The sequence below is a fragment of the Lactobacillus gallinarum DSM 10532 = JCM 2011 genome (assembly GCF_001434975.1).
Classification (GTDB): Bacteria; Bacillota; Bacilli; order Lactobacillales; family Lactobacillaceae; genus Lactobacillus; species Lactobacillus gallinarum.
In genome coordinates this window covers 85,679-138,116 of record NZ_AZEL01000050.1, presented here as the reverse complement: position 1 = coordinate 138,116, position 52,438 = coordinate 85,679, and the positions used below count along the sequence as shown (strand labels likewise).

The following is a 52,438-nucleotide window of genomic DNA, read 5'->3' as shown; positions in this document are numbered from 1 at the left end:
TCAAGCCTCTATTAATCCTGTATTTTAAACTGTCTAATTTTTAGGTCTCAGTTCAAACTCTTTATTTTGTATTCTTTTTATTTTTTAATTGGTCAGGCTTCTCGTCGCCCAAATGCCAAACTTCAACTGTAGGATCAGTTTTGCTTTTTTGATTAATGATTTTCTGGATAACATGCATTAATGGATGATACTTTTCACCCAACAAGCCGATTGATTCCACAAAATATTCAAGTGCAACCAACAATCCCAGAATTAATAACCATGTTCCCCAAGCCGGAGAAAGCAAGAATAATAATGAGATGAAAGAAAAGACCAAAGACAATGCATAGATCGTTAAAACCGTTTGTCTATGAGTTAATCCCATTCTCATCAATTGGTGGTGCAAGTGGTGTTTATCCGCCTCTGAGATAGGTTTTTTATTTAATTTTCTCCGAATCATAGCATAGACCGTATCGGTGATTGGCACACCTAAAATTATGATAGGTACTAATAAAGAAATAAAAGTTACATTCTTTAAACCTTTCAGTGAAAGAACCGCAATCATAAATCCAATATATAATGCACCTGTATCTCCTAAAAAGATCTTAGCTGGATGGAAATTATATGGTAAAAAACCTAATAAACATGCGGCTAACATAAAACAAGCTATAGGCACATATAGCTGATGCGTGTGTAAAAAGAAATATCCTACGATTCCCATGGTCGTTAGAGAAATCATTGATACCCCATCTGCTAGCCCATCTAGTCCATCAATCAAATTGACTGCATTAGTTAAAGCTAATATCCAAAAAATGGTAATTGGAAAACTCCACCATCCAATATTAACTTCGTGCGTGACAAAAGGAATTTTTAAGACATTCATTCGAATACCTGCCAAGAAATAAATGATCAATGAGGCAATAAAAATGCCGAACATTTTTTGTCTAGGCTTTAATTCAAGAATATCATCTATCAATCCCGTCAACACAATTACACTTGAAGCTAATAAAATCGAAAAGATTTCATGGGTAGGAAATTGCTCTCGTAACAGTACAAATGCACCGATATTAAAAGTAACGAAAATTCCTAATCCCCCGATAGTAGGCATTGGCTTCTTATTAACCCTACGTGCATTAGGATTATCAACAGCTCCCAATACGAAAGCCAAACGCCGAATAAACGGCGTAATAGCCGCCGAGATAATTACCAATAAAAATAATTCAACAATGATTTTAAACATATTTGGCTACTTTCCTTATTTACTCGTTCTAATTATACAAGTAGAGTCGGTTTTGCACAAATAACAAAAAAGGTTTGAAACTTTTAATTTCAAACCTTTTTAAATTTATTTAGCGATCGCTACAACTCGTTTTTCACGGATAACAGTAATTTTAATATTACCAGGATAATCAAGTTCTTTTTCAACCTGATTACGAATATCCCGTGCCAAAATAACTGTACGATCATCTGAAATTTCATCAGGTTCTACCATCACGCGAACCTCACGTCCCGCTTGAATGGCATAAGCCTGCTTGACACCTTGATAGCTCTTAGCTATCTTTTCTAATTCGGTCAAACGTCTGATGTAATTTTCTAGACTCTCACTTCTTGCACCTGGTCGAGCTGAAGAAATCGTATCTGCTGCAACTACAAGTTCAGCAATAAACGATAACTTAGGCACATCACCATGGTGTGCAGCAATCGCGTTAACTACAACATCGGATTCATGATATTTACGGGTCAACTCTACACCAATTTCTACGTGTGAACCTTCAATATCATGATCGATGGCTTTACCAATATCGTGTAATAATCCCGCGCGAACTGCTAATTTTTCATCTAGACCTAATTCGGCAGCCATAGTACCAGCTAATTTACCAACTTCAATTGAGTGTGACAAGACATTTTGCCCATATGAAGTACGATACTTGAGTCGTCCAAGCGTCTTAACGAGTTCTGGATTCATACGGTGAATTCCAAGTTCCATTAAGGCACTTTCACCAGCTTCATAAATATCGTCATTAACTTCTTTACGAGCTTTATCAACCATTTCCTCAATTCTAGCTGGATGAATTCTCCCATCCTTAATCAAACGTTCCATTGCTCTCTTCGCAATTTCACGTCTAATTGGATCGAAGCCACTCAAAGTTACAACCTTTGGTGTATCATCAATAATTAAATCAATACCAGTTAAAGCTTCAAATGAACGAATATTGCGACCTTCACGTCCAATAATACGTCCCTTCATCTCTTCATTTGGTAGATCAACAACAGACACGGTAGTTTCTGCTACAGTATCTGCTGCACTACTCTGAATTGCATCAACTATAATTTGGTTAGCATAATGATCAGCTTTCGCTTTAACTTCTTCATTACTATTTCTAATCAATTCGGCACGTTCTTTAACAAGCTCATCAGATAATTTATTAAGCACAATCTTTTTTGCTTCTTCTTTATCCAACTTAGCTACGTCATAAAGCTTTTGCCGTCTAGCTTCAACTAATTCATCAGCTTCAGTTAATTTTGCCTTTAAGCTAGTATCTTGCTGCTTTAATTGATCTTCCTTTTGAGTGAGTCCAGCTTCTCTTTCATCTAACAAAGAATTTTTGTGATCTAAAGTATCTTCACGTTGCTTTAAACGATTTTCTTGACGAGCTAAATCATCCTTTTTTAAATTTAACTTGTCTTCAGTCTTTTGCTTATAATCACGAATTTGTTCTTGAGCTTCAAGAATTTTTTCTTTCTTAGTATTTTCAGCACTTTGCTTAACAGCTTCTGCTGCTTGCTTTTGTGCATTAACCTCTGCTTCTACCGCAGCTACTTGTGCTCGAGCATCGGCTAAAATATGATCAGCATCATTTTGTGCATTCTGAGCTTTTTGTTCCCAAGAATGTTTACGAATAGCATAGCCAATCACTGTACCCACCAAAATTGAAACAATGGCAGTTGCGACGGGAATCATAATAATTGTATTCATGATTACTATCGCCTTTTTTTAGAATTATTCACACCACTTTTATGATAAAGAACCTGTTGGTCCATGTCAATCCACAAGAAAAAACCTTGGAACATAATTCCAAGGTAAAAATCATTTTTATTTATCATCAGTTGTCTTTTTAGCTTCGGCAGACTTCTCTGCTTGAGCCTCTTCACGCTTTTCCTTTATTTTTTCAGGATCTTCACGATCAGCTACTGACTTCTCATCAATACCATATGCCTGACGAACTTGTTGTTGAATATCTTGATAAATATCTGGATGATCTTCAAGATATTTCTTAGCATTTTCTCGTCCTTGGCCGATACGATCGCTCTTATATGAATACCATGATCCAGCCTTATCAATGATATCCTTGTCGGCAGCCATATCAAGTAATTCTCCACTTTGAGAAATACCTTTACCATACATGATATCTACTTCTGCTACCTTAAATGGTGGGGCAACCTTGTTCTTTACAACTTTAATCTTGACGCGGTTACCAATTACATCACCAGATTGCTTAATCTGTTCTGCTCTTCTTACTTCAAGTCGAATAGTTGAATAAAACTTAAGGGCACGACCACCAGGTGTAGTTTCAGGGTTACCAAACATAACCCCAACTTTTTCACGAATCTGATTAATGAAAATTGCAATAGTCTTAGTCTTGGAAATTGTTCCTGATAACTTACGCAAAGCTTGACTCATTAATCTAGCTTGAAGACCAACATGGGCATCCCCCATTTCGCCTTCAATTTCTGCACGTGGAACTAAAGCAGCAACAGAGTCGACAACCACAATATCAATAGCACCACTAGAAATTAAAGTATCAGCAATTTGTAGTCCTTCTTCACCAGTATTAGGTTGAGACAAAATAAGTGAATCAATGTCTACACCTAAAGCTTCAGCGTATGCTGGATCCATTGCGTTTTCAGCATCAATATATGCGGCTGTACCACCACGTTTTTGCACTTCAGCTACTGCATGAAGAGCAACAGTAGTCTTACCAGATGATTCAGGTCCATATACTTCAATAATACGTCCCCGAGGATAGCCACCAACACCAATAGCAGCATCTAAAGCAAGTGAACCTGTTGGAACTGTTGAAATTTGAGTATCGGCCTTCTCACCCATACGCATAACAGCACCTTTGCCAAAGTTCTTTTCAATTTTCTTGAGCGCTGCATCTAAAGCAGCCTTTTTTTCATCTTTGGGCATGTTTTCCTCCTAAATTTTTGTACTCAGTAATTATACTTTGATCATTATCTACTTTGCAAGCAATATACAAACTAACGTTCAAAGTATTTAGCCTACACTATTAAATACGCAAAAAAAGGTAATTTTTTTTTGAGAAAATAAAAAAAGAAGCAATTTTATGCTTCTTTTAATTTATCTTTAATTTTACATGGATCCTTTGAATACGCCCCATGATTGGTGGAAGTAGTCGTAACCTGAGTAAATAGTAAAGATCAATGCAAGGTAAAGTAAAATTGTACCGATGTACCAGAAGTTACCGATCAATAAGAAGATGATGGATAACATTTGGCAAGTAGTCTTGATCTTACCAGGCATTTTAGCTGCTAAAACTTGTCCCTTGTTTTCAGCTAAAATCAAGCGCAAACCAGTAACTGCTAATTCACGACAAACGATGATTGCAACAACCCAAGCTGGAGCAAGCTTCAATTCAACTAAGAAAATAAATGCAGTCATAGTCAACATCTTGTCTGCCAAAGGATCAGCAAACTTACCAAAGTTGGTAACCATGTTGCGTGAACGAGCAATATGACCATCAAACCAGTCAGTAGCTGAAGCTACGGCAAAAACAATAGCTGCAATTACCCAGCTCCAAACAACAGTTGAACCAGCGGCTTCAGTATGAGCATCCCCACCGAAAATTATAATTAACATAAATACTGGAATCAAAAAGATTCTAAAAACAGTAAGTTTATTAGGTAAATTCATTCTTCTTATTTTCTCCTAAGCTTTAATTACCATTATTTTCATCACCGCTACCACCATTATCATTTCCACCGGCATTGTTATTTTGCGTAGTGGCTGTTGATGATTGAGTAGCTGATGATTGTTGTGTTTGACTACTTTGTCTTGTTTGACTGCTTTGAGCAGCTGATGATTGTTGGTGACTAGTTTGAGTGTTGTGTCTAGTAGTAGAGCTGCTCTGAGTTTGATTTTGAGTAGTAGTATTACTGTTATTAGTATTATTATCGCTAGTCGTTCCATTTTGACTAGTATTGTCATCAGTATGATGAGTAGTAGTCTTCTTAGCCTTTCCAATTAACAAAGTAATTGTTCTGTAGCTATTATTAGGTACGTATGGGACCTTCTTGCCACCGATCTTAATCGAACTACCATTATCATTACCCAAGGTAATTACAACTCGTTCAGCGTTTGAAGGTAAAGTAAGGGTATGCTTTTGCTTAGCAATTAAAGTTCCTTGCCAGCTATTTGCATTGCCATTAATTTGTACTCCCGCAGAAGTATTTTGAGTTGAACCTGCCTTAACAACTAAACGACGATTTCTCTTAAGACCAAGGACACGGTATTCATTGTCATTAATCTTTTTAATCTTAACTGTATTTACAGCAACTGGCTTAGTCTTCTTAGAAGATGACGATGATGTCTTCTGTGATGATACAGTTACGCCGCTGTTATCAGTATCATGATGCTGACCACTTGATGAAATACGTGCATACAATACGTATACAACTAAAATTACGATAATTACACCTAATGTGATTGCGATTCTTGGCAAGTAATTCTTCCACAAATTCTTCTTGTTATTTGTAGTTTCACGAACTTCTTCGCTCTTATTATCAATTGAATTCTCTACATATTCATCAGGATCCGCTTCTGGAACATCCTCATGATAGTCACTGAGTAATTCTTTCCCATCTAATCCAACTACTTGAGCGTATTGTCGAATAAATGCCCTAACATAAAAGTCACCAGGAAGCTTATCAAATTCATCCTTTTCAATTGCTGTTAGATATCTACTTTGAATCTTAGTTGCTTTTTCGATATCTTCAATTGAAAGTCCCTTTGCCTCTCTAGCACTCCTTAATTTCTCTCCGATGTCTGCCATATTAACCTCTTCAAAATTAAATTTAACAAATTGAGTATACCATAAAATTTCGTTTACAACTTCTTAGTTATAAAAGCCAGCCTCCAGTAACATAAATTGTTTGACCAGTAAGGTAACTGCTTCGTTCATTCAGCAACACTTTGATCCAATATGAAATATCTTTTCCATCAGCCCAACGACCAACAGGAATCTCTTCTTGAACTTCCTCAATAGTATCTTCTGAAAAAATACTGTTCATATTAGTCTTTACAGCACCTGGTGCAATTACATTAACCGTCAAATTATTTGATGCTACTTCACGTGCATAAGCCTGCGCAAAACGACTTAACCCACCTTTAGTGGCACTATATACCGATTCCAGAGCACTACCGTAGCCTCCATAAACCGAACCTAAGTAAACGATTCGACTAAAACCTTGTTTCATTAGCTGCGGCTCCAGTAATTTAGTTAATTTAATGGGTACAGTCAGATTGATTTTTATTAATCTTGTAATATTATCAAGATCTTCATCCCCTAGAAAGCCGTAATTAGTGACCCCTTGAGCAAAAACTGCTGCATTAACCGGCAATAAATTTTGGACAAATTCACTTAATTGTGCATCATCAACTTCAAAATCTAACTTAATCGGCATAAAATCCTGGTCAGGATATTTAGTAAACAACTTTTGACCTAATTCTTCAGCAACTTCCTTTTTGGAATTGTAATGCAAATAAAGAGACCAGCCATCTTCAGCCAAATCACGACAAATTGCTTGTCCTATACCACCTGTAGCACCGAATACAATTGCACGCTTCATTTATTGCTCCTCCTTATCAGAGTTTAAATAAGCCGAGCAAATAGTGCTATCTTTCATCAGCTTTTGACAAATTTGATCGAATTCTTCAAAGCCCATCGTCTGCAACTTTAATAAATTAAGTTGTAAATCTTCATGGTCAAGATTTTCTTCAATCATTTCAATTGCAAAATATGAAAGATTATTCATTGTCCGAATAGTACGGGCCAGCCATTCTTTCTTCTGCAAAACAAAATTCTCTTTAATAAAACGATATTGCTCAGAATTAAGATCTATAGGTTGGGTTAAAACGCGTTTAATCTCCTCAATTATTCTTTGATTATCTGCACTAACTCCAAAAATAGTAGCAAAATCGCCTTGTCTAGTATAGTTAACTGAAATTTGCAAAGGATTAGCCAACAGCTTTTCCTTGCGCATTTTCTCAAACCAAGGACTCATCACGCTTAATTTTGATTCTAACATTATTTCTAGCAGAATTTGAGTCAAATCAGAACTAGATAATACTTTCTTAAAGTTTTTAAATCGAATACCCAATCCAAAAGCTTTTGAATTTCCTTTAGCTTGCAAAACTTGATCTGAAAGCTCACCCACTGGTTGAGAAACCGGAGTCGAAACATCTTTACGATCAGCTAGATACTTAGTTTGCAATTTACCTACTTGACGCAAAATGGTTCGAACTTGATTATCCGAAAAATCACCACAAGCAACAAATTGCATTTTAGTAGGCACATAATTTTCAGTATAAACCTTAGTCAAATTTTGCTTGGTTACCTGATTAATCGATTCTTTAGTCCCAACTACTTCGGTCCCTAAATTGGAATTACCAAACATGCTCGTCATAATGGCATTGTTTACTTTCCACATCGGATCATCCTGGTACATTGCCAATTCTTGCTCAATTATAGGAGCCTCTTTGGCAATATTTTGTTTAGTAAAATATGGCTCGCCTACTAATCTAAACAACAGATCAATCATCTTGGGGGTGTGTTCAATCCCGCTGCAATAAAACATAGTTTCATTGAAGGAGGTAAATGCATTAACATCTGCGCCAATTTCCTCAAATTGTGAAGAAATATCTCCATCTTTTTTAGCAAATAATTTATGTTCCAAAAAGTGGGCAGAACCCGCTACTTTTTGGGGATCACTACTGCCGAAATCAATAATAATACCAAAAAAGCGTTGATAAAAATGGGGCTTCAGGATAATCTCGGCTTTAAAACCAGATTTATATTCTCTTTTAATAATTTTTGGTGTAATCATTTTAAAATATAGCTTTCATTAAAGAATAAATTTTGAACAAAACTGACTAATTGATGAGTTGTGACCTTTTTAATAGCAGTCTCTCGATCAAAATCTAAATAGTCTGAAAATAATTCTCCTCGAAAGGCTTGACCCATTTGCCAATTTTGACTGTCTAAACCAATTTTAGTATTTCTATACAAGGCCTTTTGAGCTTTCTTAAAAAGTTCTTCATCTACATTGCCAGCAGCCAAATTCTCTATTTCATTTAATATCACTCGCTTAGCAGATTCTACTTGATCGGGATCCAATCCAGCATTAATTAAAAACAGAGAATTATTAGCAAAACAGCTAGCCTCGACAGCATAAGCTGCACCTAATTCTTCACGAATTTTACTAAACAACTTAGATGATTGGTCTCCTGCTAAATATTGACTTAAAAGTAAGCCTACAATTTGTTCCTGATAATTAATTGTATGATTAATGCCAAAGCCCATTAACAATTGTGCTTGCGCATTGCCTTGTTCATCAACTTTTTCAATTAAGTTTTTGTTAGCAGGAATAGTTAAGCCAGTGGTTTGGAAATTTTTTATAATACCAGCCTGGGTGAAATAAAATTTAGCTAGTTTAGTCATTAACTGGTGGTCACGTCCCATGCCAATTACGGCTACAGGGACATCACGCAGACTCTCAATGTAACGATTTACCTCATCTACAGTAGCATTTTGTATTTCATCAATTGGTCCCATAAAATTCTCAGCATAATCTGGCTGATCCCGGTACCATAATTTAAAGAATTGATCGATGGCATAATTGGCAGGCTGCTCCATTAACTCGCGATAATCATCTTCTAGTTGTCTTTTCGCATAGGCCAACATCTCCGGAGTACAATCTGGCTTAGTAATAATTTCGCTAATAGTTTGAATTATTTCTTGACATACATACTCTGGATCCAGTACTTCAGTTGGTTCAACAAAATTTGCATAATAAGTCAAAATTATTTCTTTACCAAAAAGCTGAGGCATAATATCCAATTGCAAATCATATAAATCGGCCAATCTTCGAGTCTGCTCCGCAATTTGTGGATATAACATACTGGTGTTTGACTGCAAACGTGATAGCAAGCTTGCAAAAGCTAAATTGTGACTTGTCAGCGGTAAACGCAAAAAACAGCCCAACGCGGCTGTTGTAAATTTCTTATTTTTCCTAATTGTAATATTAGTCATTAGCATTATTTCCATTACCTTCATTCTTTACTGGTGGGACTAATACTTGACGTGGCTTTGAACCTTCAGAAGGTCCCACAATTCCTTTAGCTTCCATCTCATCCACGATTCTTGCAGCCCGATTATAACCGATCCTAAAACGTCTCTGCAACATAGATACGCTTGCTGTTTGCTGACGACGAACCAAATCAACGGCTTGATTATAAAATTCATCTTCCGGTTCATCGTTTCCATTATCAGAAGCCGATGAGCTTTCACCCTTTTTAGGAATCATAGTCTCATCATAGTCAACTTTTTGTTGCTTCTTTACCCAATCGATTACACGTTCAACTTCATCACTCGCAATATAAGCACCTTGAATACGTTCAGGTTTTGAAGCACCAATTGGCATATAAAGCATATCACCACGACCTAGAAGTTTTTCAGCTCCTGTTTGGTCCAAAATAGTTCTAGAATCTACACCACTAGATACAGCAAAAGAAATACGAGATGGAACATTGGCTTTAATTAAACCAGTAATAACATCTACACTTGGACGCTGAGTAGCTAAAATCATATGAATTCCGGCAGCTCGAGCCATTTGTCCTAGTCGAACTATTGCTCCTTCAACATCATGGCCACCAACCATCATCAGGTCACTAAGTTCGTCAACCACTACTAAAATATACGGCAATGGCTTCATTGCAGGCTTAGATTTATCCTGATTATTTTCAGCGACTTTTTGATTATATTCGCCCATGTTGCGAACGCCACCTGCCGCAAATAACTTATAGCGGCGTTCCATTTCTTTAACTACTTTGCGCAATGCATTAGAAGCCAATTTAGCATCTGTTACAACCGGAATTAACAAGTGTGGTACTCCGTTATAAACAGAAAGTTCTACCATTTTAGGATCAATTAAAACTAGCTTTACATCTTCTGGTCTGGCTTTCATCAAAATACTTGCCAAAATAGTGTTGATGGCAACAGACTTACCAGAACCAGTAGACCCAGCTATTAATAAGTGTGGCATTTTTGCCAAATTAGCGGAAATAGTACTTCCAGTAACGTCTTTGCCTAATGGCACATTCATTGGATCCTTTTTTGCCTTTGCATCTTGATGTTCCATTACATCTTTAAAAGATACAACTGAAGTTGCCCGATTAGGCACCTCAATACCAATAAAAGGTTTTCCTGGAATTGGAGCTTCAATTCTAATATCCTTGGCTGCAAGTGCCAAAGCCAAATCGTCAGCCAAATTAACAATACGACTAACTTTTACACCGACGGCAGGTTGAACCTCATACCGAGTAATAGTAGGGCCTAAAATGGCCTTTTTAATAATTACCTTTACACCAAAACTCTTAAAAGTAGATTGTAAAACCTGAGTATTTTTCTTAATTAAATCACGGTCTGTACTCTGATCAGTTGATTTAATTGGATCTAATAAACTCAAAGGTGGCTTTTTATATGACTTGTTAACTATAGTATCTGTTTTTAACTCACCATGATCCACATTGGCTAATTCTTGCACCAATTTTTGATCTTCTTGAGCAAAAGAATGCGATTTGGGTAAATCCTTGCTGTCAGGTTCTTCATGCTGTGGTGCAATTTGGATTTGCGGCTCAGGAGCCGGCTCTGGATCTGGTTCGACCGTCACGTCTTCACTTGAAGGTTTAACACTAGTATCTTCCTCATTGTCATCAGAATCAAAATCTGCAACGTCTGGGAAAATATTTTTATTATCGTCATTAGCACGTTTTTGTTTTCTTTTTTCCAATACGTCGCTATATTTGTCCTTCAACTTAACACCAGCGGTTTTATTTTTTTGAATAAATAATTGACTGCTGGATTGAAATTTTTCAATAATCGTCCTGAATTTCACATCAAAGAACATCAAGATCCCAATAGGAATTAGTAAGAACGCAAAAATCTTGATTCCAATTTGTCCTAATAGCGGATAGAAAATCTGATAACCTAGCGAACCAATCAGACCGCCACCGACACTTTCTGTAACAGCGGCACGACCAAATTCTGCAGTCATCGCATGCCAGAATGAATTCAAGAAATTACTATTTACTAATTCATGCTCGTAATACAAGCTACTTTGAATCAATAAAATACCAATTAATGCTAAAGAAAGCCCAATTGTACGTTTAACTGACAAATGAACTGGCTGGTTATAAATCAAATTTACCAGCCCAAAAAGGGCTAATAAACTAGCAGCTAATAGATATGAATCACCAAAAAACAAGCGAATCAAATTAGCAATCTGTTTACCTAAAATACCAAATCTAACAAAGGCAAAAACAGCTAGCAAAATAAATACTAGCCCCAAAATACTCCAATTTAAATTTTGTTTTTTAGTTGTTTTCTTTTTAGAATATGTCTTTTTTGTCTTTCTTTTTTTCCTTTTTACAGGCATGTACTCACCCTAATTAGTGATTAAAAATTGGCTTTAAAGTTCAAGTTAACCGGTTGGTCAAAAGTTACTTGAGTTACTTCATACGTTAAAGTCTCAATATATTCAACCAATGGTCGACTTAAAAGTTGCCAATCTGCGCTACTGATATCAGAACCATCACCATGATAATCTTTTAATTGAACAACCTGATGAATAGTTCCACTTACTCTAAATTCACTTGGTGCAGGAACTACATCATAGAACACAGCTACATCATAATAGCTGCCATTTTCTTCTGAATGCTCATCATCTTGACTTACATCCAATTTTTGAATGCCAGTTCTAACATCGCTCTTTGGTTCTGTATCTTCATCAACTAAATCATAGTGAAATGCTTGTACAGTTACTGGTGTTTGTCTCTCAAAATCCATTATTCTTCACTTCCTAAATTACGTTCATATCTTTCTGGACGATCATAATCATCCTTCAATTTATCATTTTCATAATGGTGTGCAGTTTCCATATTTGGAAATCCTTGTTGACGCAATGCTTCAAGCAAGACCATTGCTACAGAATTCGACAAATTATAGCAACGAATATTATCTGACATTGGAATTCTTAAATTTCTGTCATAATATTCACGCATAAAAGTTTCAGGTAAACCTGTAGTTTCCTTACCAAAAACAAAATAATAATTTTTATTTGGGTCGGTGTAATCTACATCTACATAATTCTTTGATGAAAACTTAGAAATTAAATACATTTCGTCATTAGGCCCTAAAGTCTTTAAAAAAGCATTCAGATCATCATGACGACGTACATCAACTTTGTCCCAATAATCGAGCCCTGCTCGTTTCATTTTTTTATTATCAATTTGAAAACCCAAAGGTTCAATCAAATCTAAAACTGTATTGGTACCTGCACAGGTACGTGCAATATTACCAGTATTAGCTGGCATTAACGGCTCATATAAAACTACGTGATTTGTCATTTCAAAAACTCCTTAAACTAAAAAAGCGCAGCTTTTAAACCACGCTTTAATTTATTTAGCATTATTTGCTTTTGTATCTGCATCTCCCGTGGTCGAAGAAACAGCATCTGTTTCACTAAAAATTTCAGATTCTCTTCGATAATAATTGTACACGCGAGACACGATAATCTTCAAGATTGCATAGATCGGAATACCAAAAATTACACCCCATAGTCCCCAAACGGAACTAGCACCGATTAAAAGTAAAATAGTAGTTACGGGATGCATTTCCATTTTATTCCCCATAACTAAAGGACTTAAAATTCTAGTTTCAATTGCTTGTTCAATTAAAAAGACCACTAAAACCTTAATTAACATTGATCCTGAAGTCATAATTGCAATTACGAATACCGGAATAAGAGCCAATGGTGTCCCAAAATATGGAATCAAATTCATAAAACCGGCTAGGATAGCTAAAGCTAATCCATATGGTAGGCCAATTATTATGTAGCCAATTACAAACATGACGCCTACCCAAAAAGCAACTGTTATTTGACCACGAATATATGAAGCCAATGCATAGTTGATATCATACAACAGCTGACTAAAACTAGGTTGCCAATGCTCCGGTGCAAATTTCGTAATGTAAGGACGCAATTGATGCCCATCTTTGAGCATAAAGAATAAGATAAACGGTGCAGTAAGCAGAGTCATCACAATCATTGTAATGATACTTACCGCAGATGATATATTGCCTAAAGTAGCGTTGATAGTACTTTGCCCTGATTTAAACAAAGTTTTTTGCGTATTGTCTATCATGCCTTGTAAGCTACCTTTTACCTCATGCAAACGAGGATCACGCAAAGCATTCTGTGTTGCATTAACAGCATCGTTCCAAATATGAGGCCAGTTTTTAATCAGCGAATTAATCTGATTCTGGGCAATAGGAACCAGGATATTGATAATCCAGATTAAAGCTATTAAAACAAACAGAAACAAGACAAGAATTGTAGCAACTCTAGGTACTTTAAACTTCTTTTCAAACCAATCTACTACTGGATTCATTACATAATATTGAATAACCGCTAAAAGTAATGGCGGCAAAATCGCACTAAAAAATACCCAAGCAGGATTCAATACAAAAGAAATTTTTTTAAAAATCCAGATAATTAAAAAGAACAATAAGATGTTTAATAAAACAATACTAAACCGATTATCTAAAAACCATTTTTTAAATAAGGTTTCTTTTTTACTTTTTTGTTTATAATCCATCTACCTGTCCTAGTATTTAAATGTGTTCGTAAACAATATCATCATCCACTTTAAAGGTTGGAAGTGGTTGAGCAACATCTGGATCAAAATATACCGCATTTGCTAAAGGTGCTTTAGGAATTGGACGGTTAAAGAATAAAGTAGCGTGACCCAAAGCCTTCATATTACTTTCAACCATTGGACCTACATAATTAGCTACATAAGTTTGACCATCTACAGTAATCGTATCGCCCTTTTTAAAGACAAAGCCATTAACTGGAGTTTCATCACTAAATTTTTGAATAACTGAAACATCTTCTAAGTCTTTGTTGGCACCCTCGCCGAACAAAATTACCATGCCATCTTTATTATCGATAGCTTTTTTACCAATTTTTTTAATAGTTGAAATCCATTTCATAATCTTATATCTCCTTAAAAATAATTTTAGCATAAGAATAGCAGCTTAAAAACTTAAGCTGCCCAAATTATTAGATATTTTTGTGATGATACATCAACCATTTTCTTAGTTCATCTAATAATACTAAAGGAATTGGTAACAAGAATAGGAATAGCCAATCACTAGCAGTCAAGATAGTTGTATTGAGCACCTGCTGAATGCCTGGTGTAATAGTCAAAATAACGAATAGAATGATTTCAAAAATAATGCCGTACCAAATATTTTTATTCTCAAATAATCCCTTTTTAAAAACAGAAACTGTATTAGTTCTACAATTTAATACATTTGCCACCTGAGTGAAGACAATTGCACCTAAAACCATAGTTGTAGCTCGCATATAAATTGAGCCATTAGCAGCCAAAGCTACGTTAGGCCAACCATTTTGATAGTTCACAAAGAAATAGGCAGCTGTAGAAATAATACTTGATAAAAGACCATACCAACAAAAGGCTTTAATAATAACACCCTTGTTCAATAAATGTTCTGATCTTTTACGTGGTGGTTGCTTCATAATATCTGGATCGGCAGCTTCCGCACCTAATCCTAAGGCTGGAAGCATATCGGTACCTAGATCAACCGTTAAAATTTGCATAACTGTCATAGGAAGTGGAATTAATCCAGCCGAGAAAAGAAATAGCACTGACGGAATAGCTTCGGGTACATTAGAAGTCAAAATATATGTTAAGAACTTGCGGATATTGCTATAAACTGCACGTCCTTCTTCAATGGCAGCTACAATCGAAGCGAAGTTATCATCGGTCAAAATCATATTGGCTGCATCTTTAGCCACGTCAGTACCAGTCATTCCCATTGCAATTCCAATATCGGCTTGCTTTAAAGCCGGAGCATCATTAACTCCATCACCGGTGGAAGCTACAACTTCACCGTTAGCCTGACAATTCTTTACAATGCGGTATTTTTGTTCTGGAGCAACTCTGGCAAAGATTACCTCATCTTTTAATGCATGACGCAATTCTTCATCGCTCATTTGATCTAATTCATTACCGGAAATTACACGTGCTTGATCAGAAGTTAAACCAATTTGAACAGCCACTGACTTAGCAGTTAATTTTGAATCCCCAGTTACCATGATTATTCTAATTTTGGCCTGATGACAACGTTTAACTGCATCATAAATTTCTGGACGTGGTGGATCGCTCATTGTTGCTAAACCCACAAAGATTAAATGATTTTCCGCATCCGCAATACTTATTTTATTAATATCGACACCATGATCGATTATTTTATAAGCGAGGGCCATACTGCGCAATCCGCGAGAAGCATAATCAGCGTTTGCCTTTTTAGCGCGAAGACGATCTGCTTCAGTCATCGGACGAATTTTACCATCAACCTGGATTTGATCACATTGCTTAATCGTGTCGCTATAAGAACCTTTAGTGAGACCAATATAATGCGTATCATCCCAACGATGAACAGTTGACATTCTTTTACGATCAGAATCAAATGGCAATTCCCGCAAACGAGGATATTTTACTAAAACTTTTTGTTTATCAAATCCAGCTTTTTCTGCCATCACAATCAAGGAAGCTTCGGTTGGTGTACCTAAAATCTTAGGCTTTCCACCCTTTTTATTAGGTTGAACCGAAGTATCATTATCCAAAGCTGCAATTTGAACTAATTTACGTAAATCAGGATTTTCCTCATACCATAATTGTTTTGTATTTAGCTCAATCTGACCATTATTAACATAGCCATTACCAGTAACGTGATATTCATGAGCTGGTGTCCAAAGGTAGTGAATTGTCATTTGATTCTGCGTCAACGTACCGGTTTTATCTGAGCAAATAACTGTCGTTTCACCTAAAGTTTCAACAGAATTCAATTCTTTCACTAACGCATGCTTTTTAGCCATCCGCTTAACACCTTGAGCTAGACTTAAAGTTACCGTTGGCAATAATCCTTCTGGAATAAAAGCAACAATCATCCCCAAAGCAAAGATAAAAGCCTTAGCTAAAGGATACTTTACGAAGAAGATAGCTGCGATAAAAAATATAAGTCCAATCGTAATAGCAATAATCGAAATTTGCTTAGTCAATCGATTAAGCTCTGCCGTGAGAGGACTGCTTGTCTTCGTTTGTTTTTGCGTCAAGCTTGCAATTCGACCGAATTCTGTATTCATACCCGTCGCAAAAGCAATTGCTCTAGCAGTGCCAGCTCCCACAGTAGTGCCTGAGTAAACCAAATTGCTTTCAGCATAACTACCTTCACCAGGATCATACTTTGTGGTTTTAGACTCTGGAACAGATTCACCATTCAAAGCACTTTGATCTACTTGCATTGAACTGGCGGAAATAATTCTTGCATCGGCTGGGATTGAGTTACCAGCTTGTAAAACAAAAACATCCCCCGGCACTAGCTCTTTACTATTTATTTGCTTTTTCTTGCCATTTCTAATCACTTCTACATAGCTGGGCAACATATTGTTTAAGGCATCCGTTGCCCGCTTGGCGGCTCGCTCCTGCCAAAAACTAAATAAGCCATTGATAATATTAACCAACCAAATGGCAATTCCTAATTCTAACGTTCCGGAAACTATTGCAATTAACCCTGATATCCAAAGCAAAATTGCCATCATACTAGAAAAGTTTTTGAAAAACGTTTTCCATTCTGATTCAGCTGCGGCTTTTTTAATAGTATTAGTACCATATTTTTTAAGTCGTTTAGCGGCTTCCTCATCTGATAATCCAGAAGAAGAAGATTGCAAATTTGTAAAAACTTGTTGAACCTCATTCTGGGCATATAATTTACGGATTTTATTTTCATCCATCCTATACGCACCTTCTCATTTTTACAATTATTATTTTTCCCTTATATTTCCTACTCTAGCACTTTTCACGAGAACAAGTCACAATCTGATTCATTATTTTCCATGCTATACTTATCTCAGTTAATACTTTTTCTAAAAAATCGGAGGCATTATATGAAAGTTTTAATCGGTGGCTATACTAAGAAGACCTCTAAAGGTATTTATGAATTGCCTTTTACTGGTGAAGATAATGGAGCTAAGTTAGGCAAGGCTGAAAATATTATTAGTGTAGGTGGCCCTACTTATTTCCAAAAAGATGGCGATTTAATTTTTACTATTAACAACGCAGGTGACGAAGGTGGTATCAGCGTCTTTAAATTAGGTGAACATGGTTCAAGTGAAGTCGATCGCTATTTAATACCTGGCGCTTCACCAGCATATGTTGGTATTGATCGCGAGCAAAAGCTTATCTATACCGCAAATTACCACACCGCCGTTTTATCTGTATTCCACTACAATAAAAGCGGCAAGTTAGAATTACTCGATCAAGTCACTCACAAGGCCGAAACATTGGGCCCACGTCCAGAACAAGTCGATGGCCCTCACCCACACTTCTTCGATGAAACACCCGCAGGTAATTTAGTTAGCTGCGATTTAGGTAATGACACTGTCGACTTCTACCGGTTAGAAAACGGCAAGTTACATCACCTAGCTCAATATAAAAATGAAGCTGGTTTTGGAACTCGCCACATCGTCTTTTCAAAAGATGGTAACTACTTCTACGTTGTTGGTGAATTATCTAGCAAAATCAACGTAGTTAAATTTAATGAAGACACTTGGGACTTCGAAAATATCGCTACATACAAGACCATTCCAGAAGATTTTACTGAACACAATGGTGCCGCAGCACTTTACATTAGTAAAGATGGTAAATATGTTTATAACTCCAACAGAGGCCACAATTCTATCACCGTCTTTAAGATTAATGATGACCACACCCTAAGCTTAGTTCAGCGCATTTCTACATTTGGTGATTTCCCTCGTGACTTCAACTGGGATGCCGATCAAAAATACGTAGTAGCTGCAAATCAAAATACAGATAACGCTACCTTGTATATCAGAAATGGCGGTAATGGAACTTTAACTCCAATTCAAACAGAAATTCCTGTTCCTGAAGGCACTCGCGTACTTTTCACCAAATAACCCATAATGAAAAATAACCATGACATGCTAGTCATGGCTTTTTCATTTCATAAATTTAAAGTAAAATAGACATAAGCAGAACTGAATTAATAAGAAGGTGACCAAGTGAAACAAAAGATTATTCGTATCATACTATTTATTCTAGGTGGAATTTTAGGATTATTGCTTTTATATAAATTATATTTAAGCTATCTACCAGAATTAAAATTACTAGTTCATTTTGATCACCATAATGAAGAATTGTTAATTAAAATGGTTCGTAGCCACGGGATCGAAGATTTAGCTTTTCTTTTTATTTTAAATGCCATTTGTGTGGCAATTCCCGGCTTATCTAATGGTATCTTCTGTGTTTTGAATGGAATCTTGTATGGTCCAGCATTTGGCTTTATTGTTAACTGGATTAGTGATATTTTAGGACAAATCATCTTGATGCAGTTTTTGCACAAACTATATGACATTAAACATATGTCTAATAGTAAGATCTACAAATTGTTAACTACACAAAAATATCCGATGGTCGCTCTAACTATTGGCTATCTCATCCCATTTATTCCAAGTGCAACCGTTAGCTATGTCAATATTTTGATTAATAAAAATGATTTCAAAAAGCAATTGATTCCGATTGTGATCGGGGTAAGTCCATTTGCTTATCTTTATGCTTATGGTGGCGACTCAATTTTGCATCTTGACACCAGCAGAATTATTAAGGCAGCAGTCATGATTGTGGCCGTTGCCCTAATAGCTGCAGCGATTTTATTTATTATGAAGCGCGTTAAGAAGCATACAAAAAAAGCTTGATAAAAATCAAGCTTTTTTCTTTTTGCATTAAAACTACATCAAGTTAGCTTCTTTTAACAATTCTTCTACCCAAGACTTCTTAATCTTGCGCATCCCTGTCTTAAGAGCTAATTTTTCAGGGAGTGGCATGTCTTGATCAGCCAGCTTCCTCTTGTCTGACATGTAGTACATTGCCCGCAAGAGTTGACGAATATCGTAAATTGAATCAAATACTTCAGGAACACCACGGTCAACATTCAAAAGCGTGTAAACAGCTTCCATAGCCGTTCTGACTGAATATTCAGTAGTAAAGACGGTATCTCTTGTTGGCGACTCCGCAAAGTTGCCAATAAAGGCGATGTTGACAGAACCATCTGGTACAACGGCTGGACGATCACCGCTATGTCTTGGCATGAAGTAACTAGTAATGTATGGCATGTAAACAGGAACAGTATTCATGTTTTCTTCACTAGCTAATTCACTAATTTGACTTTCTGGAACACCTAAGTGATACAAAAGTTCCTCGGCAATTTCCTTACCGCTGCAGTCAACCACTCTCTTCTTAATGTAATTACCTTCAGTGTCTGAATAAAGTGCATAAATCCAAACTACAATTTCATCTGGATTTTGACTCTTGAAGTGTGGTTGACGGTGAATAGTAAAACTAAGCTCCCAGTTAGAATCGACAATCGTGATAATACCACCAGTATTAACTTTGCCATCATAAAGACTACGTTTAGTCAAACGTTCAAAGTATGGAGCTAATTTCTTATTCTTCAAAGTAGTAGTTGCGGAAACAAACCAGCTACGTTCTGGTAAGTTTTCACAGAAGACATCTGGGTGACCAAAGTCTGGATCTTGCTTTGCCAAATTTTCCCATAACTTCCATGAACTACCTTTAGCATGTGTAATTGGAGCTGGGGTATTTTGATCACCGTAAGTTGAACTCTCAGTAATTGAACCATTAGTAATAAATACGATGTCATTTGGAGTCAATGGAACTTCTGTTTCCTTGCCATTTTGAGTCATAATGATCTTCTTAGCAATCTTTTGCTTGCCATCATGATCAACTTCTACATTTTGAACGTGACAATCATATTCAAATTTAACACCATGATCTTTTAAGTATGCCAAGAGTGGTTTTACCATTGATTCATATTGGTTATACTTGTTAAATTTCAAAGCGGTAAAGTCTGGCAAACCATCAATGTGGTGAATAAAGCGCATTGCATAACGGCGCATTTCGGCTACTGAGTGCCATTTTTCGAAAGCAAACATTGTTGACCAGTATGACCAGAAGTTAGTCTTAAAGAAGTCATCGCTAAAGAATTCCTCAATAGTTTCTCCTTCAAGTTTCTTTTCTGGTGTCATGATTAATTTAACAATTTCATTAGTACATTTGCCTAAACCGTATTGACCATCACTTGGAAGACGATCACCACGGTTATAAATCAAACGGCAATTTGAGGAGTTAGGGTCTTCTTTATCAAGCCAATAATACTCATCAAGATAAGAAGCACCTGGAATTTCCAAACTTGGAATTGAGCGATACATATCCCATAAACATTCAAAGTGATTCTCCATTTCACGTCCACCACGGACAACGAAGCCAGCGTTTGGACGTTTAGCACCGTCAAGTGAACCACCAGCTACTGGCAATTCTTCCAAGATATGAATATTCTCACCTTTCATTTGAGCATCACGAATCAAGAAGACAGCTGCAGAAAGGCCAGCTAGACCGCTACCGATAATATAAGCAGACTTATTGTCTACGCCTTCAGGCTTTTTAGGATCTGCAAAAGCTTCATAATTACCATTGGAATAATACATAAAGGTATCCTCTTTTCTGTATAAGTATAGTTTATATTGCACTTATCATTCTAAAGAATGCGCTTTCTTTATGCAAGTATTTTAATAGTTTATCCTAATGATTTTAAAAATTTTTATTAATTAACTAATTTTTGCCATAACTTCGACATGTCTTGTGGATCTTTGATTTCAATTACTCGCTTTTTTTCATTATCAAATGGATCAGGGAAAGCTAAATAAAAACAATTTAATGCTTGCCGAGAAAAATCGTCATCAATGCCATATAAGGGATCACCAAAAAGTGCATGGCCTAAATAAGCCATATGAACCCTTATCTGATGCGTTCTACCTGTTAACAGGCGTAATTCTACTAGACTAGCCCCTTTAACTTGGCTAAGCACACGATAACACGTCTGTGCTTTTTTTCCGCTTGCTACTACGGCTCTTTTTACACCGTCGCCTTCTTTACCGATCGGTTCATCAATTAATCCAGCTAACTCATCTTTCGCAAAATTCCCATGAACAATAGCGTGATACTTTTTAATAAACTGCTCTTTACCAATTTTGCTAAAACGAGCATGCGCAACAGCATTCTTTCCAACTAATACTAAACCAGAAGTATCTCGGTCCAAACGAGTAATCACATGAGGCTTTAAATCCTTTTCATTTTGACTCGAAAAATAGCCCATTAATCTATTTACAATAGCATCGTTATCTTCATATCTAGACGGGATTGATAAAACCCCAGCTGGTTTATTTAGCACAATATAATTTTTAGTCTCTAAAACTGGATCTACCGGATTATTAGATGGCTTCAAAAATTGATTTTTCTTTTCTTCACCACTAACAAAAATAACTTCATCCCCAGTCCGTAAATGAAAACTTAAATATCTTCGCTTATGATTTACCAAAATCATTCCGTGATGATGTCTTGCCTTAATCAAAGCCTGATGCGAGAAACCATTCTTTAACAAAAAAGAGCCCAATTTTTTGGGATCTTTTTCTTGTACAATTAATTTAAATAAACTTGTCATTACCCTCGTTATCCTTAATAAACGCATTTTGTACACGCGCCCAAAAATGGTGATGACCAAACTGATCAAACTGAATTGAGTGCTTAGAAATACGATATTCTATTTTTTTGGCATTTTTAACATCGATTCTTGCCCCATCCACAGTCATTACAAAATGATCAGCGTTAGGCACAATCGTAATCCATTGATCGGGTGCGATTACAATTGGCGCAGATAATGTTCTAAATACACGATTATTGATTGAAGCGATCTCTGTCATTTGCAAAGCTTTTAATCGCGGATGAATTACAGCCCCGCCCAGCGATTTGCTATAAGCGGTTGAGCCCGTTGGCGTAGAAACACATAAACCATCGCCTCTAAAATTTTCAAATATTTCATCATCAATATAAACATCTGCTTCAAGCGTATGTGATATTCTTTTAACCGCTGATTCATTTACAGCCAAATGATAACGAGTATCGCCCGACTCAGTTAACATTTTAATTTCAAGCAAGGGATACTTAGCCGGTTGATCTTTGGTTAATAAAAGCGCATCAACCATTTTATCAATATCATAATTACGCCAATCAGTATAAAAACCTAAGTGTCCTGTGTGCACACCTATAAAACGTACTGAATCAACCTGATTCTCATAACGATGAAAAGCGTTGATTAAAGTACCATCTCCGCCGACTGTAATTACTACATCTGGATATTTAGCGTCAAAAATGACATTCTTCTTTTGCAATAGCTTCTTAAGATAGGCCACTGTCTCTAAAGTCTTATCATAGTTATTATGCGCTATTGTTACTTTCATGACTTTTCCTTGCCTTTATTTTTGGTAAAAATCTTTTGAGCTTCTTGGACCTCATCCTTAATAGAAGACATTTCTTCATCTAGCTTATACGCAGCTTCTGCGGTTGACTTAAGTCGTTTTGAAATATCCTCTGGATAAGCACCTTGGTATTTATAATTTAAAGTATGTTCAACAGTAGCCCAAAAATTCATTGCTAAAGTTCTAATCTGAATTTCCGCAATTAACTTTTTAGGTCCTTCTGGCAAGTAAACTGTATAGTTAATTACCATATGATATGAACGATAGCCTGAAGGTTTAGCATTTTGAATATAATCACGCTCTTCTACTACTTCCATATCATCACGTGAATGAATTAAGTCTACCACCTTATAAATATCGTCCACAAATTGTGTCACAATACGTATACCGGCAATATCTTGCATATCAGTTTCAATGACATCTGGGCTAATTACCCGTCTCGTCATTTTTTCTTTAATAGAATCTACTGTCTTCACCCTACCAATTACAAATTCAATTGGTGAATGTTCTCCCCTAGTTAAAAAGCCTTGTCTAAGGGAACGAAATTTAACCTTTAACTCGCGTACAGCTTCATTATAAGGCCACAAGAAGTTATCCCAATCTACTTCCATGAGAAAACATCCTTTCTTAGTAAACAAACACATTTTACCATGTTAAAGATTATAATCTGAACTGATTTAAATATTTTTTCCTAACTATTATAATGATTTATGGATTCGGAGGTTTTAAACTTATGAGCAAAAATCGAGAAATCGAAGCTAAAACACTTTTACATAAAGAAACTTATCAAAAAATAGTCAGTGATTTTCCTGTAAAAAGTGATTTTGTACAAGAGAATTATTATTTTGATACACCTGATAAATTATTAAAAAAGCACCATATTAGTTTGCGAATCAGAATTTATAGCGATCATGCCGAACAAACAATGAAAGTGCCTGATCCTAATCCAGTTCAAAAAAATTATCATGAAGTTATTGAAATTAACGATAATTTAACTCATGCGCAAGCTAAAGAATTGGTAGCAAAAAAGCACTTTACCTTTCACGGTAATATTGGTCAATACCTCAGTGCACATTTTGCTAAGGAACAAGACGCTCTTTCACTTTTCACCTGGAGCAAAACTAGACGTATCTTAATGAATGGACCACAAGATTGTGAATTAACATTAGATGCAACTTCTTATCCAGATGGCTATGAAGACTTTGAGTTAGAAATCGAGAATGATGATCCAGTTTTAATAACTAATGTCCTAGCTAAGCTGGAAAGCGATTACAATTTTAAGCAGAATTCTAGCAATACTAACCAAAGTAAAATTGCTCGAGCAAGTATTCACAAAAAATAACATATAGAAAATAAGGCATATTTTTTGTCACTTTTTTTGTTTCTTGCTAAAGTATCAATAGTAAATCACCAAAGGGGTCGAGAGTATGTTCGAGATTTTTCTATTCATTAATCCAATAGGAATTTACTGTTATGATACGGAAAAACAAATTCGCAACACCGTTGATGAACTTGGAATTGACGTTTGTTATCACTATATTCCTATTGCTAATGTTTGTTTAATAAATGATGACGCTATTAGGCGTCGTAAGGATGCACAAAAGCTGCCAGACATCAGTACTTTTTCTAAAGCAACTTATGATGCGCTAGAAAATTACCATGCTATTAAACTTAAATATGGTAATAAAAAAGCACGTGAATTTTTATATGAACTGCAAAAGAATTTAAGTCATGATGCTTCAGCTTACAATCCTAAATTGTTAGAAAAAATTGCTACTAAGCTTAACATTAAAGCTAATACAATTAATGCAATCGAGAAAAGCAGTTATGTACGGAGTTCAATCGAGGAAGATCAAAAATTAGCTAATCAATGGAACATTAAAGCTACACCAACAATTGTTTTGTTCAATGAGGATAATGAACAAAACGGTGTACTTCTAGAAGGTCCCGTTGCACATGGGGATTTAGTTAATTTGCTTCTACCTGATTATCAAAATTGCTTTTCAGATTTCATGCAACAACAAAACCACTTACGCCTTATTTAATAGGCGTTTTATTTTTGCAAAAATTTAGTGACAGAATCTACTTCACCAGGATTACGCCAAGTACTAAACACTTCATCTGGCAAACTATCCACAGTTAACCCCTTGCAATAAAGTAACCCGCCTATTTTTAATCCAAGCTTTGTTTTCTGCACTAATTGCCTTCTTAAATATTTTTTTTGATTATTTATATTAATTGGATAGTCTCTTTTTATAGGTTTAAAATGCCAAAACATCTTCATATCTAATTCATCTAAAGCAAAATATTTTACTTGGTAATGAAGATTATTCGTTACCGGTTCCTGTAAAACATTATATTTTAAGCAAAACACATTCTTTTTAGGATTAATCTCCAGATAATAATTTCCCCACAATTTATTCTTTCTAAAAAAGATCGACTGAGTATGTTTTAGTTTCTTCTTTAAATAATGCCTTCGTCCCACAATCCAAATATCGGTTACTCCTATTTCAGAATACAATAAATGTCGATGTCTAAATTCAGTGTCACTTAGCGGTGCACATTGAACTTCAAAGGCTAATTTTTCTGAAGCCAAAACGTCTGCTCTTAACTGACCATCAGCCAACGGTATCTCAACTTGTGCATTGAATCCAGCCGCAGTAAGCGCGGCTTTCAACAGCATCTTAGATTGATGATGCTCCTCTTTTTCTCCCATCGCATTGCTATAACTAGTTAAATGCTTAAAAAAGGCTGCCTTTTGTTCTGAAATAATTAAAATTACTTTTTTATGACAGTGTGGACAACGATAATCATCTATATTTAAATTTTTTTGACCGGTATTAACCATATTCGCTTCACTAACGGCTAATACTATTTTTTTATTCAACATGGCTGCATACATATTTCTTCACCCATGTTTTATTACGCAAAAAAGAGACGTTTTTTTCTAACGTCTCTTTTTCTTTATAAAATCTTAATTATTGCTTTTGAAGAAAGTAATAGCGAATATAATCAAGAGCATCACGGTTCAACAAACATTTTCCAGTTTCCTTTACCGTCTTCATTTCTTCATCATCAATCTTGATTCCGTATTCATTAGCAATAGCCCAAGCATCAGCTGGCTTAAGTTCAGCATAATTTTCATCTAAAAATGCTAACTTCAAGTAGTATTTACCCCGTAAATAATACAAACTTGAAGCCAGATCACTTACTTTCAAACTATCCGCTAATTCAACTAGATTTCCTAACTCATCAAAGCTGTAGGAATGATGATTTTGGAATTTCCAATATTGAGTATTAACTGCGTTCTCCTGATTAGATGATTCAAGCTTTTCTTCTTTTATTGGATCAAGTTCAGTATTTACATCATCTTTCGGATCAAGGTCAAAGAAACTTCTTCTTGAATCGGGCTCTGCCTGTGTTTGATTAGTCTCACTATTCATTGGCTCTATCATTTGACGGAGATTATCAGCATCATCAGGCTTAATCTTGGTAATCATCAAGTCAAGACCGCCATTGTTAGGCATTACCTGAAAAGTTACAGGTACTCCTTGAGTAAAGGTATGATCAGTATCTACCTCTGAAAGAATGGAGTAGAAGAATTGCTGTATTTTTTGTTTATCCCCCAATAAATCTAAAACCTTCAATCCACGATGAGCTAATTCATTTTTATTAATTCTAACTCTTATTGTATTTTCATTGATATGATCTACTTGCACAGGATATCTCCTCCACGAATTATATAACCTATTGTAGCCTATTTTTTATCTAAAATAAAAGTGTTAGCATCATTACTAACACTCTTCTATATTATAAATCTGCAATTTTTTGGGCTTCAGCCAATTCTAATCGACGAACCTTACGTGGTAAGAAACGACGAATTTCGTCTTCATTATATCCTACTTGAAGTCGACGATCATCCATAATAATTGGTCTTCTTAACAAGCTTGGATTCTTTTCTACTAAATCAAGTAACTGATCAATTGATAAATCATCCAAATTTATTTTTAATTGTTGAAAAGCTCTTGAGCGGGTAGAAATGATTTCTTCAGTACCATTTTCAGTCATACGTAGAATTTTTAATATCTCTTTTTTAGTCAAAGGCTCCGAAAAAATGTTTCTTTCCTTAAATGGAATATCATGCTTTTCAAGCCAAGCTCGTGCCTTACGACATGAAGTACAACTAGGCGAAACATATAAATCTACCATAAAAATCACGCTCCTCAGAACAAATATTTGTATACGTTCCTAATCTTACTATTAGTATAACATACTAACTTCTTTTTTGTAAGTACTCATTTTATCTTTTATATTAACTTCTCTTTATATCCTAAAGATAAAACGTGAATTATTTGTGAAGAAATTGTATGTTTTGTTTAAAATATTTAAATATGAAAAAAGAGACCTTTCGGTCTCTTTTCTCAATTCAAAATATGAATTTATTTGTCGATCTTCTTCATTAAGTCATTAACTAACTTTTCATTTTCTTCAGCAGTTTCTGAAACGAAGCATGCCTCGTTAGCCAATTCCTTAAGATCCTTAGTATCAAACTTCTTCATTAAGCTTCTGATACGTAAGATTGAAGTTGCACTCATTGAGTATTCATCAAGTCCCATTGAAAGTAAGATTGGGAACATGGTGTTATCACCGGCAGCTTCACCACACATACCACACCAGATACCATTTTCATGAGCAGAATCAATAGTGTGCTTAATCAAACGAAGTACTGATGGGTTATATGGTTGGTACAAGTATGATAGGTTATCGTTACCACGGTCAGCAGCCATAGTGTATTGGATCAAGTCGTTAGTACCAATTGAGAAGAAGTCAACTTCCTTAGCGAATTGATCTGCTAAAACAGCAGCTGCAGGAACTTCGATCATCATACCAACTTGCAAGTCGTCACCGATCTTAACGCCCTTTTCAACAAGCTTTTGCTTTTCATCATTTAAGATAGCCTTAGCTTGACGAAGTTCAGCCAATGTACCAATCATTGGGAACATAATACCAAGCTTACCGTATGCTGATGCACGAAGCAAAGCTCTTAATTGGGTACGGAAAATCTTTTCGTTCTTAAGTGAAAGACGAATAGCACGTACACCTAAGAATGGGTTCATTTCATCTGGCAAGTCCCAGTAATCTAGGTGCTTGTCACCACCAATATCCATTGTTCTGATGATAACTTGCTTGCCGTTCATGCCTTCGATAACTTTCTTGTAAGCTTCGAATTGATCATCTTCAGTTGGGAAGTTTGATGAATCCATGTACAAGAATTCAGTTCTGTACAAACCAACAGCTTCTGCACCGTTTTCATGTACACCTGGCATATCATTAGGAGTACCGATGTTGGCTGCAATAGTAAATTGCTTACCATCGGCAGTTACTGAAGGTTCATCCTTCAATTTCTTCCATTCAGCCTTTTGCTTTAAGAAAGCTTCACCCTTCTTCTTGTAGTCAGCTACTTGATCATCACTAGGATCAATAATAGCTACACCATCAAGACCATCATCAATTAACATGTCGCCGTTCTTAACGTCCTTAGTAATTGAATCAGTACCAACTACGGCTGGTAATTCAAGTGAACGTGCCATGATTGCTGAGTGAGCAGTACGACCACCAATATCAGTAATAAAGCCCTTAACGTATTTCTTGTTAAGTTGTGCAGTATCACTTGGAGTCAAATCATGAGCAACAACGATTACTTCATGGTCAATTGAAGCTGGGTTTGGTAATTCCTTACCAAGTAAGTGAGCCATAATACGCTTAGAAACATCGCGTACATCGGCAGCACGTTCTTGCATGTAAGGATTATCAGTCATACTTTCAAAAATTTGGATGAACTTTTGTGCAGTTTCATCTAATGCAGCTTCTGCATTGATCTTTGAATCCTTAATTTCATTCTCAATGGCACCAGTAAATTCTGGATCATTCAAAATCATTAAGTGAGCTTCAAAAACTTGAGATTCTTCTTCACCCAAGCTCTTCTTGGCAACATCACGAATCTTTTCAACTTCAGTAGTTGAAGTCTTAATAGCATCCTTGTAACGAGCTACTTCAGCTTCAACATCATCAACTGAAGACTTTGAAAATGAAAGATCAGGCTCCACAAGAAGATATGCTGGAGCAATGGCAATACCATCACTAGCAGCAATTCCTTTTAAAGTCTTGGTCATTATTCAGCTAAACCTTCTTTTTTCATAGTGTCGGCAATTGCGTCCAATGCGTCTTTTTCATCGTCACCTTCAGCAGTGATAGTAACATCAGCATTTTGGCCAACACCAAGTGACATAACACCCATGATTGACTTCAAGTTTACTGACTTGCCGTTGTATTCCAAGTTAACATCTGAACCGAACTTTGAAGCAGCTTGTACTAAAAGAGTAGCTGGACGTGCATGAATACCTGTTTCTGCAATAATATGAAAATCGCGTTTTTCCATTATAAATATCTCCTTTAAATTGAAAAAATTAAACTGGTAATAAATACCCATTCAGGTATTAGATTATCATGTTTTTACAGTTTAGACAACAATAATGTAACAGTTTACATTATTCAATCGTCAGTGTTCGTAGCGGTATATACAATAGCACCGCCTCTTTCAGCTCTGCCGGTAATATATTGTCTTTTGCCATAATTTCTAATAGTTTTCTGTAAATCAAAGGCATCTTCAGGCTCTACCTTATATTCTTTAAGCTCTCCAGACACCAATTGATCTAAAATCTTTTGATAATCCAAAAATATCACCACACTTTTTAAATTTTATAATTTTTTCATTATTTATTCTACTATTTATGGTAATTTTTCAAAAATATTATTATTTTATGTGTTTCTTATATTAAGTAAGAAATGTAGAGCTTAGCACTTGACTACTAAGAGTGCTAATAATATAATTTTGTTACAACTTAAATGAAAGGCGGTCATGCATTTTGCTTTGTCAAAATTGTCATAAACGGCCAGCCTCCATTCACCTCTTTACTAAGGTAAATGGCCAAAGCCGAGAAATTGATTTATGTCAACAATGCTATCAAGAATTAAGAAATCAACAAGGAAATCTAGAAAATATGAATAATAACAATGAATTTTTTGGCGACTTTGATGATTTATTCAACGCTTTAAACGGAAATAACAACAATGCCGCAAATAATATGAACGGAAATAATCCAAGAATGCAAATGGGCGGAGGAAATGGTAACGGCAATCAAGGTGGTAAAAGTCTCCTTGACCAATACGGTACTGATTTAACTGCTCTTGCTAAAAAAGGAAAAATCGATCCAGTTATCGGCCGTGATAAAGAAATCGCTCGTGTAATTGAGATTTTAAATAGAAGAACTAAAAACAACCCTGTTTTAATCGGTGAAGCAGGTGTTGGTAAAACAGCCGTAGTTGAAGGATTAGCACAAGAAATCGTTGATGGTTCTGTCCCAGCTAAATTACAAAATAAAAGAATTATATCATTAAATGTAGTTTCACTTGTTCAAGGTACTGGAATTCGTGGTCAATTTGAACAACGGATGGAGCAATTAATCAAAGAATTACAACAAAGTGATGACATCATTTTATTCATTGATGAAATTCACGAAATTGTTGGTGCAGGTAACGCTGAAGGCGGTATGGATGCTGGTAACATCATCAAACCAGCCTTAGCTCGTGGTGAACTCCAATTAGTTGGTGCTACTACTATCAAGGAATACCGCGACATTGAAAAAGATTCTGCTTTAGCACGTAGATTCCAACCCGTTGAAGTAAAAGAACCTTCTATTGATGAAACTATTAGGATTCTGAAAGGTATTCAACAACGCTACGAAGATTACCACCACGTTCATTATACAGATGATGCAATTGAAGCAGCTGCTAAATTATCAGCTCGTTACATTCAAGACAGATTTTTACCTGACAAAGCCATTGACTTGTTAGATGAAGCTGGTTCAAGAATGAACTTAACTATTCCTTATATTGATAAGGATAAAATGCAAGAAAGAATCAATGCAGCTGAGCAACTAAAAGAAGAAGCCTTAAAGAATGAAGATTACGAAAAGGCAGCCTACTACCGCGACCAAATCGAAAAATACGAAAAAGTTAAAGATCAAAAGGTAGATCCAGACAAGTCTCCAGTTATCACCAACAAGATTATGAATAAGATTGTTGAAGAAAAGACTGGCATCCCTGTCGGCGATATTCAAAAGCAAGAAGAAAATCAATTGCAAAACTTAGCCAGTGACTTAAATGCTCATGTCATTGGTCAAGATAAGGCAGTTGAAAAAGTGGCTCGTGCTATTCGTCGTAACAGAATCGGCTTTAACAAATCAGGTCGTCCAATTGGTTCCTTCTTATTCGTAGGACCTACTGGTGTTGGTAAGACTGAACTTGCTAAACAACTTGCTAAGCAAATGTTTGGTTCAGAAGATGCCATGATTCGTTTCGATATGTCTGAATACATGGAACAATATTCTGTATCTAAGTTGATTGGTTCAGCTCCTGGTTATGTTGGCTACGAAGAAGCTGGTCAATTGACTGAACAAGTTCGTCACAACCCATACAGCTTGATTTTGCTTGACGAAATTGAAAAAGCTCACCCAGACGTTTTGAACCTCTTCTTGCAAATCTTAGATGATGGTCGTTTGACTGATTCACAAGGTAGAACTGTTTCATTCAAAGATACAATCATCATCATGACTTCTAACGCAGGTCAAGGCATCAAGAATGCTAGCGTTGGTTTCGCTGCTGAAAATGAAGACGAAAGTAATGAATCAGCTAGAAACAACATGAGTCAATTCTTCAAGCCTGAATTCCTTAACCGTCTTGATGACGTCATTGAATTCAACGAATTGACTAAACCTGACTTACTTAAGATTGTTGACTTGATGCTTGCTAACACCAACAACATGGTTAAGGATCAAGGTTTGTACATTGATGTTACCGACGCAGCTAAAGATAAATTAGTTGAAGATGGATTCAACCCTGCTTTAGGTGCTCGTCCACTTCGTCGAACAATTCAAGAAGAAATCGAAGATAACGTTGCAGACTTCAAGCTTGATCACACTGATAGCAAGAATCTTAAGGCAGATGTTGTCGATAATAAGATCGTTATTAGCGATGAAAACACAGCTGAGTAATTACGCCAATTAATAATTCAAAAAAGATTCTGTGATTAATAATCAGCAGCATCTTTTTATTTAATTTAATAAAAATAAAAAGATGCTTCTTAATTTGATGTATACTAAATTTAAGTTATAAAAACTAAAAGAAACAGGTGAAATTCATGCATTTAATCGATGTAACTAACAACTATTCTAACTTGGTTCACAGTCAGCTCAATACTACCGATGCTAATTACGTTAAAGTATATTCATTAGGAAATACTTCAGTAATTTATACCGAAAGCAAAAATGCAATCGGCATTGCACTTGAAAACCATGATCGCCGTGTCCGTGAAGATGAAATTGAATTTGTCATCAAACGATTAATCAAAGATTACGATTCTTCATATACTTTAACCGTTGACAAGAGCCGTCACGTCATTGAAATTCACGTCGACAAGTAAATTAAATAAATTTAATCACAAAAATAAGCGTCTAGAGGATTTATTTCCTAGACGCTTATTTTTTATTAAAGCTTTTCCGTTAATTTAACATCCGGATACTTGTCGTGGAAGAATCGTTCTGCAAATTCATTCTCAAACAAGAACAATGGATTGCCATAACGGTCTTTTACTAGAAGATTACGGCTGTTAGACATACGAGGATCAAGTTGCTCTGGATCAATCCAACGCGCAACTCTATGTCCAATACTATTCATCTCAACTTCTGAATTATATTCATTCTTCATTCTGAATTGGAAGACTTCAAATTGCAATTGACCAACCGCACCTAAAATATATTCATCGGTTTGGTAATTACGGTAAAGCTGAATAGCACCTTCTTGAACCAACTGATTCATTCCCTTGTGGAATGACTTTTGCTTCATCACATTCTTAGCAGTTACCCGCATAAACAATTCTGGAGTAAATTCTGGAAGTGGTGGATAAACGATTTTACGTTTACCTGAATAAATACTGTCTCCAATTTGGAAGTTACCAGTATCGTACAAACCAACAATATCTCCAGCTACGGCATCTGAAACTTGCACACGTTCACTAGACATAAATTCAGTTGCATTATTCAAACGGATTGGCTTACCTGTTCTTGCTAAAGTAACATCCAATCCTTTTTTAAATTCACCACTACCAACACGGACAAATGCGATTCGATCACGGTGGTGAGGATTCATGTTAGCCTGAATCTTAAAGACAAAGCCTGAGAATTCCGGATCTTCTGGACTAAGTTCTTCATCCCCATTAACAGTATGACTTTCAGGAGCCGGTGCTAAATCAACGAAACTATTTAAGAATGTTTCTACACCAAAATTGGTTAAAGCTGAACCGAAGAAGACTGGAGTTTGATCACCCAAAGCAATTTTTTCAGGATCAAATTTATTACCAGCTTCTTTAACCAATTCAATTTCATCAAGAGTATCTTGGAATTGAGGATCTTGACTCAATGGTTCGCTATCAGGCAAAGTACCATCTTCATTCAATGGTAAGAAACGGTCTGCGCCATCTTTGCGGTACAATTCAACGCGATTATTAGCAATATCATACAAGCCTTTTAAAGTTTGACCAGAACCAATCGGCCAGTCCATTGCTACGCCTTCAATGCCGAGCAAATCTTCAAGTTCAGCAATCAAATCAAGTGGTGGTCGACCATCACGGTCTAACTTGTTCATAAAAGTAAAAATCGGAATACCACGTTTTTTAACAACTTTAAATAGTTTCTTAGTTTGTGGTTCGATACCCTTTGCAGAGTCAATTACCATGACAGCAGCATCCACCGCCATTAAAGTACGATAGGTATCTTCTGAGAAATCTTGGTGTCCTGGTGTATCCAAGATATTGATTCTCTTGCCCTTGTACTCAAACTGCATAACGGAACTAGTAACTGAAATACCACGCTTTTTTTCAATTTCCATCCAGTCACTTGTAGCAAAGTTACCAGTTTTACGGGCTTTAACAGTACCAGCTTTTCTAATTACCCCACCAAATAACAGCATTTGTTCCGTAATTGTTGTCTTACCTGCATCTGGGTGAGAAATAATTGCAAATGTTCTTCTTTTCTTTACTTTCTCTGCTAACTCTTTATCCATTACTCTTTTTTATCTTCTTCCTTTTTTATTTCTTGTTTATCCTTTGTCAACAAAACCGTAAGTAAACGTGACCCTTTCATTCTTCTAGTAGTCAAAGTCATCCCGTCACCAATGTCAACGGTTAACTTTTCCCCTTTAGCTGGGATCATCTTCAAGGTATTAATGACATAACCTGCTACCGTATCTACATCTTCCATTTCAAGATGCGTACCAAATTGCTCATTAAAATCATCTAACGGCATTTTTCCATAGATAATATACTTATTGGGCGCAATTTGATTATACAAAATCTCTGTATGATCAACCTCGTCGTCGATATCCCCTACGATCTCTTCGACAAGGTCTTCAATAGTAGCCAAGCCAGTTACGCCACCATACTCATCTGTTAAAATAGCTAGTTGACGCTGCGTTTGCTGCATTTCCATCAACAGATCCCCTAATTCTGCTGTTTCTGGTGCAAATAAAGGTTCAGTCATTACATCTTGATAATCAAGATTTTCAAACCCCTTAATCTTAGCCTTACGCAATACCGTTCTGATATGAATTATGCCGATGATTTTATCCTTATCTCGTTTATATACTGGAATACGCGAATACGGCTCACGCAATATTTCATCAAGATTATCTTGAAAACTCACATCCGCATCTACCATGAACGCGTCCGTTCTTGGTACCATTACTTCGCGAGCCATTTTCCCCTGAAAGTTCAGAATTCTTTCAAGCATTGAGAACTCAGTATCATTAATTTTATGATTATCATGTAAATTGATAATTTCTTTTTCTAAATGATCTTTAGTTCCTTCTTCTGTCTCACCTGACAATCTATTTTTAAGGCGAACAAAAAGATTCTCCGCTCCAGGATCACTACTCATTTTTTTACTCTCTTTCTTAAAAAAGTTATCTAAATAAAGTTATTATAGCATAGAGCAATTAACAGTATGTTAAAATAGCAAATAAGACTAAAAGGAGGAAATCCTTATGAAAAAAAGCCACGTTTTATTGGTTTTTACTTTTTTATTACTTGTTCCATATATCTGTAGCTTACTAATTATCGGTATCGGCTATAATGCACTAGTTCTCCATTCGGCAGAAATTTACCGCACAATTATTGGTGCTTTAGTCGGTTCTATCATTATGTTTGCAGTTAAAGCTACGATTCAACGACCAGTTGATCTATTAGCTATGCAAACTAATGACGGCTTGTTAAAGCAGCTTTTGCGCTTTTTCAGTATTAGACGACGCTATTTCTTATTATTTGCAAATATCGTCTTAGATTTTATTTTATGTTTTGCCGCAACTTATTTAGTACGTGCCATGTTAACACTAGATCAAATTGTAGGTAGTTCCATCGGTTTCGTCTTATTAATCATGTTCGTATCAACTTGTCTTGGCGCTTATGTTGAATACGATAATCTATCAATCGATCCACAACAACATTAATTATTCACTGACCTTTACGTAAAATGCTTGGGTCAGTTTTTTTGTATCTAAATCTAGATTCCAGACAATATATGGAGTATCGCTATCACCTAAGTTCTCATAAACCTTAACTCCATTGGCTACTACCTTTTTTACAAAATTAGGTACAGTGCTATTTAATGGCAAGTTAAAGTAAACTAAATTTTGATTTTCTTCTACTTCTTCATCTATTTCAGCCTTAGGTAATTCAAACTTCATTAAACCTGTTGGCACCTTATCAGCTTCCACATCAGTTACTACGCCATACCAGTACATAAAGCTATCTGGGAAAGGACGGCCGACAAATAACTTCTTATCAATATTCTTTTTCATTTTTTCTCCTTAATATTCTGCTAAATCATCAAAATTAATTACTTCACCATTTAAAAATGCATCAATTTCACTAGTTGAAAAACCATGGTTGAAGAGATATTTCTTCATCCGAAACTTGCATTCACTTTCATCATAGCGACGAAAACGTTTATAGGCTTTGATGCCCTGCTTTTTTAAAGCTTGCATTTGCAAATCTTCATCATCTTCAAGATCTAAAGATGCAATTATTTCACTGCTAATTCCACCGTCAAAACCATGCATTAATAACTTGGTTTTCATCTTACGCTTTAATTCTCGCTGAGCCAGTTTACCTGCTTGATGAATCATCGATTTGATTACTCTTTGACCGACTTCAATCCAGTCTTCATCCATCACTTCGTCTAATTCTGTCTGACTGATTTCTGGATCAACACCTTTTTGCGTTAATTTACGTAGCAAACTTTTCGGTCCATCTGATCCGACACGTAAATCATTTTTAATAAATAATTTAGCATACTGACGATCATCTAAATAACCTAACTCATTTAACTGATTAACGGCACTATTAGCAGCTTCATCAGAAATTTCATGCTTTTTTAAATACTGCAAGACTTCAAAAATAGTTCGAGGTTCGTAACTCAAAAAATGTGCTGCTAGATCACTAGCTTTAGCATCAGCATCAAATTGCCTGATTTTTTCAACTTGCTCATCATCAAGTTCTTTTCCTTTTAAAAGAACAAACTCAGCAATTGTTTTTTCACCAGCAGAAAAAGCATATTTACCATCTAAGAAAATATTATAGCGACCTGGGCGCTTTTGTGCACTAACTTTGGTTATGATCATTTTTTCACCTCGCATATTCCAAAATACATGCTAGCAAATTTTTTTAAATCTTGCTAAGAACTTTTACCAGGTAGTACAATTAAAAGCAATGTAATTAGTTTTTAGTAGAAAGAATAAGATGATGAATAAAAAATTTACAAATAAAAAACAACATCATGAAAAAGATGTAATTATCACAATTAAACGTTTGGGAATTAATGGCGAAGGAATCGGCTATTATAAAAAGAAGATTATCTTTATCCCAGGTGCTTTGCCAGATGAAGTAGTCGTAGCCAAAATTGTTAAGAGCTACCCTCACTATCTTCAAGGTGAACTTGTCCGCATTAAGGAAAAGAGTCCTGATCGAGTAGCTTTCCCAGAAGGCGTAGATCCAGAAATTGGTGGATTGGAACTAGCACATTTGTCTTATGAAAAGCAACTTGAATTCAAGCGTAACAATATGCTTGAATCACTTAGAAAGTACCATCCAAGAAACTATGCTAAATACAAGGTTAAAAAGACTATCCCTGCTCCTGATGAATGGCATTACCGCAATAAGGCACAATACCAAATCGAAAATGTTCACGGTAAAACTAAATTAGGTCTTTTTGCACCAAATTCTCACCGCTTGATCGATTTGCCTAAGATGCCTACGCAAAGTGAAGACACTCAAAAGACTGAACGTGAAATCAAAGTTTTAATTGAGAAGTTGCATGTCCCTGTTGCTAACTTCCGTCGTCATTTACCCGGCGTCAAAACTATCGTAGTGCGTCAATCTGAAGCTAGCAAAGAAATTCAAGTTACTTTGATTACCATTGGTCACAAGATCAATAACTTAATCCCACTTGCTAAAGAAATCATGAAGCTGGATAATGTCGTCAGCGTTTACCAAAACGAAACTGAATGGCAAAATCCACAAGTTTGGGGCAACAAGACCGAAAAGCTTTTAGGTAAAAACCAAATTACTGAAGAAATCTTAGGCAAAAAATTCGCCTTGTCTCCGCGTGCCTTCTTCCAACTCAACCCGGTTCAAACCGTCAACCTTTATTCAGAAGCATTGAAATACTTAGACTTAACCCCAGATCAAACTTTGATCGATGCCTATAGTGGCGTTGGTACCTTAGGTATTTTGGCTGCTGATCGCGTCAAGCAAGTTATCGGAATCGAAACTATTCCTGAAGCCGTTAAAGATGCAGAGCACAATGTGGAACTCAATCACATCAAAAATGCAGATTACATCCAAGGCAGCGTAGAAAAGGTATTGCCTGAATTAAAGAACAGCGGCGTTTCAATCGATGCCTTAATCGTTGACCCACCTAGAACAGGCTTGGCTAAAAAATTAATCAAAACTCTTTTACAGGTAAAACCTGAAACTTTTGTTTACATTTCATGTAACCCATCTACTTTAGCTCAAGATTTAGTCTTATTAAGTGAAGTTTACGATGTCCGTGTAATCCACAATGTGGATATGTTGCCACAAACTCCACGTTGTGAAGCAATCGCTAAATTAGTTTTAAGAAAATAAGATAAGAAAAACAACCTAGTTATCAGCTAGGTTGTTTTTGCATACAAAAAGCGACTGTCGGGCAATCCTTGTCTCTTAGCAGTCGCAATTCAAGTGGATGAGGTAGCTCATCAAATTGATAGTCACGATCTTCAACTGTTCGTTATGTATTAAAACAATGGCATCATCGTAACCAACATTAACATTCACTTGTTCGGGTCTTTACATAAAACGTAACTTTTAATGAATTGGAGTTTTGTAAACAGCCATTATTAGGGCTGATACCTCTACATATAGAGAATCTTTCAAGTTTCCAATAACAATTCTGGAGATAAAAACTTACTTATATTTATACTTGTTAACTTAATTTCTACCTCTTCCACGTCCCTAATTATATCCTGTTGTGTAACCGCTTGCAATAATTAATGAATATATTTTTTCAAAAAAGCTTTGATAACTTGTCGATATTTATTTTTGTACATTGGCTAAGATAGAGCGTGCCCAGCTAACGGTGCAACCCATAAAAACTTAGGTGCATTAGTTGCCGCATAATTTTGATACACCATTTCGGTAGGCACAAAGTGGTCTTTTCCACCATGGATAAACAAAAACGGCCGCGTATTCTTCCGCAATTGTTTAACAGATGATGCTCGTTTTAAGAAAAAGCCATTCTCTATTCTATTAATACCACTCATGGTCTTGATCAAAGGTTTACGAATTACTTTAGGCAAACCAAATAAATTACCTGCTTGATAATCCACTTCTTCTTTTACACTGGAATATCCACAATCTTCAATAAAAGCTTTTACCTGCTTAGGTAATTTTAAGCCGGAAACCATCATCGCAGTAGCACCGCCCATGCTTTGTCCCATCACGACGATCTGAGTATCATCCCCAGTATAGCCAATCGCTTTTTTAATCCAGCGTAAAATATCGTCTTTTTCTACCCAGCCATAGCCAATATATTCGCCTGAGCTGCGTCCATGTGCCCGCGCATCAGGCAACAAGACATTATATCCCAAATCATAAAACATCTTGGCAAAACCAGCCATGCTATCTCCGTCGCTCATAAAGCCATGCAATAAAATCGTCGTCTTCTTAGAATGATTATCAAGATAGTTAGCATATAAACTTATATTAGAATCTACTCTTAAAATCCATTCTTGTTTTTCAAATTCTTTGAACCCAAGCTTGTCACGATATAGCGCATCCCTACCGGATAATTCTTTAGATTCTGGCTTTTTCTTATAAGTGGTCATCGCGTATTTAAAAAAATAGTCGCTAATCGCTAACCACCCTAGTCCAGCCAAAGTCAAAGACGATAATATTATTTTTTTCTTCATTTTGATTCTTCCATGTTAATTTACTTTATTATTCATTCTATAATTAGTTAATAACTATTACTAATTTTAATTATACTTGAAAATGCGCTTAACAGATTTACTTCAATTAATTAACGATTTAAATATTAATACCACTTTTTATCTAAAAATAGACGATAAAGTTGTTCCTTGGGGCAAACTAACTCTGGTAGATGGCCGCTGTCTGCTTTATCCAGGAGAAAAAGCAATGACTAAGGCTAAACTGATCCGCTTAGTAGGTCATATGCATAACCGCGGTATTCCTCTTTTAATAGCAGTTGACCAAGAAGAACATCACATTTTTGGATTACAAATCAAAGAAGACAACAACCAAATTGTTCTTATGTAAAAAGGCTACGATCATCATGATCATAGCCTTTTCCATTTTACTTAACTTTATATTGACGAATATTGCCTTTAGTACCTGCAAAATACCAAGTGCCTTTTTCATCATCACTAGTTAATTCTTCATTGTCTTCCGGATCTTCAAGCGCAGTATTAAACACATCTTCGTATTCAGGAATACTTAACTTTTGACGTCTTTCAAGCATCTTTTCATCGCTGGCTGCATTAATTTCTTTTTCATAGCCAGCTACAAGATTGCCACTGTAAAATTCACCCATGGCACCTGAGCCATATGAGAATAAACCAACTAATGAGCCAGCTGATAAATTACCGTTTTCAAGCAAACTCAACAAGCTCATATAAAGAGAGGCAGTATAAATATTACCAACTCGACGTGATAATTGTTTAGAAGCAGCAAATGAATTTTGCAATTTTTCAGTAGTGGCTTCATCTTGATCAGCAACAGCAATTCGATTAGCCTTTAACCCCATCTTAGTGAATGGCAAGTGATAAATAATAGCATCAAAATCTTTTGTTTCCAAATTCTTTTGCTTTTTATAATCCGCAAAAGTTTTGCTAAAGAAATCTAAATAGACTTGTGTTGAATATTTACCATCAACCATTGCTAATTTAGAGTTATTTGGACGCCAAAAGTCATTAATGTCCTCGCTGTATGCACTGTGACCATCATTTAAAGCTAAAATAGCTGGATCAGCCTTAATCAGCATACTTACACTACCAGCACCTTGGGTTACTTCACCCGCAGTACCAATACCATAACGTGCAATATCACTACCAATGACCATTGCAGTTTGGTCGGGATGAACTCTAACGAAATCACGTGCAATCATTAAGGCAGCGGTTAAGCCAAAACATGCCTCTTTTACTTCAAAAGTCCGCACCTCTGGTTTTAATTTAAGTGCTGTCTTAACAAAAAGTGAAGCTGATTTAGATTGATCGATCCCACTTTCGGTACCAAAGACCAATAAACCAATCTTATCCTTATCAATCCGGTCAATGTACTTCATCGTCGCATTAATTCCCATTGAAACAGCATCTTGGGTTTGATCTGCAACGCTCATTTCACTTTGACCAATACCGATCAAAAACTTATTTGGATCTTCATTTCTTGCATGGGCTAAATCAACCATGTCTACATATTTGTTAGGAGTAAAAAGTCCAATCTTATCAATACCTACTTGCATTATTTTCCCTCTCTTATTTGCTTTAAAACAAGTTGTGCATAACTTTCAGAATAATCTTTTTGCTCAATTATTTGTGTTAATACCTGCTTCTTTTCATCATCACTGGCATCAAGTTCAGCGACGATATTGCGTGCTTGCAGCTTCATATGTCCTGCTTGAATTCCTACAGTAGAAATCGCCAGCAGTGCTGCCAGATTATTAGCTAACCCAACACTGACAACAATTTCGGCTAACTTAGCACTGGTAATCTTCTTACCTAAAATAGCAAAACTCTGCTGTACATCTTTGCGAGCCTTAATAGAACCACCAACTACTCCAATAGCCATTGGCAAAGTTAATTCGCCAACTAGCTTGCCATCTTGCATAGTCCATTTAGACAAACTGCGATAATGTCCATCTTGGTTAGCTAAAACTGCAATCGCACTTTCAATTGCGCGGTAATCATTTCCTGTAGCAATTAACACCGCATCAACGCCATTCATGATTCCTTTATTATTGGTTACTGCTCGATATGGATCTTCATAACCAATTTTGCTGAGCAAAGCAACACGTTCAGCTACTTTCCAGCCACCCATTGTTTTAGGATCAAGAGTAACTATAACCGTAGTCAACTGACTAGGATAATTTGATAAAATGGCAAATAATTTTTCTTCAACACCTGGGAATTGTTTTAATTTAGCTGCTAAAAATTCCAAGATAGAATTTGTCTTATTTGCTCCCATTGCTTCAGCGGGATCAACTAAAACTTTAAGATAGACTAAATCACCTTTTTGTTCAGCCTCAATTGATCTAGTTCCACCACCGTGACGAATTAAACTAGCAAATTCTGTATTAGCTAAATCGATCAAATCAGGAAATTGTTTTTTTAAGTTTACCAAAGAAAAGTCAGAATTTATCTTTAAAACGATTTGACCATAGATTCCTGTTCGCTTGCTAGTTGCCTTGACTCCACCATTTCGTGCAAAAATATGAGCACCATGATTAGCAGCTGCCACAACTGAAGGTTCTTCTACAGCCATAGGGACCATATACGATTGCTCATTTAGTAAAAGATTTTGCACTACTCCCAAAGGCAACCGTAATTGGCCCACAACATTTTCGCTTAATTTGTCTAAGCGGTTAAGAACCTGATCATCAATATCTTCTAAATTTATTCCTTCAGATTGTAAAATTTCTCGCCTTTGCTCAGGCTTTAATTGATAAAACTTCATTAGACATTCTCGATTTCATATGCGATTGCTTGACCACCACCAATGCACAAAGTTACCAATGCACGCTGGCCTTGCTCCTTCTTTAAGCCACTAATTGCAGAACAAATTAATCTGGTTCCAGTTGCACCTAATGGATGTCCCAACGCAATGGCACCACCCATGATATTTAATTTATCATCAGGGATTTGCAAATCACGAGCTACTGCTACGCTTTGCGAAGCAAAGGCTTCGTTTAGTTCTACAATATCATAATCATTAATTGAACGTCCTGTTTTTTCAAGCAGCTTCTTCACGGCAAAATATGGTGTATATCCCATATAAGCAGGATCAAATCCAGCTTCCGCAAAAGCTCCTAGCTTAGCAATCGGCTTTAAGTTTAATTCCTTAACCTTGTCTTCTGTGGCTAATACCAACATACTTGCACCATCTGTTAATGGAGACGAATTACCGGCGGTTACGTCACCATCCTCTTTAAAGACCGGTTTTAATTGACTTAAGGCTTCCATAGAAGTATCTGGACGAATTGGTTCATCATGATCTAAAGTTTCACCATCAATTTCAATTGGCAAAATTTCGTTATCAAAAAAGCCAGATTTCGTTGCTTCTGCCGCTTTTTTATGAGAACGAAGACTAAATTCATCCATCTCTTCACGGGTAACATGATATCTTTGTGCAACGTTTTCGGCGGTAATCCCCATATGTTGTCCAGAAAAAGCATCCATCAAGCCATCATTTATCATAGTATTTACTAAATGGTCTGCAGGATTTTCTTTATTTTCTTTTTTAACCAGATATGGTGCACGGGTCATGCTTTCGCTACCACCAACTGCAACTAGATCTAAATCGCCCATTTCCATTTGACCTTGAGCTAAACGGACAGCCTTAAGGCTAGAGCCACAAACATCATTAATCGTTGCCGCAGTGGATTCTTCTTTCATCCCTGAATTAAGAGCAACCTGACGAGCCATATTTTCACCCAAGCCTGTACTCAAAACATTGCCCATAAAAAGTTCTTGGACCTTATCAGGATTAATATTTCCATCTTTTAACGCGCCCTTTAATGCCATTACGCCAAGATCAATTGCCGAAGCATCTTTAAAAAATCCACGATACTTGCCAAAAGGTGTTCTCTTGGCTGCTACAATATAAATATTTTTCATCACTTTTTCTCCATTTGTATTATTAACACTATGATCATAACAAAAAATATTAAAAAAAACATAAAAAGACTACGCTCTCGCGTAGTCTGAAAACAATTATCTGCTTTTTATTTATTATTCTTATCTTCAGCTTCAAATTGCTTAGATAGCTTCTTAATATATGCACGCAATTGATCCTTAATTTCAGGATGCTTTAGTCCATATTCAATAGAAGTTTCAAGATAGCCTTCTTTATTACCAACATCATGACGTTCACCTTTAAATACATGAGCAAACACGCGTTGTGTCTTATTCATCGTATCAATGGCATCTGTTAATTGGATTTCTCCTCCACGCCCTGGTTTTTGATGAGCCAAAATATCAAAAATTTCTGGTGTAAGCAAGTAACGTCCAATAATTGCATAATCACTTGGTGCCTTATCAATATCTGGCTTTTCTACAAAAGACTTAACGTTGATTAAACCAGGCATGATTTCATTTTCAGGTTCAATTACCCCATATTTAGAAACTTCTTCATGAGGCACTGGCATTACAGCAATAGTAGAAGCATGAGTCTTGTCATAACGATTAATCAATTGCTTAGTTAAAGGAATTTTGTCATCCATCAAATCATCCCCAAGCATTACTACAAATGGCTCATCTCCAACAAAGCTGCGAGCACGATAAATTGCATCCCCTAAGCCTGCTGGATGTGGTTGTCTAGTATAGTACAAATTGACACCTAAGTTGGTAATACCTTGGGTCAACTTAAGCAACTCGCTTTTACCCTTTTCTTCCAAGTCTTGTTCAAGTTCTGGATTAGAATCAAAATGATCTTCAATTGGTCGCTTATTTTTACCAATAACAATCAAAATATCTTCAATACCAGACTTCTTGGCTTCTTCTACGATAAATTGAATTGTTGGTTTATCAACAATTGGCAACATTTCTTTAGGTAAAGCCTTAGTTGCAGGTAAGAATCTAGTACCTAAACCGGCAGCTGGAATAACAGCTTTTCTTACTTTCATACAGACACTCTTTCTATTCTCTTAACTTTTAACAGTATCATAGCAAAATCGTGATTTTAGAGCTACTTTTGTTTTCGCCTTTTATCTTGAATATAACTTGCAATCCTACCAGCAGAATACTCAAGCTCTCCTACTCGATTACGAATAATCGTTGCATTAACAGCAACGCCAAATAAAAACAATAGTGAAGCAATGTTCAACCACAACATAAAGATAATAAACGTACCGACAATGCCGTAGTTTTTCCAAGTAATTGGAAAGTTATGCAAATAAAAACTAAATAAAAATGATAACGCCATCCATCCAAATGAAGTGACAAATACCCCCGGCCAAATTACACGTTTCTTTAGTTTAATATTTGGCAAAACATAATTTAAGTAAAATACCGCCAAAATTATAATCAAGAAAATCACAGGATAACGATAGCTAAATATTTTACCAATTTCATGAACTGGTACTTTAAAAATTGCATCCATTAAATCTAGCAATTCTTGACCAAACGCCAATATTACACCAACTGCAGTAAAGATGATAATCATCAAAGTAGTAAAGATGACTGTGATCAACCTTGTCCACAAAAAATTAAGCATTGAAAGTTTTAATTCAACTTGGTGAACACCATACAGTCGGTTCTCACCTAATCTAATTGCATTAACTAAATTAGAAAAAGACCAAATCGCTAAAATAATACCAAATGAAATATAGCCAGTAGATGTCGTCTTCAATAAAGAATTGATGATCGGCATAATAAAACTAGATACTTGATCTGGAAAAATCAAATTTAAATATTTTGCAATAGGCGCTGTATCAATATGAAACAGAGGCAGGACATTTCCGATAATAATGATAATCGGAAAGATTGAAAACAAAATATAATATGCAATTACAATTGAACTATCAATAATCTCACCTTGCGACAAAATCGTTCGCAAAGTAAGAAAGAAATCACTTATTTTTGAATTAGATTTCTTTATCTCATTTTTCATTCAAGAACCTAATCATCCATCTCATCAAAGTGAGGGATGTATTTTTCTAAACCATCATATGGTTTTTGTAAAGTTAAGATCTTAGGACCATCTTTAGTAATAGCAAAAGTGTGTTCAAATTGAGCAGCATTTGAACCATCTGGAGTTGCGTAGTAAACCCAGTCATCGTTAGGGTCATCAACTGTTCTTTGGTCAATATGCCAATCGCCACCTGCTTCAACCATTGGTTCACAGGTAATAGTCATACCTTCACGAAGACGAATGCCGTGACCAGCCTTGCCCCAGTGTGGTACTTCTGGATCTTCGTGAATTGATGGTTGAATACCGTGACCAATTAATTCGCGGACATCGCCATAATGGTTTTCGTCTTCAACCCAATGTTGAATAGCGGCACCAATATCACCGATACGGTTACCTAAAACGGCTTGATCAATTCCTAAGTACATTGCCTTCTTAGTTACTTCGATTAATTTCTTATCAGCTTCTGAAATTTCACCAACTGGATAAGTAGTGCATGAATCTGACTCGTAACCATTTAAGTTGCAAGTTACATCAACCTTAACGATGTCGCCTTCCTTTAAGATACGATCTTTTCTTGGAGTTTGGTGAGCAATTTCATCGTTAACTGAGATACAAGTACCATACTTGTAGCCTTCAAAGCCTTGTTCTGAAAGACGACCACCACGACTCTTAACAAAGTCTTGGCAGAATTCTTCAATTTCCCAGGTTGAAATTCCTGGCTTAATTACATCACGCAAGCCTTCAAACATTGTTGCAAGAAGATGGCCTGAAGCTTGCATACCTTTAAGTTCTCTAATTGATTTAATTGTAATCAAAACAAATTCTCCTTTGATAAAACTTTTTTAGTTTCAGATACCACTATTATACCGTTTTACTAAATACTTTTAAAAGGCTAATCATTTTCGTCTTTCAAAGTATTGAGTGTGACGTAAATTTCTTTGGCGATTATAATCTCTGCCATTTAAGTGGAAATGCTCGCCATATACTAAAGAAACAATCTTATATTGTCCCGACTTTGTCTTGCCGAAGATCACATAATCGCTCCATGTGTCTCTAGCAAAGCTATCCTCAAAGCCTTCATTAAATTGAACTTCTTTATCCTGACCATTGACGTTTAATTGCGTAATAATCAAATTCTCGTCTAACTTGGCATATTTGACAACTTCAATATTATTAACAACGGTATCATCAATCGTTCCCTGTGAGATCTTCAATTTAATTTCCTTAACCATGGCTTCGTAGAAATATTTATCTAAATATTTTCTAAGTAAATGCAGACTATGATGGCGGTTGACATATCTTTCGAGTAAAAGCTGACTATATAAATACTGAGCTTGAACATAAGTCTCTGTAAAACTATCATCTAATTCATTATTTTCCACTAATTTAATTTTGGTTAACCGCAGCATTTTCTCGAACTTACTAATTATTAAATTAGGTTGAAAAAGTGTATAGGCGTTGTCGCTTTAAATGGTACGCATAATGAATCTTGCGCAGCCAATAGCGGAATCTAGAAAAAAGCGTTTCTAAATATACTAATCCTCCCAGAACTAGGAAAATTAGTAATATTACTCCCCAACTATGTAAATCAAAGAAATCCGCATCACTATCTGAATCTGATGACGACCAACCACCGCCGCCGGATGAAGAACCACCACCTGTTGAAGTACCGCCTCCACCCGTTGATCCCATCGAAGCATAGGTTGGCTGATTATAACAACTTTGCCCAACTACGGTTGTCGCACTTAAGGCTAAAAACAAAATAATAAAAATTCTGAAAATTTTATGCATAAATTACCCTCTACTAAAAAAACTCTGTTATCTCTGATTTACTTTACCGTTTGTTTAATTAAAAATACAGAAAAAATTTTAAATCCTTAAATATAAGGCAAAATAATGAATTTCAATTTTAAAAATTTGATAAAACCAAACGATTTTACGATAGTTTCATGTATAATAAAATGTCGTATAATGCAGTGAAAGGTATGAAAAATCATGAAAGCAAGAATTGTCTACGCCAGTATGACTGGCAATGATGAAGACATGGCAGATATATTAGAAGAAGATCTTCAAGACTATGGCTTTGACGTTGAAACCAGCGATGTTGGTTTTACGGATGCCAACGATTACTTAGAAAGTGATCTCTGCATTTTCATTACTTACACTTATGGTGAAGGTGCAATGACCGATGAAATTGCAGACTTTTATGAAGAATTAAAGGCTTTAGATTTAAGTGGTAAATATTTTGCTGTCATGGGTTCTGGAGATAAGACCTATGGTAAACACTTCTGTGAAAATGTTTTTGACTATGAAAAGGCATTTAAAGAATGTGGTGCTACTGAGATTACTAAGCCAGTCACTATTGAAAATGCGCCTGACGATGAAGCAATTGATCTAATCGACCAAGCTGCAAAGGAAATGGCTGATAAGCTACATGACTAAAAATAAAAAAGAAGTTACTGCTGTCGATCAAGCTCAAATTCGACAATTAGGGCAAAAAATACTTAAAAGACACCGTAATCTTTGGGTATACATGATTTTTGGCTTTGTAGCTGCCTTAATTAACACTTTAGTCTTTATGGTGCTTCACTCTTGGTGGCACAGCGTAATGGTGATTTCTAACACCATTGCTTTTATTGTGTCCAACCTGGCATCATTTTACTTTAACCAAAAAGCCGTTTTTATTAATAATGTCGATAATGATCACAGCACATGGCATAAATTAATAGTTTTCTTTACCTATCGTGTAATTAGTCTAATTCCAGATACTTTAATTATGCTGGTAGGATTATCTTGGCTTCATTTAAACGCCTTACTTGTTAAGATCATTGACCAAGTATTAGTTGGTGTATTCAATTATTTAACTACTAGATCAGTCTTTCAAAAGCAAGAACATACTATGATTGAACGAGCTAAGATGCGGATTCAAGAACAAAAAAATAAACGAGATAATAAAAAAAGTAGCAAAAACTAAATTTGGCTACTTTTTGTTTTGCTCTTATTCAAAATCTTTTGGCTTCTTTACTTTATCTTTATTGAAATAGTAATAAATCGCATCCATAATGCGATCACTGGCATGACCGTCGCCATATGGATTCTTGGCATTCGCCATCTTGTCATATGCTTCTTTATTTTCTAAAAGTTCCAGCATACTCTCTCTAACTGAGTCGACTTGCGTGCCCACAAGCTTCAAAGTACCGGCCTTCACGCCTTCGGGACGTTCAGTTGTATCACGCAAAACAAGTACTGGCTTGCCCAAACTTGGAGCTTCTTCTTGCACGCCGCCTGAATCAGTCATGATAAAGTAGCTGCGTTTTGCTAAATTGTGGAAATCAACCACATCAAGCGGTTCGATCAAATGAATTCGAGGATCACCGCCTAAAACTTCGTTAGCAACTTCTTGCACACGTGGAGACAAGTGCACTGGATAAATAATTTCCACATCAGGATGCGAATCAATTACCTGACGCATCACCTTGAAGACGCGGCGCATAGGTTCGCCTTGATTTTCACGTCTGTGCATAGTCACTAAGATCACCTTGTTGCCTGGCGTAATTTCATCCATAACGGCATGATGGTAATCTTTTTGCACAGTTTGTTCTAATGCATCAATTGCGGTATTACCAGTTACAAAAATATTGTCTGCTTTATGATTTTCCTTAATCAAATTGCTCTTAGATAATTCAGTTGGAGCAAAATATAAATCAGCCAAATCGTCGGTCATTTGGCGATTCATTTCTTCAGGAAATGGCGAATACTTATTCCAAGTTCTAAGTCCCGCTTCAACATGTCCCAATGTAGTTTGTTGATAAAAGGTAGCAAGTCCTGCCGCAAAACTAGTCGTTGTATCGCCGTGAACCAGCACAACATCTGGCTTGTCTTCTTTGATAACCTTTGACAAATCGATCATAACTTTCGAAGTAATGTCTTCCAAAGTTTGATTCTTGTGCATAATATTAAAGTCGTAATCAGGTTTAATTTTAAAAATATCAAGTACCTGATCTAGCATTTCTCTATGTTGTGCACTGACTACAGTCACTTCATCAAAGCGCTCATCTTTTTTTAGTTTTAAAACAAGCGGTGCCATTTTTATCGCTTCAGGTCTTGTACCAAAGACAGTCATTACTTTAATCTTCTTCATAAAAATCCCTCCGATAAACTTATTTAACTATAACTGATTTATTCCTATCTTGCATCTTAATTCTGTGTTTTAATTGAAGATGTACTTACAGAAAGTTGGATATATTTATGAATTCTAGTTTAATTTTTTTAATTACTACAGCTCTATTTATTATCATTGGCAGTTTCTGCTTAGTATTTGGATTGGACAAGGCTAAGCCTGCTAAACTTAGACGACGCTTGCTTTACTCTGCTCTAATCTGCGTCTTTATCGTCTGGGGCCTGATTACTTACATTATGCTCAATCCATTAGGTTAATATTTACAAAAAAAGCCATCTGCATCACAGATGGCTTTTTTGATGACCCCGGTGAGATTCGAACTCACCTCTACGGTTTAGGAGACCATTGTTCTATCCAGATGAACTACGGGGTCAAACCTAAGATTAACTTTACCAAAAAATAAGGTAATAGTTAATCTTTTTTTCTAAAATTGTGTGGTAAAAAATGTTTTAGGATTATTGGTATCTGCAATTTTATCTGCCGCAATAACAAAAGGTGTCCAAATTGCTAAAGATATCAACATATCTACGATGCTTAAAACAATCGCACGCCAGTCATAATTGCAGGCTAAAAATGGACCAATAATCGGCGGCATAATACTTGGCACCGCCACTTGTACCGGATTGACTAACCCCATCACGCTCACCCAATAAGAAAACGCAACATTAACTATTGGCGCTAATACAAATGGAATTAAATAAACTGGATTTAAAACAACAGGCAATCCCAATAAGATTGGTTCTCCAATATTGAAAATACCTGGTGCAAGCGCAATTTTAGCTACCGTACGATAATCACTGCGTTTAGAGAACATTAAAATTGCAACGATTAACATTAATGTACCACCGGCACCACCAAACCAGGCAAAAACATCAAAAGATCCACGGCCCCAAAGATATGGTGAAACATGTCCATTACGTACAGCCGTAATATTGCTATTTTGGGCGGTTAGCCAGATTGAATCTAAAATTGGTGATAAAACTCCCAAGCCGTTGATTCCGAAAAACCAAAATACCTGCACCAACATTGTTACTAACAACACTGTACCAAAGCCCTGGCCCCATTTAACCAATGGCATTTGAATACTGGTTAATAGCCAATCACCAAAATACTGCCCGGTCAGAACTTGAAATACATAGTTAATTCCACCGACACTAAAGATCGCAATTATCGCAGGAATCATCGAGTCAAAGGCCGCTTGTTCAGCATGTGGCAAATTAGCTGATAAATGAATCATAATTCTTGCTTTATAACAGGCCCAATAAATAAAGAACCCAGCCGAGCCAAATAAAATCGCAGTAAATAATCCTGTTGTTGAAAATTGGCTGATATCAAAAGCATCCCTAATCAAAATACTATCGCCATGAAATTTAATTTTTGCAAAACTGGCGATACTTAAAGCAAAGGATGAAAGCGAAACAATAGCCGCCGCTAACCTATTTCCTTCAAAAGCTTTAGCTAACTGGTATCCTAATGCCAACGCAAAGAAAAATGCAAAAAGAGAAAAGGTCCCTCGCCACACTAAATTGCTAATGGACACAAAAGGCTGCATTGCAAAAGCAAATGCATTCCAACCTAAATGAACTTTAGCAGCTTCAACTAAGCTTTTAATCAAAACAGCTAGCGATCCAGCAATAGTGATTGGCATCAAAGAAACAAAAGCATCCCTTAGCGCAACTAGCCATCTTATCTGTCCTAAACGATTAGCTAGCGGCAATACATAATCTTCCAGCCATCTAACTAATCGATTCATTTTTTCACCTTCAGATAATGTGGATGATATCCCTTATTTTTCTTATTACGTTTCTTGTGCTTTTTCTGTTTTTTCTTAACTACCTGCTTAACTTCTGCAGCAGCTTCTTGCTTCTTTTCTTTCTTTTTCTTAGGTTTAGCAGTAGTCAAATGATACCCAGCAAAGTAAACTCGCTCTATCTGCAATTGATCGGCTAAAAGTTTCTTCAGATCACGAAAATCATGATCATCGCCTAAAGTGACCACATAACCAGTGGCATTCATTCTTCCAGTTCTACCTGCTCTATGCAAATAAGTATTTTGTTCACTTGGAATATCAAAATTGATAACGTAGGTCACACCTGGAATATCCAAACCACGCGCAGCAAGATCCGTTGCCAAAAGCAACTTTGTTTTTCCTGTAGCAAGATCATTTAAGGCCTTTTCACGACGCTGCTTACCAAATTCATTGGCTAATAATTCGAACTTAGTCTTGGTATGACCAAAAATACCGGCAAAACGCATCATGGTCTCATTAGAATCAAAGAAAAGAATACCTTTAAAATGATCTAATTTGGTCATTCTTTGTAAAAATTCAATCTTATGTTGATTATCAACTTGCAAAAAATAATGCTTGGTAGTTGAACTCTGCTGATTCCGCACATCAACTAAAAGAAAATTACGTGCAAATAATTCTTCTGCATCTCTAGTAATCTCTGAATCAGTAGCACCAAAAAGCAAAATTTGACTATCTGAACCTAAATTTTGACCTAATGCAGACAATAGCTCTAATTTAGCAAATTCCAAAATATCATCTGCTTCATCGATAATCAAAATTTTAATTTGAGCTACCTTAATCCGACCACTAGAAAAGAAATCAAAGAATCTTCCTGGAGTAGCTACAATTACCTCAGGATGTTTTTTCTTTAAATTATCTTCTTGTCTCTTTCTATTACCAGCCCCTACTAAGGTTGCACCCTTTACATCTAATGCATGCAAGTAAGGATTAATGGCATGCCGAATTTGAACAGCTAATTCGGTAGTCGGAGCCAAGATAACTACGCTATTAGCTTTACCTTTTTCCGTTCTTTCTAAGCTAGGCAAAGCGTAAGCCAAAGTCTTGCCTGTTCCCGTTTTAGCTAAGCCTATTAAGCTAGCTCCATTTTTGATTGCATCGTATG

Annotated in this window: 52 protein-coding genes and 1 tRNA gene (1 of these 53 only partly in view); 12 read left to right on the top strand and 41 right to left on the bottom strand. The window is 36.0% G+C overall.

The features are described from left to right. Positions 1-61: 61 nt before the first annotated feature. From FC37_RS07235 to FC37_RS07170, 14 genes are all read right to left on the bottom strand, one after another. Complete coding sequence (locus FC37_RS07235) at positions 62-1,219, bottom strand: glycosyltransferase family 4 protein (protein WP_056945578.1); 1,158 nt, start codon at positions 1,217-1,219, stop codon at positions 62-64. A 105-nt stretch (positions 1,220-1,324) separates the two neighbouring features. After that, positions 1,325-2,956, bottom strand: coding sequence for a ribonuclease Y (rny, locus tag FC37_RS07230; RefSeq protein ID WP_025005500.1), 1,632 nt, complete (start codon positions 2,954-2,956; stop codon positions 1,325-1,327). Positions 2,957-3,073: 117 nt separating this feature from the next. Then, positions 3,074-4,171: a recombinase RecA gene (gene recA, locus FC37_RS07225; protein ID WP_025005499.1), complete on the bottom strand. Its 1,098-nt coding sequence runs from the start codon at positions 4,169-4,171 to the stop codon at positions 3,074-3,076. Positions 4,172-4,354: 183 nt separating this feature from the next. Continuing rightward, positions 4,355-4,915: a CDP-diacylglycerol--glycerol-3-phosphate 3-phosphatidyltransferase gene (gene pgsA, locus FC37_RS07220; protein WP_025005498.1), complete on the bottom strand. Its 561-nt coding sequence runs from the start codon at positions 4,913-4,915 to the stop codon at positions 4,355-4,357. Positions 4,916-4,937: 22 nt separating this feature from the next. Continuing rightward, complete coding sequence (locus FC37_RS07215) at positions 4,938-6,053, bottom strand: helix-turn-helix domain-containing protein (protein WP_025005497.1); 1,116 nt, start codon at positions 6,051-6,053, stop codon at positions 4,938-4,940. 67 nt (positions 6,054-6,120) lie between these two features. After that, positions 6,121-6,849, bottom strand: a complete 729-nt coding sequence (gene ymfI, locus FC37_RS07210; protein WP_025005496.1) for an elongation factor P 5-aminopentanone reductase — start codon at positions 6,847-6,849, stop codon at positions 6,121-6,123. Continuing rightward, complete coding sequence (locus tag FC37_RS07205) at positions 6,850-8,106, bottom strand: M16 family metallopeptidase (RefSeq protein WP_056945577.1); 1,257 nt, start codon at positions 8,104-8,106, stop codon at positions 6,850-6,852. Next, entirely contained in the window at positions 8,103-9,317 is a 1,215-nt protein-coding gene (locus FC37_RS07200; RefSeq protein WP_025005495.1) for a M16 family metallopeptidase, read from the bottom strand. The genes FC37_RS07205 and FC37_RS07200 overlap by 4 nt, the downstream gene beginning before the upstream one ends. Further along, positions 9,304-11,715: a DNA translocase FtsK gene (locus FC37_RS07195; protein ID WP_056945576.1), complete on the bottom strand. Its 2,412-nt coding sequence runs from the start codon at positions 11,713-11,715 to the stop codon at positions 9,304-9,306. The genes FC37_RS07200 and FC37_RS07195 overlap by 14 nt, the downstream gene beginning before the upstream one ends. Before the next feature lie 20 nt (positions 11,716-11,735). Next, positions 11,736-12,125: a DUF1149 family protein gene (locus FC37_RS07190; protein WP_025005494.1), complete on the bottom strand. Its 390-nt coding sequence runs from the start codon at positions 12,123-12,125 to the stop codon at positions 11,736-11,738. Next, positions 12,125-12,685 carry a tRNA (cytidine(34)-2'-O)-methyltransferase gene (locus FC37_RS07185; RefSeq protein WP_025005493.1) on the bottom strand — a complete coding sequence of 187 codons (561 nt, stop codon included), beginning with the start codon at positions 12,683-12,685 and terminating at the stop codon, positions 12,125-12,127. Before FC37_RS07185 ends, FC37_RS07190 begins: the two co-directional genes overlap by 1 nt. Before the next feature lie 51 nt (positions 12,686-12,736). After that, positions 12,737-13,936 carry an AI-2E family transporter gene (locus FC37_RS07180; protein ID WP_025005492.1) on the bottom strand — a complete coding sequence of 400 codons (1,200 nt, stop codon included), beginning with the start codon at positions 13,934-13,936 and terminating at the stop codon, positions 12,737-12,739. A gap of 16 nt (positions 13,937-13,952) precedes the next feature. Then, positions 13,953-14,333, bottom strand: coding sequence for a PTS glucitol/sorbitol transporter subunit IIA (locus FC37_RS07175; protein WP_025005491.1), 381 nt, complete (start codon positions 14,331-14,333; stop codon positions 13,953-13,955). A gap of 70 nt (positions 14,334-14,403) precedes the next feature. After that, entirely contained in the window at positions 14,404-17,160 is a 2,757-nt protein-coding gene (locus FC37_RS07170) for a cation-translocating P-type ATPase (RefSeq protein ID WP_025005490.1), read from the bottom strand. Positions 17,161-17,313: 153 nt separating this feature from the next. Between FC37_RS07170 and FC37_RS07165 the strand changes: the two genes are divergently transcribed. Together FC37_RS07165 and FC37_RS07160 are read left to right on the top strand one after the other, a co-directional pair. Beyond that, positions 17,314-18,342, top strand: a complete 1,029-nt coding sequence (locus FC37_RS07165; RefSeq protein ID WP_025005489.1) for a lactonase family protein — start codon at positions 17,314-17,316, stop codon at positions 18,340-18,342. A 105-nt stretch (positions 18,343-18,447) separates the two neighbouring features. Then, on the top strand, positions 18,448-19,140 hold the full coding sequence (locus FC37_RS07160; RefSeq protein ID WP_025005488.1) for a TVP38/TMEM64 family protein: 693 nt from the start codon (positions 18,448-18,450) through the stop codon (positions 19,138-19,140). Positions 19,141-19,173: 33 nt separating this feature from the next. Here FC37_RS07160 and FC37_RS07155 read toward each other — a convergent pair whose 3' ends face one another. The 4 genes from FC37_RS07155 to yjbM form a co-directional block, all read right to left on the bottom strand. Next, positions 19,174-20,949, bottom strand: coding sequence for an oleate hydratase (locus FC37_RS07155; protein ID WP_025005487.1), 1,776 nt, complete (start codon positions 20,947-20,949; stop codon positions 19,174-19,176). Positions 20,950-21,065: 116 nt separating this feature from the next. Then, positions 21,066-21,962, bottom strand: a complete 897-nt coding sequence (locus FC37_RS07150) for an RluA family pseudouridine synthase (protein ID WP_025005486.1) — start codon at positions 21,960-21,962, stop codon at positions 21,066-21,068. Beyond that, complete coding sequence (locus FC37_RS07145; protein ID WP_025005485.1) at positions 21,946-22,758, bottom strand: NAD kinase; 813 nt, start codon at positions 22,756-22,758, stop codon at positions 21,946-21,948. Before FC37_RS07145 ends, FC37_RS07150 begins: the two co-directional genes overlap by 17 nt. Continuing rightward, positions 22,755-23,387, bottom strand: coding sequence for a GTP diphosphokinase (gene yjbM / locus FC37_RS07140; protein WP_056945575.1), 633 nt, complete (start codon positions 23,385-23,387; stop codon positions 22,755-22,757). The genes FC37_RS07145 and yjbM overlap by 4 nt, the downstream gene beginning before the upstream one ends. Positions 23,388-23,509: 122 nt before the next feature. On the opposite strand from yjbM, the gene FC37_RS07135 reads away from it, so the two are divergent. Together FC37_RS07135 and FC37_RS07130 are read left to right on the top strand one after the other, a co-directional pair. Continuing rightward, a complete protein-coding gene (locus tag FC37_RS07135) occupies positions 23,510-24,118 on the top strand; it encodes a CYTH domain-containing protein (RefSeq protein ID WP_025005484.1) in 609 nt (202 codons plus the stop codon). 85 nt (positions 24,119-24,203) lie between these two features. Continuing rightward, a complete protein-coding gene (locus FC37_RS07130) occupies positions 24,204-24,821 on the top strand; it encodes a DsbA family protein (protein ID WP_025005483.1) in 618 nt (205 codons plus the stop codon). 8 nt (positions 24,822-24,829) lie between these two features. On the opposite strand, the gene FC37_RS07125 is transcribed toward FC37_RS07130, so the two are convergent. From FC37_RS07125 to FC37_RS07100, 6 genes are all read right to left on the bottom strand, one after another. Then, a complete protein-coding gene (locus FC37_RS07125) occupies positions 24,830-25,678 on the bottom strand; it encodes a competence protein CoiA (RefSeq protein WP_025005482.1) in 849 nt (282 codons plus the stop codon). A 76-nt stretch (positions 25,679-25,754) separates the two neighbouring features. Beyond that, the gene (locus FC37_RS07120) at positions 25,755-26,495 is read right to left on the bottom strand and encodes an adaptor protein MecA (protein ID WP_025005481.1); all 741 of its coding nucleotides are present in this window, start codon (positions 26,493-26,495) and stop codon (positions 25,755-25,757) included. Positions 26,496-26,586: 91 nt separating this feature from the next. After that, positions 26,587-26,985: a transcriptional regulator Spx gene (spx, locus tag FC37_RS07115; protein WP_012211591.1), complete on the bottom strand. Its 399-nt coding sequence runs from the start codon at positions 26,983-26,985 to the stop codon at positions 26,587-26,589. A gap of 230 nt (positions 26,986-27,215) precedes the next feature. Continuing rightward, positions 27,216-28,949: a phosphoenolpyruvate--protein phosphotransferase gene (gene ptsP, locus FC37_RS07110; protein WP_025005480.1), complete on the bottom strand. Its 1,734-nt coding sequence runs from the start codon at positions 28,947-28,949 to the stop codon at positions 27,216-27,218. Further along, positions 28,949-29,215 (bottom strand): phosphocarrier protein HPr, encoded by a 267-nt coding sequence (locus tag FC37_RS07105; RefSeq protein ID WP_005718606.1) that lies wholly within the window; start codon positions 29,213-29,215, stop codon positions 28,949-28,951. Before FC37_RS07105 ends, ptsP begins: the two co-directional genes overlap by 1 nt. A 113-nt stretch (positions 29,216-29,328) precedes the next feature. Continuing rightward, positions 29,329-29,511, bottom strand: a complete 183-nt coding sequence (locus FC37_RS07100) for a hypothetical protein (RefSeq protein WP_014919161.1) — start codon at positions 29,509-29,511, stop codon at positions 29,329-29,331. Between the two features lie 191 nt (positions 29,512-29,702). On the opposite strand from FC37_RS07100, the gene FC37_RS07095 reads away from it, so the two are divergent. Together FC37_RS07095 and FC37_RS07090 are read left to right on the top strand one after the other, a co-directional pair. Next, on the top strand, positions 29,703-31,889 hold the full coding sequence (locus tag FC37_RS07095) for an ATP-dependent Clp protease ATP-binding subunit (RefSeq protein ID WP_056945574.1): 2,187 nt from the start codon (positions 29,703-29,705) through the stop codon (positions 31,887-31,889). A gap of 146 nt (positions 31,890-32,035) precedes the next feature. Beyond that, positions 32,036-32,317, top strand: a complete 282-nt coding sequence (locus FC37_RS07090) for a DUF1827 family protein (RefSeq protein WP_014563970.1) — start codon at positions 32,036-32,038, stop codon at positions 32,315-32,317. 65 nt (positions 32,318-32,382) lie between these two features. On the opposite strand, the gene FC37_RS07085 is transcribed toward FC37_RS07090, so the two are convergent. After that, the gene (locus FC37_RS07085; protein ID WP_025005479.1) at positions 32,383-33,954 is read right to left on the bottom strand and encodes a peptide chain release factor 3; all 1,572 of its coding nucleotides are present in this window, start codon (positions 33,952-33,954) and stop codon (positions 32,383-32,385) included. Further along, entirely contained in the window at positions 33,954-34,826 is an 873-nt protein-coding gene (locus FC37_RS07080; RefSeq protein ID WP_025005478.1) for a hemolysin family protein, read from the bottom strand. Before FC37_RS07080 ends, FC37_RS07085 begins: the two co-directional genes overlap by 1 nt. 106 nt (positions 34,827-34,932) lie before the next feature. On the opposite strand from FC37_RS07080, the gene FC37_RS07075 reads away from it, so the two are divergent. Beyond that, positions 34,933-35,394, top strand: a complete 462-nt coding sequence (locus tag FC37_RS07075) for a hypothetical protein (protein WP_025005477.1) — start codon at positions 34,933-34,935, stop codon at positions 35,392-35,394. Here FC37_RS07075 and FC37_RS07070 read toward each other — a convergent pair whose 3' ends face one another. Then, entirely contained in the window at positions 35,395-35,745 is a 351-nt protein-coding gene (locus FC37_RS07070; RefSeq protein ID WP_025005476.1) for a hypothetical protein, read from the bottom strand. Positions 35,746-35,754: 9 nt separating this feature from the next. Then, the gene (gene recX, locus FC37_RS07065; protein ID WP_056945573.1) at positions 35,755-36,567 is read right to left on the bottom strand and encodes a recombination regulator RecX; all 813 of its coding nucleotides are present in this window, start codon (positions 36,565-36,567) and stop codon (positions 35,755-35,757) included. Between the two features lie 121 nt (positions 36,568-36,688). On the opposite strand from recX, the gene rlmD reads away from it, so the two are divergent. After that, positions 36,689-38,071 carry a 23S rRNA (uracil(1939)-C(5))-methyltransferase RlmD gene (gene rlmD / locus FC37_RS07060; protein WP_025005475.1) on the top strand — a complete coding sequence of 461 codons (1,383 nt, stop codon included), beginning with the start codon at positions 36,689-36,691 and terminating at the stop codon, positions 38,069-38,071. Positions 38,072-38,535: 464 nt separating this feature from the next. On the opposite strand, the gene FC37_RS07055 is transcribed toward rlmD, so the two are convergent. Further along, positions 38,536-39,393 carry an alpha/beta hydrolase gene (locus FC37_RS07055; protein ID WP_082603679.1) on the bottom strand — a complete coding sequence of 286 codons (858 nt, stop codon included), beginning with the start codon at positions 39,391-39,393 and terminating at the stop codon, positions 38,536-38,538. Positions 39,394-39,475: 82 nt separating this feature from the next. Here FC37_RS07055 and FC37_RS07050 point away from each other — a divergent pair, with 82 nt between their 5' ends. Beyond that, on the top strand, positions 39,476-39,760 hold the full coding sequence (locus FC37_RS07050; protein WP_025005474.1) for a hypothetical protein: 285 nt from the start codon (positions 39,476-39,478) through the stop codon (positions 39,758-39,760). A 37-nt stretch (positions 39,761-39,797) separates the two neighbouring features. Here FC37_RS07050 and FC37_RS07045 read toward each other — a convergent pair whose 3' ends face one another. From FC37_RS07045 to FC37_RS07010, 8 genes are all read right to left on the bottom strand, one after another. Then, the gene (locus tag FC37_RS07045) at positions 39,798-40,961 is read right to left on the bottom strand and encodes a hydroxymethylglutaryl-CoA synthase (protein WP_025005473.1); all 1,164 of its coding nucleotides are present in this window, start codon (positions 40,959-40,961) and stop codon (positions 39,798-39,800) included. Continuing rightward, complete coding sequence (locus tag FC37_RS07040) at positions 40,961-42,172, bottom strand: hydroxymethylglutaryl-CoA reductase, degradative (RefSeq protein ID WP_025005472.1); 1,212 nt, start codon at positions 42,170-42,172, stop codon at positions 40,961-40,963. Before FC37_RS07040 ends, FC37_RS07045 begins: the two co-directional genes overlap by 1 nt. Then, the gene (locus FC37_RS07035; protein WP_025005471.1) at positions 42,172-43,332 is read right to left on the bottom strand and encodes a thiolase family protein; all 1,161 of its coding nucleotides are present in this window, start codon (positions 43,330-43,332) and stop codon (positions 42,172-42,174) included. The genes FC37_RS07040 and FC37_RS07035 overlap by 1 nt, the downstream gene beginning before the upstream one ends. A gap of 107 nt (positions 43,333-43,439) precedes the next feature. Beyond that, complete coding sequence (gene galU, locus FC37_RS07030; protein ID WP_025005470.1) at positions 43,440-44,339, bottom strand: UTP--glucose-1-phosphate uridylyltransferase GalU; 900 nt, start codon at positions 44,337-44,339, stop codon at positions 43,440-43,442. Between the two features lie 62 nt (positions 44,340-44,401). Then, positions 44,402-45,325 (bottom strand): YihY/virulence factor BrkB family protein, encoded by a 924-nt coding sequence (locus FC37_RS07025; protein WP_025005469.1) that lies wholly within the window; start codon positions 45,323-45,325, stop codon positions 44,402-44,404. A gap of 8 nt (positions 45,326-45,333) precedes the next feature. Further along, complete coding sequence (map, locus tag FC37_RS07020; RefSeq protein WP_003633294.1) at positions 45,334-46,161, bottom strand: type I methionyl aminopeptidase; 828 nt, start codon at positions 46,159-46,161, stop codon at positions 45,334-45,336. Between the two features lie 81 nt (positions 46,162-46,242). After that, positions 46,243-46,755, bottom strand: coding sequence for a Tim44 domain-containing protein (locus tag FC37_RS07015; protein ID WP_025005468.1), 513 nt, complete (start codon positions 46,753-46,755; stop codon positions 46,243-46,245). Between the two features lie 25 nt (positions 46,756-46,780). Next, positions 46,781-47,137 carry a hypothetical protein gene (locus FC37_RS07010; RefSeq protein WP_025005467.1) on the bottom strand — a complete coding sequence of 119 codons (357 nt, stop codon included), beginning with the start codon at positions 47,135-47,137 and terminating at the stop codon, positions 46,781-46,783. A gap of 204 nt (positions 47,138-47,341) precedes the next feature. Here FC37_RS07010 and FC37_RS07005 point away from each other — a divergent pair, with 204 nt between their 5' ends. Both FC37_RS07005 and FC37_RS07000 read left to right on the top strand, forming a co-directional pair. Beyond that, positions 47,342-47,788, top strand: coding sequence for a flavodoxin (locus tag FC37_RS07005; RefSeq protein ID WP_025005466.1), 447 nt, complete (start codon positions 47,342-47,344; stop codon positions 47,786-47,788). Beyond that, positions 47,781-48,320, top strand: a complete 540-nt coding sequence (locus FC37_RS07000; RefSeq protein ID WP_025005465.1) for a GtrA family protein — start codon at positions 47,781-47,783, stop codon at positions 48,318-48,320. Before FC37_RS07005 ends, FC37_RS07000 begins: the two co-directional genes overlap by 8 nt. Before the next feature lie 24 nt (positions 48,321-48,344). Here FC37_RS07000 and wecB read toward each other — a convergent pair whose 3' ends face one another. Continuing rightward, positions 48,345-49,487, bottom strand: coding sequence for a non-hydrolyzing UDP-N-acetylglucosamine 2-epimerase (gene wecB / locus FC37_RS06995; RefSeq protein WP_056945572.1), 1,143 nt, complete (start codon positions 49,485-49,487; stop codon positions 48,345-48,347). A gap of 107 nt (positions 49,488-49,594) precedes the next feature. Between wecB and FC37_RS06990 the strand changes: the two genes are divergently transcribed. After that, a complete protein-coding gene (locus tag FC37_RS06990; RefSeq protein WP_025005464.1) occupies positions 49,595-49,783 on the top strand; it encodes a hypothetical protein in 189 nt (62 codons plus the stop codon). A gap of 43 nt (positions 49,784-49,826) precedes the next feature. Here FC37_RS06990 and FC37_RS06985 read toward each other — a convergent pair. From FC37_RS06985 to FC37_RS06975, 3 genes are all read right to left on the bottom strand, one after another. Continuing rightward, a tRNA-Arg gene (locus FC37_RS06985) sits at positions 49,827-49,899 on the bottom strand. A gap of 51 nt (positions 49,900-49,950) precedes the next feature. Continuing rightward, a complete protein-coding gene (locus FC37_RS06980; RefSeq protein WP_025005463.1) occupies positions 49,951-51,279 on the bottom strand; it encodes a PTS sugar transporter subunit IIC in 1,329 nt (442 codons plus the stop codon). Next, positions 51,276-52,438 carry the 3' portion of a DEAD/DEAH box helicase gene (locus FC37_RS06975; RefSeq protein WP_025005462.1) on the bottom strand. Its footprint extends 73 nt past the window's final position, so 1,163 of the gene's 1,236 nt are visible here — the last part of the coding sequence; the start codon falls outside the window, past its right edge; the stop codon is at positions 51,276-51,278. The genes FC37_RS06980 and FC37_RS06975 overlap by 4 nt, the downstream gene beginning before the upstream one ends.

Excerpts from the sequence above, each read along its gene's own strand:
- FC37_RS07235 (WP_056945578.1), bottom strand. The coding sequence starts at position 1,219 with ATGTTTAAAATCATTGTTGAATTATTTTTATTGGTAATTATCTCGGCG.
- rny (WP_025005500.1), bottom strand. The coding sequence starts at position 2,956 with ATGAATACAATTATTATGATTCCCGTCGCAACTGCCATTGTTTCAATT.
- recA (WP_025005499.1), bottom strand. The coding sequence starts at position 4,171 with ATGCCCAAAGATGAAAAAAAGGCTGCTTTAGATGCAGCGCTCAAGAAA.
- pgsA (WP_025005498.1), bottom strand. The coding sequence starts at position 4,915 with ATGAATTTACCTAATAAACTTACTGTTTTTAGAATCTTTTTGATTCCA.
- FC37_RS07215 (WP_025005497.1), bottom strand. The coding sequence starts at position 6,053 with ATGGCAGACATCGGAGAGAAATTAAGGAGTGCTAGAGAGGCAAAGGGA.
- ymfI (WP_025005496.1), bottom strand. The coding sequence starts at position 6,849 with ATGAAGCGTGCAATTGTATTCGGTGCTACAGGTGGTATAGGACAAGCA.
- FC37_RS07205 (WP_056945577.1), bottom strand. The coding sequence starts at position 8,106 with ATGATTACACCAAAAATTATTAAAAGAGAATATAAATCTGGTTTTAAA.
- FC37_RS07200 (WP_025005495.1), bottom strand. The coding sequence starts at position 9,317 with ATGCTAATGACTAATATTACAATTAGGAAAAATAAGAAATTTACAACA.
- FC37_RS07195 (WP_056945576.1), bottom strand. The coding sequence starts at position 11,715 with ATGCCTGTAAAAAGGAAAAAAAGAAAGACAAAAAAGACATATTCTAAA.
- FC37_RS07190 (WP_025005494.1), bottom strand. The coding sequence starts at position 12,125 with ATGGATTTTGAGAGACAAACACCAGTAACTGTACAAGCATTTCACTAT.
- FC37_RS07185 (WP_025005493.1), bottom strand. The coding sequence starts at position 12,685 with ATGACAAATCACGTAGTTTTATATGAGCCGTTAATGCCAGCTAATACT.
- FC37_RS07180 (WP_025005492.1), bottom strand. The coding sequence starts at position 13,936 with ATGGATTATAAACAAAAAAGTAAAAAAGAAACCTTATTTAAAAAATGG.
- FC37_RS07175 (WP_025005491.1), bottom strand. The coding sequence starts at position 14,333 with ATGAAATGGATTTCAACTATTAAAAAAATTGGTAAAAAAGCTATCGAT.
- FC37_RS07170 (WP_025005490.1), bottom strand. The coding sequence starts at position 17,160 with ATGGATGAAAATAAAATCCGTAAATTATATGCCCAGAATGAGGTTCAA.
- FC37_RS07165 (WP_025005489.1), top strand. The coding sequence starts at position 17,314 with ATGAAAGTTTTAATCGGTGGCTATACTAAGAAGACCTCTAAAGGTATT.
- FC37_RS07155 (WP_025005487.1), bottom strand. The coding sequence starts at position 20,949 with ATGTATTATTCCAATGGTAATTATGAAGCTTTTGCAGATCCTAAAAAG.
- FC37_RS07150 (WP_025005486.1), bottom strand. The coding sequence starts at position 21,962 with ATGACAAGTTTATTTAAATTAATTGTACAAGAAAAAGATCCCAAAAAA.
- FC37_RS07145 (WP_025005485.1), bottom strand. The coding sequence starts at position 22,758 with ATGAAAGTAACAATAGCGCATAATAACTATGATAAGACTTTAGAGACA.
- yjbM (WP_056945575.1), bottom strand. The coding sequence starts at position 23,387 with ATGGAAGTAGATTGGGATAACTTCTTGTGGCCTTATAATGAAGCTGTA.
- FC37_RS07135 (WP_025005484.1), top strand. The coding sequence starts at position 23,510 with ATGAGCAAAAATCGAGAAATCGAAGCTAAAACACTTTTACATAAAGAA.
- FC37_RS07130 (WP_025005483.1), top strand. The coding sequence starts at position 24,204 with ATGTTCGAGATTTTTCTATTCATTAATCCAATAGGAATTTACTGTTAT.
- FC37_RS07125 (WP_025005482.1), bottom strand. The coding sequence starts at position 25,678 with ATGTATGCAGCCATGTTGAATAAAAAAATAGTATTAGCCGTTAGTGAA.
- spx (WP_012211591.1), bottom strand. The coding sequence starts at position 26,985 with ATGGTAGATTTATATGTTTCGCCTAGTTGTACTTCATGTCGTAAGGCA.
- ptsP (WP_025005480.1), bottom strand. The coding sequence starts at position 28,949 with ATGACCAAGACTTTAAAAGGAATTGCTGCTAGTGATGGTATTGCCATT.
- FC37_RS07105 (WP_005718606.1), bottom strand. The coding sequence starts at position 29,215 with ATGGAAAAACGCGATTTTCATATTATTGCAGAAACAGGTATTCATGCA.
- FC37_RS07090 (WP_014563970.1), top strand. The coding sequence starts at position 32,036 with ATGCATTTAATCGATGTAACTAACAACTATTCTAACTTGGTTCACAGT.
- FC37_RS07085 (WP_025005479.1), bottom strand. The coding sequence starts at position 33,954 with ATGGATAAAGAGTTAGCAGAGAAAGTAAAGAAAAGAAGAACATTTGCA.
- FC37_RS07080 (WP_025005478.1), bottom strand. The coding sequence starts at position 34,826 with ATGAGTAGTGATCCTGGAGCGGAGAATCTTTTTGTTCGCCTTAAAAAT.
- FC37_RS07075 (WP_025005477.1), top strand. The coding sequence starts at position 34,933 with ATGAAAAAAAGCCACGTTTTATTGGTTTTTACTTTTTTATTACTTGTT.
- FC37_RS07070 (WP_025005476.1), bottom strand. The coding sequence starts at position 35,745 with ATGAAAAAGAATATTGATAAGAAGTTATTTGTCGGCCGTCCTTTCCCA.
- recX (WP_056945573.1), bottom strand. The coding sequence starts at position 36,567 with ATGATCATAACCAAAGTTAGTGCACAAAAGCGCCCAGGTCGCTATAAT.
- rlmD (WP_025005475.1), top strand. The coding sequence starts at position 36,689 with ATGAATAAAAAATTTACAAATAAAAAACAACATCATGAAAAAGATGTA.
- FC37_RS07055 (WP_082603679.1), bottom strand. The coding sequence starts at position 39,393 with ATGAAGAAAAAAATAATATTATCGTCTTTGACTTTGGCTGGACTAGGG.
- FC37_RS07050 (WP_025005474.1), top strand. The coding sequence starts at position 39,476 with ATGCGCTTAACAGATTTACTTCAATTAATTAACGATTTAAATATTAAT.
- FC37_RS07045 (WP_025005473.1), bottom strand. The coding sequence starts at position 40,961 with ATGCAAGTAGGTATTGATAAGATTGGACTTTTTACTCCTAACAAATAT.
- FC37_RS07040 (WP_025005472.1), bottom strand. The coding sequence starts at position 42,172 with ATGAAGTTTTATCAATTAAAGCCTGAGCAAAGGCGAGAAATTTTACAA.
- FC37_RS07035 (WP_025005471.1), bottom strand. The coding sequence starts at position 43,332 with ATGAAAAATATTTATATTGTAGCAGCCAAGAGAACACCTTTTGGCAAG.
- galU (WP_025005470.1), bottom strand. The coding sequence starts at position 44,339 with ATGAAAGTAAGAAAAGCTGTTATTCCAGCTGCCGGTTTAGGTACTAGA.
- FC37_RS07025 (WP_025005469.1), bottom strand. The coding sequence starts at position 45,325 with ATGAAAAATGAGATAAAGAAATCTAATTCAAAAATAAGTGATTTCTTT.
- FC37_RS07015 (WP_025005468.1), bottom strand. The coding sequence starts at position 46,755 with ATGCTGCGGTTAACCAAAATTAAATTAGTGGAAAATAATGAATTAGAT.
- FC37_RS07010 (WP_025005467.1), bottom strand. The coding sequence starts at position 47,137 with ATGCATAAAATTTTCAGAATTTTTATTATTTTGTTTTTAGCCTTAAGT.
- FC37_RS07005 (WP_025005466.1), top strand. The coding sequence starts at position 47,342 with ATGAAAGCAAGAATTGTCTACGCCAGTATGACTGGCAATGATGAAGAC.
- FC37_RS07000 (WP_025005465.1), top strand. The coding sequence starts at position 47,781 with ATGACTAAAAATAAAAAAGAAGTTACTGCTGTCGATCAAGCTCAAATT.
- wecB (WP_056945572.1), bottom strand. The coding sequence starts at position 49,487 with ATGAAGAAGATTAAAGTAATGACTGTCTTTGGTACAAGACCTGAAGCG.
- FC37_RS06990 (WP_025005464.1), top strand. The coding sequence starts at position 49,595 with ATGAATTCTAGTTTAATTTTTTTAATTACTACAGCTCTATTTATTATC.
- FC37_RS06980 (WP_025005463.1), bottom strand. The coding sequence starts at position 51,279 with ATGAATCGATTAGTTAGATGGCTGGAAGATTATGTATTGCCGCTAGCT.